At 56.4% G+C, this 56,859-nt stretch carries 58 protein-coding genes and 1 riboswitch (2 of these 59 cut by a window edge); of the genes, 28 read left to right on the forward strand and 30 right to left on the reverse strand.

The genetic code is table 11. The features are described from left to right. The 4 genes from I3V23_04450 to I3V23_04465 all read right to left on the reverse strand — a co-directional run. Positions 1–1,203: the 5' portion of an ABC transporter permease gene (locus I3V23_04450; protein QPI86230.1), read on the reverse strand. It extends 18 nt beyond the left edge of the window; 1,203 of the gene's 1,221 nt are visible here — the first part of the coding sequence; it begins with the start codon at positions 1,201–1,203; its stop codon lies beyond the left edge, outside the window. A gap of 4 nt (positions 1,204–1,207) precedes the next feature. Further along, positions 1,208–2,875 (reverse strand): ABC transporter permease, encoded by a 1,668-nt coding sequence (locus tag I3V23_04455; GenBank protein QPI86231.1) that lies wholly within the window; start codon positions 2,873–2,875, stop codon positions 1,208–1,210. Positions 2,876–3,040: 165 nt separating this feature from the next. Continuing rightward, a complete protein-coding gene (locus I3V23_04460; protein ID QPI86232.1) occupies positions 3,041–4,162 on the reverse strand; it encodes an extracellular solute-binding protein in 1,122 nt (373 codons plus the stop codon). An 80-nt stretch (positions 4,163–4,242) separates the two neighbouring features. After that, positions 4,243–5,340, reverse strand: a complete 1,098-nt coding sequence (locus I3V23_04465; protein QPI86233.1) for an ABC transporter ATP-binding protein — start codon at positions 5,338–5,340, stop codon at positions 4,243–4,245. Positions 5,341–5,634: 294 nt separating this feature from the next. Between I3V23_04465 and I3V23_04470 the strand changes: the two genes are divergently transcribed. Beyond that, complete coding sequence (locus I3V23_04470; GenBank protein ID QPI86234.1) at positions 5,635–7,431, forward strand: ABC transporter ATP-binding protein; 1,797 nt, start codon at positions 5,635–5,637, stop codon at positions 7,429–7,431. Here I3V23_04470 and I3V23_04475 read toward each other — a convergent pair. The 4 genes from I3V23_04475 to I3V23_04490 form a co-directional block, all read right to left on the reverse strand. Next, entirely contained in the window at positions 7,428–7,907 is a 480-nt protein-coding gene (locus tag I3V23_04475; protein ID QPI86235.1) for a periplasmic heavy metal sensor, read from the reverse strand. The two genes, I3V23_04470 and I3V23_04475, sit on opposite strands and share 4 nt — an antisense overlap. Beyond that, a complete protein-coding gene (locus I3V23_04480) occupies positions 7,907–8,272 on the reverse strand; it encodes a dihydroorotate dehydrogenase (protein QPI86236.1) in 366 nt (121 codons plus the stop codon). The genes I3V23_04475 and I3V23_04480 overlap by 1 nt, the downstream gene beginning before the upstream one ends. After that, positions 8,262–8,852, reverse strand: coding sequence for an RNA polymerase sigma factor (locus I3V23_04485; protein QPI86237.1), 591 nt, complete (start codon positions 8,850–8,852; stop codon positions 8,262–8,264). Before I3V23_04485 ends, I3V23_04480 begins: the two co-directional genes overlap by 11 nt. A gap of 87 nt (positions 8,853–8,939) precedes the next feature. Further along, on the reverse strand, positions 8,940–9,443 hold the full coding sequence (locus tag I3V23_04490) for an EF-hand domain-containing protein (GenBank protein QPI86238.1): 504 nt from the start codon (positions 9,441–9,443) through the stop codon (positions 8,940–8,942). Positions 9,444–9,633: 190 nt separating this feature from the next. Here I3V23_04490 and I3V23_04495 point away from each other — a divergent pair, with 190 nt between their 5' ends. From I3V23_04495 to pepN, 3 genes are read left to right on the forward strand one after another with little or no spacing between them, the layout of a single operon-like run. Further along, positions 9,634–10,065 carry a DUF983 domain-containing protein gene (locus I3V23_04495; GenBank protein QPI86239.1) on the forward strand — a complete coding sequence of 144 codons (432 nt, stop codon included), beginning with the start codon at positions 9,634–9,636 and terminating at the stop codon, positions 10,063–10,065. Then, the gene (locus I3V23_04500; GenBank protein ID QPI86240.1) at positions 10,055–10,669 is read left to right on the forward strand and encodes an NUDIX hydrolase; all 615 of its coding nucleotides are present in this window, start codon (positions 10,055–10,057) and stop codon (positions 10,667–10,669) included. The genes I3V23_04495 and I3V23_04500 overlap by 11 nt, the downstream gene beginning before the upstream one ends. Further along, complete coding sequence (gene pepN, locus I3V23_04505; GenBank protein QPI86241.1) at positions 10,599–13,376, forward strand: aminopeptidase N; 2,778 nt, start codon at positions 10,599–10,601, stop codon at positions 13,374–13,376. The genes I3V23_04500 and pepN overlap by 71 nt, the downstream gene beginning before the upstream one ends. Here pepN and I3V23_04510 read toward each other — a convergent pair. Together I3V23_04510 and I3V23_04515 are read right to left on the reverse strand one after the other, a co-directional pair. Further along, the gene (locus I3V23_04510; protein ID QPI86242.1) at positions 13,364–14,095 is read right to left on the reverse strand and encodes a DUF1624 domain-containing protein; all 732 of its coding nucleotides are present in this window, start codon (positions 14,093–14,095) and stop codon (positions 13,364–13,366) included. The two genes, pepN and I3V23_04510, sit on opposite strands and share 13 nt — an antisense overlap. Continuing rightward, positions 14,092–14,709 carry a transglycosylase SLT domain-containing protein gene (locus I3V23_04515; protein ID QPI86243.1) on the reverse strand — a complete coding sequence of 206 codons (618 nt, stop codon included), beginning with the start codon at positions 14,707–14,709 and terminating at the stop codon, positions 14,092–14,094. The genes I3V23_04510 and I3V23_04515 overlap by 4 nt, the downstream gene beginning before the upstream one ends. A gap of 133 nt (positions 14,710–14,842) precedes the next feature. Here I3V23_04515 and gatB point away from each other — a divergent pair, with 133 nt between their 5' ends. Continuing rightward, positions 14,843–16,357 (forward strand): Asp-tRNA(Asn)/Glu-tRNA(Gln) amidotransferase subunit GatB, encoded by a 1,515-nt coding sequence (gene gatB / locus I3V23_04520; GenBank protein QPI86244.1) that lies wholly within the window; start codon positions 14,843–14,845, stop codon positions 16,355–16,357. A 6-nt stretch (positions 16,358–16,363) separates the two neighbouring features. Here the strand turns inward: gatB and I3V23_04525 are convergent, their stop codons facing one another. Next, positions 16,364–16,636 carry a BolA family transcriptional regulator gene (locus I3V23_04525; GenBank protein QPI86245.1) on the reverse strand — a complete coding sequence of 91 codons (273 nt, stop codon included), beginning with the start codon at positions 16,634–16,636 and terminating at the stop codon, positions 16,364–16,366. 77 nt (positions 16,637–16,713) lie between these two features. Here I3V23_04525 and I3V23_04530 point away from each other — a divergent pair, with 77 nt between their 5' ends. Continuing rightward, positions 16,714–17,349 (forward strand): DnaJ domain-containing protein, encoded by a 636-nt coding sequence (locus I3V23_04530; protein QPI86246.1) that lies wholly within the window; start codon positions 16,714–16,716, stop codon positions 17,347–17,349. Then, on the forward strand, positions 17,350–18,564 hold the full coding sequence (locus tag I3V23_04535) for an NAD(P)/FAD-dependent oxidoreductase (protein QPI86247.1): 1,215 nt from the start codon (positions 17,350–17,352) through the stop codon (positions 18,562–18,564). Here the strand turns inward: I3V23_04535 and I3V23_04540 are convergent. From I3V23_04540 to metZ, 3 genes are all read right to left on the reverse strand, one after another. Beyond that, complete coding sequence (locus tag I3V23_04540) at positions 18,539–19,987, reverse strand: TrkH family potassium uptake protein (protein QPI86248.1); 1,449 nt, start codon at positions 19,985–19,987, stop codon at positions 18,539–18,541. The two genes, I3V23_04535 and I3V23_04540, sit on opposite strands and share 26 nt — an antisense overlap. A 227-nt stretch (positions 19,988–20,214) precedes the next feature. Beyond that, a complete protein-coding gene (locus I3V23_04545; GenBank protein ID QPI86249.1) occupies positions 20,215–21,312 on the reverse strand; it encodes a GTP cyclohydrolase I FolE2 in 1,098 nt (365 codons plus the stop codon). A 168-nt stretch (positions 21,313–21,480) separates the two neighbouring features. Next, positions 21,481–22,719, reverse strand: coding sequence for an O-succinylhomoserine sulfhydrylase (gene metZ / locus I3V23_04550; GenBank protein QPI86250.1), 1,239 nt, complete (start codon positions 22,717–22,719; stop codon positions 21,481–21,483). Between the two features lie 37 nt (positions 22,720–22,756). Beyond that, positions 22,757–22,835, reverse strand: a riboswitch (SAM riboswitch). 341 nt (positions 22,836–23,176) lie between these two features. Between metZ and I3V23_04555 the strand changes: the two genes are divergently transcribed. The 11 genes from I3V23_04555 to I3V23_04605 all read left to right on the forward strand — a co-directional run bounded on the left by I3V23_04555 (position 23,177) and on the right by I3V23_04605 (position 34,082). Beyond that, positions 23,177–24,049, forward strand: a complete 873-nt coding sequence (locus tag I3V23_04555) for a 5-bromo-4-chloroindolyl phosphate hydrolysis family protein (GenBank protein QPI86251.1) — start codon at positions 23,177–23,179, stop codon at positions 24,047–24,049. Between the two features lie 39 nt (positions 24,050–24,088). Beyond that, the gene (locus I3V23_04560) at positions 24,089–25,252 is read left to right on the forward strand and encodes a toxic anion resistance protein (protein QPI86252.1); all 1,164 of its coding nucleotides are present in this window, start codon (positions 24,089–24,091) and stop codon (positions 25,250–25,252) included. A gap of 32 nt (positions 25,253–25,284) precedes the next feature. Next, positions 25,285–26,241 carry a DUF2927 domain-containing protein gene (locus tag I3V23_04565; protein ID QPI86253.1) on the forward strand — a complete coding sequence of 319 codons (957 nt, stop codon included), beginning with the start codon at positions 25,285–25,287 and terminating at the stop codon, positions 26,239–26,241. Between the two features lie 12 nt (positions 26,242–26,253). Further along, positions 26,254–27,369, forward strand: a complete 1,116-nt coding sequence (locus I3V23_04570) for an SPFH domain-containing protein (protein QPI86254.1) — start codon at positions 26,254–26,256, stop codon at positions 27,367–27,369. A gap of 6 nt (positions 27,370–27,375) precedes the next feature. Continuing rightward, on the forward strand, positions 27,376–28,482 hold the full coding sequence (locus I3V23_04575) for a TFIIB-type zinc finger domain-containing protein (GenBank protein ID QPI86255.1): 1,107 nt from the start codon (positions 27,376–27,378) through the stop codon (positions 28,480–28,482). 98 nt (positions 28,483–28,580) lie between these two features. Then, positions 28,581–29,504 carry a carbohydrate kinase gene (locus I3V23_04580; protein QPI86686.1) on the forward strand — a complete coding sequence of 308 codons (924 nt, stop codon included), beginning with the start codon at positions 28,581–28,583 and terminating at the stop codon, positions 29,502–29,504. Positions 29,505–29,507: 3 nt separating this feature from the next. Then, entirely contained in the window at positions 29,508–29,966 is a 459-nt protein-coding gene (locus tag I3V23_04585) for a D-tyrosyl-tRNA(Tyr) deacylase (protein ID QPI86256.1), read from the forward strand. Positions 29,967–30,075: 109 nt separating this feature from the next. Further along, positions 30,076–31,503, forward strand: a complete 1,428-nt coding sequence (locus tag I3V23_04590; protein ID QPI86257.1) for a circularly permuted type 2 ATP-grasp protein — start codon at positions 30,076–30,078, stop codon at positions 31,501–31,503. A 22-nt stretch (positions 31,504–31,525) separates the two neighbouring features. Next, positions 31,526–32,467, forward strand: a complete 942-nt coding sequence (locus I3V23_04595) for an alpha-E domain-containing protein (protein QPI86258.1) — start codon at positions 31,526–31,528, stop codon at positions 32,465–32,467. A gap of 7 nt (positions 32,468–32,474) precedes the next feature. Continuing rightward, the gene (locus tag I3V23_04600) at positions 32,475–33,278 is read left to right on the forward strand and encodes a transglutaminase family protein (protein QPI86259.1); all 804 of its coding nucleotides are present in this window, start codon (positions 32,475–32,477) and stop codon (positions 33,276–33,278) included. A 60-nt stretch (positions 33,279–33,338) separates the two neighbouring features. After that, positions 33,339–34,082 (forward strand): proteasome-type protease, encoded by a 744-nt coding sequence (locus I3V23_04605; protein QPI86260.1) that lies wholly within the window; start codon positions 33,339–33,341, stop codon positions 34,080–34,082. On the opposite strand, the gene I3V23_04610 is transcribed toward I3V23_04605, so the two are convergent. Further along, positions 34,072–35,229: an FAD-dependent monooxygenase gene (locus I3V23_04610; GenBank protein QPI86261.1), complete on the reverse strand. Its 1,158-nt coding sequence runs from the start codon at positions 35,227–35,229 to the stop codon at positions 34,072–34,074. The genes I3V23_04605 and I3V23_04610 overlap by 11 nt on opposite strands. 78 nt (positions 35,230–35,307) lie before the next feature. Further along, the gene (gene dksA, locus I3V23_04615; protein ID QPI86687.1) at positions 35,308–35,730 is read right to left on the reverse strand and encodes an RNA polymerase-binding protein DksA; all 423 of its coding nucleotides are present in this window, start codon (positions 35,728–35,730) and stop codon (positions 35,308–35,310) included. A 355-nt stretch (positions 35,731–36,085) separates the two neighbouring features. On the opposite strand from dksA, the gene I3V23_04620 reads away from it, so the two are divergent. From I3V23_04620 to I3V23_04635, 4 genes are read left to right on the forward strand one after another with little or no spacing between them, the layout of a single operon-like run. Continuing rightward, complete coding sequence (locus tag I3V23_04620; GenBank protein QPI86262.1) at positions 36,086–36,532, forward strand: GNAT family N-acetyltransferase; 447 nt, start codon at positions 36,086–36,088, stop codon at positions 36,530–36,532. Then, positions 36,522–37,925 (forward strand): DUF2927 domain-containing protein, encoded by a 1,404-nt coding sequence (locus tag I3V23_04625; GenBank protein QPI86263.1) that lies wholly within the window; start codon positions 36,522–36,524, stop codon positions 37,923–37,925. The genes I3V23_04620 and I3V23_04625 overlap by 11 nt, the downstream gene beginning before the upstream one ends. 22 nt (positions 37,926–37,947) lie before the next feature. Further along, on the forward strand, positions 37,948–38,121 hold the full coding sequence (locus tag I3V23_04630) for a hypothetical protein (GenBank protein QPI86844.1): 174 nt from the start codon (positions 37,948–37,950) through the stop codon (positions 38,119–38,121). 57 nt (positions 38,122–38,178) lie between these two features. Continuing rightward, positions 38,179–38,877, forward strand: a complete 699-nt coding sequence (locus I3V23_04635; GenBank protein ID QPI86688.1) for a M48 family metallopeptidase — start codon at positions 38,179–38,181, stop codon at positions 38,875–38,877. Here the strand turns inward: I3V23_04635 and I3V23_04640 are convergent. From I3V23_04640 to I3V23_04690, 11 genes are all read right to left on the reverse strand, one after another. Next, positions 38,874–39,419 carry a PIN domain-containing protein gene (locus I3V23_04640; GenBank protein ID QPI86264.1) on the reverse strand — a complete coding sequence of 182 codons (546 nt, stop codon included), beginning with the start codon at positions 39,417–39,419 and terminating at the stop codon, positions 38,874–38,876. The genes I3V23_04635 and I3V23_04640 overlap by 4 nt on opposite strands. Then, positions 39,416–40,624, reverse strand: coding sequence for a class I SAM-dependent rRNA methyltransferase (locus I3V23_04645; protein QPI86265.1), 1,209 nt, complete (start codon positions 40,622–40,624; stop codon positions 39,416–39,418). Before I3V23_04645 ends, I3V23_04640 begins: the two co-directional genes overlap by 4 nt. Positions 40,625–40,671: 47 nt before the next feature. After that, the gene (locus I3V23_04650) at positions 40,672–41,346 is read right to left on the reverse strand and encodes a hypothetical protein (GenBank protein QPI86266.1); all 675 of its coding nucleotides are present in this window, start codon (positions 41,344–41,346) and stop codon (positions 40,672–40,674) included. 195 nt (positions 41,347–41,541) lie between these two features. Beyond that, positions 41,542–41,715 carry a hypothetical protein gene (locus tag I3V23_04655; protein ID QPI86267.1) on the reverse strand — a complete coding sequence of 58 codons (174 nt, stop codon included), beginning with the start codon at positions 41,713–41,715 and terminating at the stop codon, positions 41,542–41,544. Positions 41,716–41,841: 126 nt separating this feature from the next. Then, the gene (locus I3V23_04660) at positions 41,842–42,927 is read right to left on the reverse strand and encodes a FliM/FliN family flagellar motor switch protein (GenBank protein QPI86268.1); all 1,086 of its coding nucleotides are present in this window, start codon (positions 42,925–42,927) and stop codon (positions 41,842–41,844) included. A 70-nt stretch (positions 42,928–42,997) separates the two neighbouring features. Then, positions 42,998–45,682 carry a sodium:solute symporter gene (locus I3V23_04665; protein QPI86269.1) on the reverse strand — a complete coding sequence of 895 codons (2,685 nt, stop codon included), beginning with the start codon at positions 45,680–45,682 and terminating at the stop codon, positions 42,998–43,000. Further along, positions 45,682–46,017 (reverse strand): hypothetical protein, encoded by a 336-nt coding sequence (locus tag I3V23_04670; GenBank protein ID QPI86270.1) that lies wholly within the window; start codon positions 46,015–46,017, stop codon positions 45,682–45,684. The genes I3V23_04665 and I3V23_04670 overlap by 1 nt, the downstream gene beginning before the upstream one ends. Continuing rightward, positions 46,018–46,422: a response regulator gene (locus tag I3V23_04675; protein QPI86271.1), complete on the reverse strand. Its 405-nt coding sequence runs from the start codon at positions 46,420–46,422 to the stop codon at positions 46,018–46,020. It abuts the gene before it with no gap. 113 nt (positions 46,423–46,535) lie between these two features. Next, a complete protein-coding gene (locus I3V23_04680; GenBank protein ID QPI86272.1) occupies positions 46,536–47,891 on the reverse strand; it encodes a DUF2083 domain-containing protein in 1,356 nt (451 codons plus the stop codon). 64 nt (positions 47,892–47,955) lie between these two features. Next, positions 47,956–48,237 carry a hypothetical protein gene (locus tag I3V23_04685; protein ID QPI86273.1) on the reverse strand — a complete coding sequence of 94 codons (282 nt, stop codon included), beginning with the start codon at positions 48,235–48,237 and terminating at the stop codon, positions 47,956–47,958. Positions 48,238–48,314: 77 nt separating this feature from the next. After that, on the reverse strand, positions 48,315–49,640 hold the full coding sequence (locus I3V23_04690; protein ID QPI86274.1) for an aspartate aminotransferase family protein: 1,326 nt from the start codon (positions 49,638–49,640) through the stop codon (positions 48,315–48,317). Between the two features lie 330 nt (positions 49,641–49,970). Between I3V23_04690 and accB the strand changes: the two genes are divergently transcribed. The 3 genes from accB (at position 49,971) to I3V23_04705 (ending at position 52,565) form a co-directional block, all read left to right on the forward strand. Next, positions 49,971–50,468, forward strand: a complete 498-nt coding sequence (gene accB / locus I3V23_04695) for an acetyl-CoA carboxylase biotin carboxyl carrier protein (protein ID QPI86275.1) — start codon at positions 49,971–49,973, stop codon at positions 50,466–50,468. A 13-nt stretch (positions 50,469–50,481) separates the two neighbouring features. After that, positions 50,482–51,834, forward strand: coding sequence for an acetyl-CoA carboxylase biotin carboxylase subunit (gene accC / locus I3V23_04700; GenBank protein QPI86276.1), 1,353 nt, complete (start codon positions 50,482–50,484; stop codon positions 51,832–51,834). Positions 51,835–51,908: 74 nt separating this feature from the next. Then, positions 51,909–52,565 carry a leucyl/phenylalanyl-tRNA--protein transferase gene (locus I3V23_04705; GenBank protein QPI86277.1) on the forward strand — a complete coding sequence of 219 codons (657 nt, stop codon included), beginning with the start codon at positions 51,909–51,911 and terminating at the stop codon, positions 52,563–52,565. Here I3V23_04705 and I3V23_04710 read toward each other — a convergent pair. The 3 genes from I3V23_04710 to I3V23_04720 form a co-directional block, all read right to left on the reverse strand. After that, the gene (locus I3V23_04710; GenBank protein ID QPI86689.1) at positions 52,529–52,975 is read right to left on the reverse strand and encodes a DUF2155 domain-containing protein; all 447 of its coding nucleotides are present in this window, start codon (positions 52,973–52,975) and stop codon (positions 52,529–52,531) included. The genes I3V23_04705 and I3V23_04710 overlap by 37 nt on opposite strands. Positions 52,976–53,207: 232 nt before the next feature. Further along, positions 53,208–53,660, reverse strand: coding sequence for an outer membrane lipid asymmetry maintenance protein MlaD (mlaD, locus tag I3V23_04715; protein QPI86278.1), 453 nt, complete (start codon positions 53,658–53,660; stop codon positions 53,208–53,210). Positions 53,661–53,699: 39 nt separating this feature from the next. After that, positions 53,700–54,083 (reverse strand): NADH:ubiquinone oxidoreductase subunit NDUFA12, encoded by a 384-nt coding sequence (locus I3V23_04720; GenBank protein QPI86690.1) that lies wholly within the window; start codon positions 54,081–54,083, stop codon positions 53,700–53,702. 155 nt (positions 54,084–54,238) lie between these two features. Between I3V23_04720 and I3V23_04725 the strand changes: the two genes are divergently transcribed. From I3V23_04725 to I3V23_04735, 3 genes are all read left to right on the forward strand, one after another. Beyond that, positions 54,239–55,531 (forward strand): PLP-dependent transferase, encoded by a 1,293-nt coding sequence (locus tag I3V23_04725; protein QPI86279.1) that lies wholly within the window; start codon positions 54,239–54,241, stop codon positions 55,529–55,531. Positions 55,532–55,982: 451 nt separating this feature from the next. Next, entirely contained in the window at positions 55,983–56,306 is a 324-nt protein-coding gene (locus I3V23_04730; protein ID QPI86280.1) for a hypothetical protein, read from the forward strand. A gap of 123 nt (positions 56,307–56,429) precedes the next feature. Then, a protein-coding gene (locus tag I3V23_04735) for a hypothetical protein (protein ID QPI86281.1) crosses the window boundary here: on the forward strand, positions 56,430–56,859 show its 5' portion. 164 nt of this gene lie beyond the right edge of the window; only the first 430 of its 594 coding nucleotides appear in the window; the start codon lies at positions 56,430–56,432; its stop codon lies beyond the right edge, outside the window.

Here is a 56,859-nt window from a genome sequence, read left to right on the forward strand (position 1 = left end):
CCTCAGGCGCTCTGATCTGCGGCGCAAAAGTTCGACTGTGGTCAAAAGCAGGATAGAGATGGTCACAAGGATCGTGGCCGCCGCCAAAATCGTTGGCGAGATTTGTTCGCGGAGGCCCGTGAACATCTGCCAAGGCAGGGTCTGCTGCTGCGCTGAACCAACAAACAGCACCACGACAACCTCGTCAAACGAGGTGATAAAGGCGAACAGACCGCCTGAGATAACACCCGGCAAAATCAGCGGCATCTGCACACGGAAGAAGGTGGTCACAGGGTTGGCGCCCATATTCGCCGCCGCCCGCGTCAGCGACCGATCGAAGCCAACAAGCGTGGCGGTCACTGTGATGATCACAAAGGGCACGCCCAAAACGGCATGCGCCAAGATCACTTTCACATATCCCACGAAGGACTTGTTCAGACCCAAGGTCAGTTCCAACCAATTACCAAGAGGGGCGTAGAAAAAGAACATCCCTGTCGCTGAGATGATCAAAGGCACGATCATGGGCGAGATCAAAACCGCCATGATGGTTTGACGCCCAGGCACATGTGATTGCGACAAACCGATGGCCGCCAATGTGCCAAGACTAACCGAGATAACAGTCGCAATCGGCGCAATGATCAGCGAGTTTTTCAGCGGCTGCATCCACTCATCCGTGGTCAGGAAATCGCGGTAATGCTTCAGCGAATACCCCTCGGGGTCAAAGGCCAGCATTTCGGGCGTGAAGGTAAAGAAATCCTGCGCGTTAAACGACAGCCACATCACGGGGAAAAGCGGGGCGATCAGAAAGAAGAAGATCAGCCCACAGATAAACAGGAAACTGTTATGCCAAAGGGTCTGCCCGCCTGTGTAATAAATCGGCACGCCTTTGCGATAATCGCCTGTGTCGATCCAGAAGACGAACCATGACAGAACCGCGCCCACAAGGCCTGCTGCGATCCCGCCTCCCAAATTGGTGGCGAAAAGACCCGCGGCAAAGAAGATCGCAATCACACCAAGGCGCGCCATCATCCGCTTTTCAGCCATAGGGTGCAGCAAGGCTGCCAATACGGCCCCAATGACAGCGCCCGCAACAATTCCCATGAGCGGATTTCCAAAGGATGTGCCTGCGATATAGCCAAAGGCCGCTGACACAGCCGCAGTCAGGGGTGCCGTGAACCCCCAAAGGGAGGGGCGCTTGAGCGTAAGTTTCAGCGATTGAGCCATAATCTCAGCCCCCCAATTTCACGTTATCAATGCCGACAATGCGGTCATAAAGCCAATACAGCGCCAAGACCAAGGCCAGAAGGATCGACCCCAAAGCCGCCGCCAAGCCCCAGTTGAGCGAGGATGAAATATGATAGGCAATGCGGTTTGAGATAAAGACACCATCTGTGCCACCCACGATTTCAGGCGTGATGTAATAGCCAATCGCCAAGATGAACACGAGGATCGACCCCGCCCCAATCCCTGGAACAGATTGTGGGAAATAGACCCGCCAGAACGCTGTCCAATTGGTCGCGCCAAGACTTTTGGCCGCGCGAAGATAAGACGACGGAATGGTTTTCATCACCGAATAAAGCGGCAAAATCATAAAGGGCAGCAAAATATGCGTCATCGCAATGATCGTGCCTGTCGAGTTATTCATCAAAATCAGGCGGTTTGCATCATCGACAAATCCAAGCCAGACAAGGATTTCATTGATCACGCCTTGCTGTTGCAGCAGCACTTTCCACGCACTGGTGCGCACCAAGAGCGATGTCCAGAACGGCAGAAGAACAAGGATCATCAATACATTGGCGCTGCGCACGGGCAGGTTGGCCAAAAGCCACGCCACGGGATAGCCCAAAAGGATACAGGAACCCGTGATGATCAAGGACATGATCATCGTACGAATGAACAGTTTGATATAAAGCTGCTGGCTTTCAGGGCGGGCATTCACACCCTCAAGCCCCTTTTCCATATCAATCGCGTTGAGGAAATAGCCTGTGGTGTAATCAGGGCTGTAAATCTTGATCGTTTGCCAGTTTTCCGTATCGCCCCATCCATCATTTTCTTCGATGAATGCGGCGCGGAAATCAATTTGCGGCAAGCTTGGCAGGGCTGCAATCGCATTGGCCAATGGGCCTGCGCCCGCCCCTGTGTATGAGGCCAGCGCGGACACTGTATCAGCGCGCGCCAGATCAAGCGCCAAGGCCGCATATACTGCCTCCCATGGGTCTTCTTCGGAAACCACATCCTCATCCGCAATGGCGGTATAGATGGCCCAGTCACTATAGGCGGCGGCGGTTTGGGGCAGAAGTGCTGCCATCTCACCCGATAGGGTAAACTCAATATCGCCTGCAAACCCCTCGCCCACCATATTCGCCCAGAGGGCCCGGCGGGCTTCGATCACATCTTCGCCGCCTGTGCCAGACAGCATCTCATACCATGTGATCCCATCCTTGAAGGCAGGATCTGCATCTTCAAGCCAATCTTGAAAAACCTCGCCAATATCATCAACGCCCCGCCCTGTGGTGCGGAACATCGAGGATAGGCCCGTGCGTTCATAATTTAGGCGCGAGCCAAGTTTGGTATGTTCCTTGGCCTCGGCAGCGCGGAAAATGTCGAAAAATAAGGCTTGGAACACGGTCTCATCTGGCAAGGTGCCGTCTTGGCCGTCCCAAGAGTCAAGCGCTTCAACCGTTTCGGGAAGCGTGCCAGATACAATTTGGTTTTCTACCGATCGAAACAACATCGAGCCGATCGGGACAACAAATGTCAAAACAACAAAGGCCAAAAGGGGCGCAATCAATATCAGCGCACGCAGCTTTTGACGTCTGAGGGCACGGGCGAGGCTCGTCTTGAGGGGGGTTCCATCCGCCGCCAGCATCGGGCCTGAATTGGTGGTGTCGCTCATCCTGTCCCCGTCAGTCGTTTCTATCTTCAATCGTCATGAATTTGGTCGGGCCGTGTCGCGGTTTCACGCGCGTTAGGTCTGACTAGACCCTTGCCCTCATGGGGCTACCCGATGGTTGAGAGGGGGCCGCGTTTGATCGCGGCCCCGCCCCAAATTCAGCTCAGATTACTGAGCCAGCCATGCTTGGAATTTCGCGTCAATATCATCGCGATAATCCGCCCAGAACTCGTAGTTATAGAGGAACGTGTTCTGTGCATTGTTTGGATCGGTTGGCATATGTGGTGCCATTTCGATGCCAAGCTCTGCATGGTTGCCAACCAGTGGCGCAGAGGACAGACGTGCAGGGCCATAGGAGATGTAGGCGGCCTGATCTGCCAGACGCTGCGTGTCGGTTGCGAAATAGACGAAGTCCATCACGCGGGCCAGACGATCTTCGGGCAGACCTGCTGGGATGATCCAACCATCAAGGTCGAATACCTGTGCGTCCCACATCATGCCGATTGGCTGGTTCTGCTCAACGATGGCCGAGAATAGACGGCCATTATAGGTCGAACCGATAAAGACTTCGCCATCCGCCAAAAGCTGTGGCGTATCGGCGCCTGCGTTCCACCAGATCACGCTGTCGCGGATGGTGTCGAGCTTGGCCAATGCCCGCTCTTGACCTTCATCAGTGGCCAGAACGTCATAGACGTCTGCCTTTGCAACGCCGTCACAAAGCAAGGCCCATTCCATGTTGTTGATTGGGCGGCTCTCAAGCGAACGCATGCCAGGATATGTTTCGAGATCGAACACATCACAGATGTCATTTGGAGGCTCTACACCATCAGGCACCATGTCGGTGCGATAGCCGAAGGTGGTGGAGTAAACGATCTGTGGGATGAAGCAATCGCCAACCAAAAGGTCACCGAAATCTTCGCTTGCGGGTGTGCCATCGGGCGCAGGTGCAAGCATCTCATCAGGATCGATTTCCATGGCGAGGCCTTCGTCACACAGACGCAGCGCGTCCGATGCCACAACGTCAACCAAGTCCCATGTCAGGTTGCCCGCTTCGTTCATCGCGCGCAGTTTTGCCACCGCTTCGTTCGAGCTTTCGTCCCAAACGACCTGAACATCAGGGTTATTCGCGGTGTATGGATCCGTGTAAGCGTTGGTTTGGCTGGCCTGATAGGCACCGCCCCAGCTTACGAAGGTAAATGTGCCAGTGGCCATATGGCCGCCCGCATAGGCCAAACCTGCTGCGGCGACGCCGAGTGCAGAAGTTGCCAGAAGTGTTTTTGACAGTTTCATGTCAGTCTCCCGTGTTGTTACCTGGTATAGTCTTATGCATGGCCACCCTCCAGGCGAAGGTGGCAGCTTAGGCCATGCGCTTAAGCATCAAGCGCGCGGCAATCGTCAGGCAGCCATCCTATTTCAATCTGGGTGCCAGGTGTGAGTCGTTTTTGATCGGGGGCGTTGCGGGTCTTGATGATGAAGTCATCCGACCCGGCCACGCGCAGGCGCGTGCGGAAAATATCGCCCATGTAAATAAATTCGAGAACCTCGCCTTTCAGCGTATGCGCGTCAGGCGAAAGGCGGCGCTTGTCCATTTCCACCCGCTCGGGACGGATGGAAACAGTGGTGCGATCCCCCACGGCCGAGACGTTTACAGGACGCGCGTCAATTTCGTCACCGCTGTCCAGCTTCACAACGCAGCGATCGCCTGAGATTTTCGTCACCACACCCGAAAGCGTATTATTTTCGCCAATAAACTGCGCCACAAAGCTGTTTTGCGGCTGTTCATAGAGAACATCAGGCGGATCAAGCTGTTGGATACGGCCATCATCAAACACCGCGACACGATCCGACATGGTCAGGGCTTCGGTCTGGTCATGGGTCACATAAACTGTGGTGATGCCCAACTGATGCGCCAGATTGGTGATTTCAAATTGCATATGTTCGCGCAATTGCTTGTCGAGCGCCCCCAAAGGTTCGTCCATCAAAACAAGCTCAGGCTCGAACACCAAGGCCCGCGCCAAGGCGATACGCTGTTGCTGCCCGCCCGAAAGCTGCGCGGGGCGGCGACCGCCGAAATCCCCCATCTGCACCATATCAAGCGCGCGTTTGATCTTTCCTTCGCGCTCTGATTTGCCCATGCCGCGCACTTCCAAAGGGAAGGCAAGGTTTTCTGCAACCGACATATGCGGGAACAAAGCGTAATTCTGGAACACCATCCCAATGCCGCGCTTATGGGGCGGAATGTTGTTGATCGGACGACCCTGCAACAGAATCTCGCCATGGGTGGCTGTCTCGAAACCTGCAAGCATCATCAGGCAGGTCGTTTTGCCCGATCCCGAAGGCCCAAGCATCGTTAGAAATTCGCCCTGACCGATCTGAAGATTAAGATCTTTTACGACCAGCGTTTCGCCATCGTAACTTTTCTGGACATGCTCAAAAGCGACAAACGCGTCTTTTGCTGTGTCGAACAAAGTGTCGAACTCCCGTTGTGGTTGCGGTGTAGCCCCGCATTCAATTGCCCTAAGCTAAACAGCCTGAGCCTTAGATGACAACCAATTAACAGAAATTAGTGCAAAACCGTCCTGAAAACGCCGCTTTGCACCTCAGAAAAGACATCGGCCCGAAAACAATGGCGGATTCAGGAAATATGACCCCATACATAGCGGGTGCTTGTTTGCAGGGGCGGCATAGCCTAATCAGGGCGGATGATGATTTGCTAAGCATTCTTTAGCAGAATGCGTAATTTTTCGCAGATTTGGAGACGCATGTCAGACCCAAGCCCCGCATCAGATTCGCAGACCAAGGCCCCAAATGGGGTTGACCTGCGCTCGTCTCGACTTGTGATCCGCCTGTGGCGCGAGCATGTCCTCAAATATTGGCCCGCCCTGACATTCGCACTGATCTTGATGAGCCTTGAAGGCGCCGCACTTGGTGCATTTGCATGGATGGTGCGCCCTCTCTTCGATGAACTTTTTGCCGCACAATCCTTGGATGGGCTTTGGAAAGTGGTAACGGTCATCTGGTTTTTGTTCCTGTTCCGCGCCGTTGCGGGCTTTGTGCAGCGCGTCATTATGTCGGCGCTTGGCCTGAAAGTGACAACCGCATTGCAAACACGCCTGGTCGAGCATCTTTTGACGCTTGATGGTGCCGTCTTTACGCGACACCCCCCAGGTGAATTGATCGAACGCGTGCGCGGGGACAGCCAGACGCTGCAATCTGCGGCGACAAGTGTCCTTCTCTCCTTTGGGCGTGATTTAGTTTCGCTTGTGGCTTTGTCCTTTGTGATGTTCTCAAATGATTGGCAATGGTCACTGGTGGCCTTGGTTGGGCTGCCTTTGATGATCGTGCCCATGACCCTGCTGCTCAAGCAAATCCGCCGCACCGCATTTGCCGCGCGCGAGGCTGCCGCGACCCTGACCACGCGGCTGGACGAAATGTTTCACGGCATTCAATCCATCAAGGTCAACCGCCTTGAGGCGCATGAGCGCGGGCGGTTTGAGCGCAGCGTCAAGCAATACCTCAAGCAACAGATCCGCTCGAGTGCAGGCCAATCCGCGAACCCCTCGTTGATCGACCTCATGTCGGGCATTGGGTTTGTTTCGGTCACATTGTTTGGGGCCACCGCCATTGTGACAGGCGATAAATCGGTGGGGGATTTCATGTCCTTTATCACCGCGCTTTCGCTGATGTTCGACCCGCTCAAACGTCTGTCAAATATCGCAGGCAGCCTTCAGGCCGCCGCAGCCTCGCTAGAGCGGATCTATTCCATGCTTGATCTGCGCCCCACCGTTCTTAGCCCTGCCCACCCTGCCCCGCTGAGTTCTGGCGATATCTGCTTTGAGAATGTCGAATTCTCCTATGGCGACATGCCCGTTCTGCATGATCTGACCTTCACCGCCAAAGAGGGGCAGACAACCGCGATTGTGGGGCCATCAGGCGCGGGGAAAACCACGCTGTTTGCCTTGCTAACACGCTTGATTGATCCAGTGGCAGGCAAAGTGCGCATTGGCAGTGTTGCGACCACCGAGGCTGATCTGGCCGCCTTGCGTGACATGATCGCGGTTGTAGGCCAAGACACGGCGCTGTTCGATGAAAGCATCGAAGATAATATCCGCATGGGGCGGCTTAATGCTGACAGCGCCGATGTGGCCAAAGCCGCAGAAAACGCCGCTGTGATGGAATTTGCCAAATCCCTGCCCGCAGGGTTGGAAACGGCTGTTGGCCCGCGCGGCTCGTCCCTGTCGGGCGGCCAACGTCAGCGCGTGGCCATCGCCCGCGCGATGCTGAAAGATGCGCCGATTTTGCTGTTGGATGAACCCACATCGGCCCTCGACACGCAATCTGAAAAATTGGTGCAAACTGCCCTATCGCGCCTGTCGCAAGGGCGCACGACACTTGTAATTGCGCATCGGCTGTCCACCATTCGCGATGCCGATAAGATTGTGGTCATGGATAAAGGCCATGTTGTCGAAGAAGGCACCCATGACAGCCTGATGCAAAGGGGCGGCATTTACGCGCGTCTTGTTGAATTGCAATCCGCAGGGATGAGTGCCGATCTCTAGCGCCTGCGCCCTTCGGCCAATTCATCGGCCAAGGCCGCACGGCGTTCAGGCGGCATATCCGCGATCAAATCAACCAAGGCACGATGCCCGCTTTCCTGCATGGCGCCAAGATAGCCGCGCTGCTCAGACAGGGCCTGCATCAACGCATCAGGCACAAAGGGGGTTGCGCGCAACGCAGCCTCAACCTGCAGATTGGCCGCCCCGATCCCACGGCGCGCGGCGCCCATCCCTTCGCGCCCACCCATGCGCCCGATCAACATCCGCATTTCATCGCGGTTCAATTCACCCGCCAATGGCCCCAAACTGCGCACGGCGTTGATCCGCTCACGCGGGCCTTCGCCGTCTGGGCCGCGATGCAAGACCACCGCCCCTAGAACCGCGCCCGCAATCGCCAAATTAATCGCCAGAGAGACACCAAGAACGATCTTCATGCCCCGCGGCGCTTGGGGTTTCGGGGTTGTCATCATCTCATCCATCACTCACCTCCCAAATCGGCCAAAGCCCAAGGATCCCCAAAATCAGAAACCGATGTGCTGGCCCATCCGCTGGCCTCTTGCAAACTTAAGGTCATATCGGGGTTCAAGGTCGAAAGACCCACCCCAAACAGCAGCCCCGCGATTCCCGCCATCGCCGCACCTGAGACAACCGACCAGCCCCCAAATAGGCGGTCAATCAGATTGGATAGACGCGAGAGCGTATCCTCACGGACGTGGTGGGTTTGTCTTTGCACGTTCTGTGCATCCGCCAAGACCCGCGCCATGAGCGCATCACTTGGCGCATCAGCCGCGCGCGCTTCGGCGAAAAGATCATCCAGATCTAGGTCTGCCTGTTCATTGCGCATAACCCAATGCCTCCTTTTCCTTGGCCAAATGGGCGCTCAATGCCCTTTTGCCGCGTGCGGTCAAACTTTCGACCGCCTCAATCGTAATATCCAGAATTTGGGCAATCTCACCATTTGATAACCCTTCGATGTGGCGCAATACCACCGCCTGCCTTTGGCGCTCGGGCAAAGTGGCAAGCGCCGCATCCAGCGCATCAAGCCGCGCCCTTTGCATCATTTGCGCGGGCACTGACGCCGCATGATCCTCGATTTGTTCAACCGCATCCGTATCAAGGGTGGGCGCGGCGCGGCGGGTCTGCTTGCGCAAGCGATCAATACATAGGTTCGCTGTCACCTGATGCGCCCAAGTGCTCAGTTTTGCGCGGCCTGCGTCCCAGTCAGGGGCAATGCGCCAGATGCGCATCATCACCTCTTGCGCGACATCTTCGGCCTCGGCCTGATCCCCCAAAACACGGCGCGCATGCGACAGAATGCGGGGCAGATGCCGCGCGGCCAAATCCCGCGCCGCTGCCGCATCGCCCTTGGCGAAGCGGGCCATCAGATGATCATCTTCTGATGCTGCCTTTGGTGGTCTTTGCACGCTGCCCTCGCCGCCGCAATCTACTGCAACTATTGCATTCAAGCACGCGACTGCCAAGGGAGAGGGGCAGCCGCGTCTGATTGCGCCTTAGCCGCGATGGCCACGCCCTTCACGGGCACCTGCACCGCGCTCATGGCCGCCGCGCATTTGGGACATGGCCGAGAATTCCTCAAGGCTGATGCTGCCATCCCCATTGCTGTCCATGCGCGACAACATCCGATTAAAATTTGGCTCACCGCGCCCCTCATGTTGGTCGCGGCCACCCATCATTTCAGATTGCGACAAAAGCCCATCGCCATCCAAATCGAGATCGCCAATCATACGATCCACGCGATCCGCCATGCGGGCCTGAAGGGAGGCACTCAATTCTTGGGCGTCCAACATGCCATCCCCGTTGGTGTCTTGGGCCGCAAATCGCGCCTCTGGCATACGCGCCAATTCCTCAGCCGTGACCTGACCATTGCGATCCGCATCTAGGGCGGCAAATATCGCGTCTGCATCGGCCTGCGCCATTGGGGCGGCGGTTACCATTTGCGCAGCAAGACCCAAAGGCAGGGCCAAGCCCAAAGTGAAAAGTTTGAATGTGCTCATCTCAATAACTCCTGATCTTGTGGCAAATGGCCCATCCATCCGCCGATCTATTCCTTTCACGCGCTCGCCCGCAGTTTCCGTCACATTTTTTTGCAGCTCTCTTTTGACCCGCGTCAAAACGGCCCGCCCCTTTGCCAATGATTGCGCTTTGCGCTAGGGCTAGGGTCGAGACAAGAAAAGGATGCGCGCCATGGCAAACCCCAGCACCGAAGCGGCTGAAATCGATCCAATCACTGCCTTGGCGGATGGTGTTTTCGATCATGTCCCGCAGGAACGCCCAACATGGCCCGCGATTGCCAAAGCCATGCGCGGCCGCTGCCCGTGCTGTGGTGAGGGCGCACTGTTTAGCGGCTATCTGAACCTTGTAAAAACCTGTGGCAGCTGTGGCGAAGATCTGAGCCACGCCCGCGCGGATGATGGGCCTGCCTATTTGACGATCCTCGTCACAGCGAAAATCTTGGGCACCTTAATGCTCTGGGTTTATACGGCCTATCAACCAAGCCCATGGGTTATGGCAGGCGGGTTTTCGCTTGGGGCCTTTGTGGTGGCACTGTTCCTCTTGCCCCGCTTTAAAGGGCTGATTGTGGGCATCCAATGGGCCAAGCGGATGCATGGTTTCTGATCCTCCCATTCGGGATGCCGCAAGCATCATCTTGTTGCGCGACAGCACAAAAGGCGCGCAGGTCTTAATGGGCCAACGCGGGGCATCTGCCGCGTTCATGCCGCAAAAATTTGTATTCCCTGGCGGGGCGGTGGATGCGGTGGATCACGACACCCCGCTTGCTCACGCAATCCCTGATGCGCTTGCAGCGCGCCTCAGCCATGACAGCGCCTGTTCACCCGAGGCCTTAATCAACGCAGCCTTTCGCGAGTTGCACGAAGAAACAGGGCTCAGCCTTGGCCCACACGACCCGCGAAGGGTTGATTTCTTTTTCCGTGCCGTCACCCCCACAGGCCGCCCACGCCGCTTTGACGCGCGCTTCTTTTTGGCGCGTGCTGACGATCTGAGGGGCGTTGCGCAGGATTTCACCAAAGGCGATGGCGAGTTGTCTCATCTGACATGGCTTGATCTGGCAGAGGCGCAACGCTTGGACATCCCCTTTATCACCCATGTGATCCTCGCGGAATTGTCCCAAGCGGTGGCGCGCCACGGCTATGGATTTCGGCCTGAGGCGGTGGCGTTCTTCGACAATCGCACAGATATATCGCGGTTTTACTGGCTCTAACCCACCTATCTGGTTGCAGCCTGTCACCGCCGCGCATAGCCTAAGGCCAACCCTTCCCCGATATAATGAGGCCTGCCCCGTGTCCGTCCTGCCCCTTGATGCAACATCCGCCACTGCCACGCCCCGCACCATTTGGCTCAGTGACTACACCCCGCCCGAGTATTTGATTGACCATGTGCATCTTACCTTTCGCCTTGCACCAAAGGCCACGCGGGTCATTTCACGGATCACCTTTCGCCCCAACCCCGAGGCGCAAGGTTTGGGCGAAGGCGCGCTTGTGCTTGATGGCGAGGATCTGCGCCTGATCTGGGCAAAGATAGATGGAACAGCGTTAGGTGAGGCCGATTATCGCCTCAGTGAGGCTGCCCTGACTGTGCCTGCCGCACGCCTGCCAGAGGGCGGCTTTGTTTGGGAGGCCGAAGTCGAAATCGCACCACAGGATAACACAGCCCTTGAGGGGCTTTGTATGTCCAAGGGCATGTATTGCACCCAATGCGAGGCGGAAGGGTTTCGCAAAATAACCTATTACCCCGACCGCCCCGATGTCATGGCGCCTTTTGATGTGCGCATTGAGGGGGATGCACCGATCCTACTGTCCAATGGTAATCGGGGCGAGACAGGCGCAGGCTATGCAGAATGGCATGACCCTTGGCCCAAACCTGCTTATCTCTTTGCTTTGGTGGCAGGCGATTTGCGCGCCTATAGCGATCAGTTCACCACGGCCTCGGGACGCGAGGTTGATCTCAATATCTATGTCCGCCCCGGTGATGAGGGGTATTGCGCCTATGCGATGGACGCGCTCAAGCGGTCAATGATCTGGGATGAACAGGTGTATGGCCGCGAATATGACCTTGATCTGTTTAACATCGTGGCGGTCGATGATTTCAACATGGGCGCGATGGAGAATAAGGGGCTGAACATCTTCAACTCCAAATATGTATTGGCCAGCCCTGAAACCGCAACGGATCAAGATTATGCCTTTATCGAGCGGATCATCGCCCATGAATATTTCCACAATTGGACAGGCAATCGCATCACCTGCCGCGATTGGTTTCAACTCTGCCTCAAAGAGGGCTTAACCGTCTTTCGCGATCAACAGTTCAGCGCAGATGCCCGATCCGCGCCTGTGCAGCGAATTGGTGATGTGCTGAATCTGCGCGCGCGCCAATTCCGCGAGGATGCAGGCCCATTGGCGCATCCCGTGCGCCCTGCAAGTTTTGTCGAGATCAACAATTTCTACACGGCCACTGTTTACGAAAAAGGGGCAGAGCTGATCCGCATGCTGCGGCTTTTGGTGGGCGAAGGGGCCTATCGCGCGGCGCTTGATCTCTATTTCGACCGCCATGATGGGCAGGCCTGCACCATCGAGGATTGGTTGCAGGTGTTCGAGGACACCACTTTGCGCGATCTGTCGCAATTCAAACGGTGGTATGAACAGGCAGGCACGCCGCGTTTGACGGTCACCTCCACCTATCAAGATGGGCGCTTGGTGCTGAAATTGGCACAGCGCACCGACCCTACCCCCAACCAACCGCTGAAAGAGCCCTTGTTGTTCCCCGTGGCGCTTGGCCTATTGGGTCAGGACGGGCGCGAATTGCGGCCCACGCAGATTGTCGAAATGGCGGATCCTGAAATGGAATTGGTGTTTGACGATCTGCCTGAAGCCCCTGTGCTGTCGGTCTTGCGCGAATTCTCGGCCCCTGTGATTTTAGAAATCGAGCAAGATTTTGCTGCGCGCGCGACCCTCTTTGCCCATGACACAGACCCGTTCAACCGATGGGAAGCGGGCCGCAGTCTATCGCGTGAGGTTCTGTGCGCAATGATCACCGATGGGACAGCCCCGAACCCTGACTATATCTCAGCCCTCGCTGCGGTGGTGCAGGATGACACGCTCGACCCCGAGTTTAGGGCGCTATGCGCAAGCCTGCCAAGCGAAGATGCGCTGGCCAATGATTTGGCCGAAGCAGGCGTGGTGCCTGATCCAAGCAGCATCCACGAAAAGCGCCGCGCTTTGGAACAGTCCATCGCAGCTGCACTTGCGCCGATTTACACGCGGCTGTTCGAAACACTGACCGATAAAGACGGCTATAGCCCTGATGCGGCCTCCGCGGGCCGGCGCAGTTTGCGCAACGTGGCCCTGCGCGCCTTGACCCGTGTGCATGGCCCAGAGCTCGCGCAGACGCAATTCGAGACGGCCACCAATATGACCGATCAATTGGCCGCTTTCGGTGCGCTGTTGGATCACGGGGGTGATGTTGCACAGCAGGCCAGCATGGCCTTCTACGACCAATGGCATGAAAACCGCATCGTGATGGATAAATGGTTCATGCTGCAAATCGCCCATGCCGCCCCTGATGAGGCCGCGCAAGTTGCACATCGCCTGACCGAGCACGCAGATTTTGATTGGAAAAACCCCAATCGCTTCCGCGCGGTGATTGCAGGTCTGACCTCAGCCAACCCTGCGGGCTTTCATGCGCCCTCAGGCGCGGGCTATCAGTTCCTCGCGGATTGGTTGATCCGCATGGATGGCAAAAACCCGCAAACCGCGGCGCGGATGTCCACCGCCTTTGAGACATGGGCGCGCTATGATGTTGATCGTCAGGCCCTGATCCAAGAGGCGCTAAAGCGTATTTCTGAAACCCCGAACCTCAGCCGCGATATGAGCGAGATGGTGGCAAGAATGCGTGCGGGTTATCAAGGCGCATAATCCAGCAGCCAAACATATCCACCGACCAATGCCAGCAGCACGGGTTGGTGGATGAGATAAAACGCAAGGGAATTGCGCCCCAAAAGGGCCAAACCCGCCCCAAGCGCACCACCGCATATCTTTTGTGGCATGATCGGCCTGCCCAGATCACGGGCAAATTGCGCCCAAGCCATGCCCAAAAGATAGGGGCCGATCCATGGCAAGATTGGCAAATAATCCACTGTCACAGGCCGCGCCGCCTGTGCGCCTGTGATCCAAAATATCGGGTGCTCAAGCGCAGGCAGGCGCAGCCAAACCCCTGCAGCAAGGGCCAAGACACCAAGCACGGCCAAGCCCCAAGCGGGCACCCGCCCCAAAAGGACAATCCCCACTAGGCTTGCAGCCGCCATCATGTGCAAAATGCCCCAAAAGACAAATTGCGCCCCAAAGGCAAAATAGGTCGCAAGGCTGACCGCCGCCGCAGCAGCGACCAAAATGCCCCATCGCCGCCAAAAAGCGGGCCACCGCCGCCCCACCCCATGGGCCAAGACCATGCTGAGGCCCGACAGGAACAGAAAGCTGCCCGCAATCGCGACAGCATAGCCGCGCATATAGGGGGACAGGGCTGTCCCCGAAGGCACAAGCCCGAATAAATCAAGATCAAAAATGAAATGATAACTTGCCATGGCCACAAGCGCGACACCGCGCGCCTGATCCAAACCCGACAAGCGCGCCGTCATGACTGGCAGTAATCCTGCTCCGACACCCAACCGCGAATATCATTGCGCAAGGCTTCGCGTTGCAACGGCCCCCAATCGGCCGCAACCCCGCCTTGATCTTCGGCAATGACCCCATCGCGCACGACAGTTGATGACCAAATGCGCAAAGCACAACGCAAATTCGCCTCGCCCTCGCGCAAAGCCTCGCTTGTGCCAGCAGCACAGCCATAGCCGCGCGCAGTTGCGGGCGAGATTTGCAAAAGACCATGCCACTTACCATTTGACGAAATCGCATCTTCGCGGAAGGTGCTTTCACGATAGGCCAAACTGGACAACAGCCCGTTCCAGAACGCAGCACGCTGTTCTGGGTTCGCCTCATCATAGGCGGGACACCATGCCTCGATATCCGCAGGGGTTGTCTCAACCAAAACGGCTGCGTCCTCCTCCAACATCGAGAGGCTTGCCTTTGTCCAATCTTGGGCCTGTGGGGTTTCATCCCAACGTGCGGCGGGCAAATCAGCCTGCGCGCCGACACATCCCATCAGAACCGCCGCGCCCAAAAAGGTTGCAGCACATTTGCCGAATTTACACGCATAATGCGCCAGATCGCGTTCATTCCTTTTGAATGAAAACATGCAATTCCCTCAGGTGGCCAATAGATGCCCGCCCTTTGCCCTTATTTTGCCTCAAAATGCAAGTCCTGCCCTTGCCGCGCCCTACGGGCTGGCCTAGTAAACGGCGGGAAACCGCCTGTTGGAGAGATGCGCCATGCTTGACCTCAGCTATGAAGCCCCAAAACCCAAAGTGATCGCGGGTGCCAAATCCGATTGGGAACTTGTGATCGGGATGGAAGTGCACGCGCAGGTCGCAACCCGTGCGAAACTCTTTTCGGGGGCCTCAACGAAATTTGGGGCAGAGCCCAATTCTAACGTGGCCTTTGTGGATGCTGGCATGCCAGGAATGCTGCCTGTGATCAACGAGGCCTGCGTGGCCCAAGCGGTGCGCACAGGATTGGGCCTGAAGGCGGAAATCAATTTGTTTTCGGCCTTTGATCGCAAAAACTATTTCTACCCTGACCTTCCGCAAGGTTATCAGATCAGCCAATTGTATCACCCGATCGTGGGCGAAGGTGAGGTTTTGGTCGAGCTTGGCGATGGCACGGCGAGGATTGTGCGCATTGAGCGTATCCACTTGGAGCAAGACGCAGGCAAATCCATCCATGATATGGATCCCGCCCTGTCTTTCGTGGATCTCAACCGCACGGGTGTCGCGTTGATGGAGATTGTCTCGCGCCCCGATATTCGCGGCCCAGAGGAGGCAGCGGCCTATGTCTCTAAATTGCGCCAAATCATGCTCTATCTGGGCACGTGTGACGGGAATATGCAAAACGGCAATCTACGTGCGGATGTAAACGTGTCTGTCTGCGCACCGGGTGCCTATGAAAAATTCCGTGAAACGGGTGATTTCAGCCATCTTGGCACGCGCTGCGAGATCAAGAACATGAATTCGCTGCGGTTCATTCAACAGGCCATCGAATATGAGGCACGCCGCCAAATCGCCATTATCGAAAATGGCGGCACTGTGGATCAGGAAACACGGCTCTATGATCCTGATAAGGGCGAAACGCGTTCGATGCGGTCGAAAGAAGAGGCGCATGATTATCGCTACTTCCCAGATCCCGACCTCTTGCCGCTTGAGATTGAGCAGGCATGGGTGGACGACATTCGCGCGAACCTGCCCGAATTGCCCGATGCCAAAAAGGCGCGCTTTATCGGCGATTTTGGCCTTTCAGATTATGATGCCAGCGTTTTGACCGCCGATGTCACCGCCAGCGCGTTTTTCGAAGAGGTCGCTGCCACCGCCAAAGACGGGAAACTGGCCGCGAATTGGGTCATCAACGAACTCTTTGGTCGCCTAAAGAAAGACGAGCGCGAGATCAGTGACAGCCCTGTCTCACCTGCACAGCTTGCGGGCATCATAGCGCTGATTAAGGCGGGGGATATTTCGGGCAAAATCGCAAAAGACCTGTTCGAAATCGTCTATACCGAAGGCGGCGACCCCGCGCAGATTGTCGAAGCGCGCGGCATGAAACAGGTCACGGATACAGGCGCGATTGAAGCAGCGGTAGACGAGATCATTGCCGCCAATCCCGCCCAAGTGGAGAAGGCCAAGCAGAACCCGAAACTTGCGGGGTGGTTCGTGGGTCAGGTGATGAAGGCCACAGGCGGCAAGGCAAACCCTGCCGCTGTGAACCAGTTGGTCAGCCAGAAACTAGGGCTGTAACCCTTCTCAGGCGGGCCGCTCAGGCCCGTCTGCATCAATGGCCAAAGCGTGAATTTCGCCCATCAAAGGCTTGCCGATGGCGTCATGCACGGCACGATGGCGCGCAATGCGCGACAATCCCGCCAATCCATCGGCGCGGATCACCACGCGAAAATGACTTTCGCCCCCCTCTTGATAGCCGCTATGACCACGATGGGCCTCACTTTCATCGTGAACATCCAACACTTTGGGATTGAATGCTTTTTCTAATGCGTCACGAATTTTTTCGGTTCTTGTCATGAAAATCTTCACCCTAGCCCTTCACCTTCGCCACCAATAGCTTAGACTGCCCGTTCCGAGTCGAGAAGGACAGGCCCATGACCGACAAAGATCCATTTAATTTTGACCTTCGCGTTTCGACCGACAAGAAGAAACGCAAGACGGGCCGGCGTGGCATGTCTGGGGCATTTGAAACCTCGCAGCGCAAATGCGAGCATCCCGCCTGCGAAGAGGCGGGGCAGTATCGTGCGCCCAAATCCCCCGACAATCTTGAAGATTTCTTCTGGTTCTGTCGCGAACATGTGCGCGAATATAACCTCAAATGGAATTTCTTTGAGGGCACGACCGAGGCCGAGATGGAAGCGCAGCTTGACCGCGATCGCGTCTGGGACAGGCCGACCAAACCCTTCAAAAAATCGGTTGAAGAAAAAGCATGGGCACGGCTAGGCGTGGATGACCCGCATCAGGTTTTGGGCGGCAATGCCACCCGTAATCCAGGGCAGGCAGGTGGGGCACAATCGGGGCGCAAACTGCCGCCAACAGAACGGCGTGCGCTTGAGATTTTGGAAGCCCGCGACACGATGAACAAGACCGAAATTCGCAAATGCTACAAGGCGCTGATCAAGGTTCTGCATCCCGATATGAATGGCGGTGACCGTTCGGATGAGGAACGCCTCCAAGAGGTGGTCTGGGCTTGGGATCAGATCAAGATCAGCCGCAATTTCGTGGACTAAATGGCACAGCTGCCGCAGCATCATGTCAGCACCCTAATACTTGGCGCGGGTGCGGCGGGGATGATGGCCGCGGCCCATTCGGGCGCGGGCGTTTTGGTGATAGACCACGCAAAAGCCGCGGGTGAGAAAATCCGCATCTCAGGCGGCGGGCGATGTAACTTTACCAATATTTACTGTGACTCTTCCGCGTTTTTGTCCGAAAATCCGCATTTCGCCAAATCTGCTCTGTCGCGATACGGCCCCTATGATTTTCTCGATTTGGTCAATCGCCACCGCATTTCATGGCATGAGAAAACCTTGGGGCAGCTGTTCTGTGACACATCTGCGAAAGAGATCATCGCAATGCTGCGGGCCGAGATGACGGCGGTCGGTGCCGAACTTTGGCTAGAAACAAGCATTTCTTCGGTGCGGCAGAGCGGGGATAAATTTTGCGCATTAGTCGAAAAACAGGGCCAAGCGCGCGAGATATATGCCGATCATCTCATCGTGGCCACGGGCGGAAAATCCATCCCCAAAATGGGTGCTACAGGCTTGGCCTATCAGATTGCAGAAACCTTCGGTCACCGCGTCACCGACACCCGCCCTGCCCTTGTGCCCTTTACGTTTGACGAGGGGCAACGCGCGCGGTTCGCGGCGCTGGCTGGGCTCTCCCTGCCTGTGCGCGCCAAGGCGGCCGATGCAGAATTTGACGAAGCCATGCTTTTCACCCATCGCGGCCTGTCTGGCCCCGCGATTTTGCAAATTTCATCCTATTGGCGCGAAGGGCAAGAGATCACGCTGCATATCGACCCCGAAACGGATTTTTTCGCTGTCCTGCGCGGAGCGCGGGGTGAATCAGGCAAGCGCAGCCTGCACGGGGTGTTGTCCGATTATCTGCCTAAAGCCTTTGTTGCGGATTTTGGGCAAACCCAAAGCCTTGCCGGCAATATCGCCGATTGCAGCGATGCGCGCCTGCGCGAGATTGTCGAGGCATTGCAGGATTGGCGACTGCGGCCCACAGCCACCGAAGGGTATCGCACCGCCGAAGTGACCTTGGGCGGTGTCGCGACCGATGGCTTGAGTTCCAAAACTATGCAATCCACGCATATCCCCAACCTCTATTTCATTGGTGAAGCCGTGGATGTCACGGGTTGGTTGGGTGGATATAATTTTCAATGGGCATGGGCCTCGGCCGTTGCGGCAGGGGCGGCTATCCGCGCCAAAAGGCAGGCATGAACAGCACCAAAACCGCCAACAATTCAAGGCGGCCAAGCAACATGCCCAGCGTCAAAATCCACTTCGCCGCATCATTGAGCGGGGCAAAATTGCCAGAGGGGCCAATCACATCCCCCAATCCTGGCCCGATATTTGCCAAGGCGGTGGCAGCCCCAGACACAGAGGTGACGAAATCTAGCCCCGTCAATCCCAAAGCCACCGCGAAAATCCCCAACAACACAAAGAACAACACAAAGAACCCCATGACGGAGGAGAGGACATCTGCCGAAACAGGCCGCCCCTCAAAGCGAGGTTCGAACACACCATGGGGGGCCGACAAGCGGCGCACTTGGGTGGAGATGGATTCGAGCAAAATCTGGTAGCGGAATATTTTGATTGAACAGGAGGTCGAACCCGCACATCCCCCAATCAAGCCGACAAAGAAGAACACCACCACGGGCAAAGGCCCCCAAAGTTGGTAATCCACCGAAGAATAGCCTGTGCCAGATATGATGGAGGTGACGTTGAACAGCCCTTCGCGGATCCCATGCTCGAGATGGTCGCCATTCGCGACAATCCGATACACTGTCATGATCAGCACAAGGGCCGTGATGACCCCAAGATACGCGCGCACTTGGCTGTCACGATAAAGCGGTTCTGCCGTGCCCGCCAAAAGTTGCACAAAGCGCACAAAGGGCAGGCTTGCCAAAATCATGAACACCGCCGCGACATATTCAAGTGGGCCTTGATACACCCCAAAAGAGGCATCTGTGTTCGAAAACCCACCCGTGGACAGCGTGGTAAAGGCGTGGAAGATCGCGTTGTAAAAGGTCATGCCTAAGGCCCAATAAGCCAGAAAGCACAGGAAAGTCAGCGCCACATAGATCACCGAAATACGCGCCGCAATTTCAGTTGCGCGGGGCAAGATTTTTCCCATTGTTTCAAATGCCTCGGAGCGGAAGATTTGCATCCCCCCCACCCGCAATTCAGGCAAAAACACCATCGCGACCACGATGATACCCACCCCGCCAAACCATTGGATCATCGCCCGCCAAAGGTTCAGCCCGTGGGGTAAATATTCCAAGCCTGTGAAAACAGTTGAGCCTGTTGTCGTCAGCCCTGACATCGCCTCAAACACTGCATCAACAATCCGTGCATCTGTTGCGCCGAACACAAAGGGAAGCGCCGCAAAGATCGGCAAAATCGCCCAAATTGCGGTTGTCAGAAGAAAGGTCTGTTGTAGGCTCAGGCCCTGCTGCACCCCATTGGCGCAGGAAAACACCAAAGCAAGGCCGATAAACACCGAGATTGCGGCAGACTCGGCAAAGACACCCCATTCGCCATTGGCCAAGGCAAGATCCACCCCCATAGGCACAAGCATCGATACCCCAAGAAAGGTAACGATCAGGCCAATGACATATCCAACGGGGCGTATATCAAACATGAGGCAGAGCGTTGGCCCCTGACTTAGGCAGTGTCAAGCGTGGAAGGGCCTAAAACCCCGCCAAAGCCTTGATCTGGGGCTTCATTTCATTTGCAAACACCACGCCCGCAGTTTACTGTGTTCGTTAGAATACGACCGGACTGCTTCGTCAGACCGAGCAAAGCCTCAAGACAGCGTCACATCCGTGACCCGCGTCTTGGGGCTTTTTTCGTATAGGGTCTTGGCCCTTAGCCGATATGGAACAGGCTTTGGAAAAGGCGGGGGTCAAGGCTGGCCTGCTCAAACGTGGCGCCTTCGGTCAAGAGGCTAACTGCGTCATGACTGTGCAGGCTTTCTTGGTGGCTTGCCAAAACACGGAAATCGCCCACCCGTGGATCGGCTTGCAACTCGCCTGCGAAAAGGCGGGCCGCATCTTCCACAAAGATCGGGTTTGCCGCGTTTAATTCTGCGAAGGCTTGTTCATCCTCGCGTTTCACCATGACCTGCGTTTCTGTTGGCACAGCGCGGCGCGCCATCTCAATCAGGTCTTCAAACCACAAACACCCTGCGTCAGGGGCAATCTCGACCGAAATCCGCGCAACAGATCGCTGCGAATGCGGGGTGGCCAATTGCCCACGCGTGGCGCGCGCATGTTCGCTCAATTCAAGCGAGCAGGGGCAGGTCGAAGAATAAACGTAATCCAGATGCACCAATTTCTGGCGCACCCCATCGCGCTCGACCAGTTCCAGCGCAATGTCATAATATTGATACCCCGAAAGACCAGACCGCAGGCTCTGCACCTTCATTGGGAAGGAAAGGCGCATTTGGATACGCGCATCAAAACTTTCGAGGTCGGATTTGTAATCATCAAGCGCAGCTTCGATCACCTCAAAGCTGAACGTCTTTTCGGTATGGGCATAGAAGCTGCGCATGATGCGGCTCATATTGATGCCCTTTTTGCCCGCCTCTAGGCTGACGGTGCCCGTCACCGAAGTTTCCAGCATCACATCGCCATTGTCGCGGGTGTGATAGCGGATAGGCAGGCGGAAATTGGAAATCCCCACATGTTGGATTTGACGCTTGGCCCCTTTAATCAGCGAGGCAGGGCCATTTTGAAGATCAGGAAGACCCGCCTTATAGGCTGCATCCACTGTAAAATCCTGCGGATAGCTGCGCGAAAATTCGGGGTAATCTTGGGAGGGGGTCAAAAGTTTGGAGACCGCAGGATCAAGGGCGGCACGCTCCGCCATGCTTGCGCTTTCCGCCCACTGTTTCAAAAGCGCCAAGGCCGCACGGGCCTCGTCTTGGGTTGGTTCACTCGCAACTGCACCAATATGGACGTTCATCTCATCACCCCTTCGGCCACGCGACCTTACCATCATATGGGTGTTGGTGCGCGGAATCCAAACTTGTTTTGTGAATAGTTTACGATTGTGAACGCCCAACGGATCAATATTGGCCCGACAAATATCGACCAATTCCTTGAGTTTCCGACAAAATCCCAAAAATAAGGGTTAATTTTCAGCACGCGCAGCACCGAGCGCGTGTTTCAAATCCCTTAACAGGTCGTTAACGTCCTCAAGCCCCACCGACAGGCGCACGAGACCAGATGTGATGCCCAGATGTTGCTTTTGATCCTCAGGCAAACGCTGGTGGGTCGTTGTGGCAGGATGGGTGATAATAGATTTTGCATCGCCCAAATTATTTGAGATTGTAATGATCTCTAACGCGTTGAGGAACCGAAACGCCGCATCGCGCCCGCCCTCCAGTTCAATCGCGATCACTGTGCCGCCTTTTTGCATTTGCGTGCGGGCAAGCATGGCTTGCGGGTGGCTGTCGAGATGAGGATAGAGCACCCGCGCCACACCCGCCTCCCCCTCTAGCCCTTGCGCAATGGCAAGAGCAGTGTCGGCTTGGGCGTTAACCCGCAGGTGGAGTGTTTCCAACCCCTTGAGCATAACCCATGCGTTAAACGGCGACATCGCCGCGCCTGTATGTTTCAGATAGGGTTCCACGGTCTTGCGAATGAACTCGCGGGTGCCACAAATCACCCCGCCCAAACACCGCCCCTGCCCGTCAATATGCTTGGTCGTGGAATAGATCACGACATCAACGCCCAGTTTGCGGTTGTCTTGGAACAAGGGAGAGGCAAACACGTTATCGACCACCACCAAAGCGCCTGCATCATGGGCCAGACGCGCAACGGCGGCGATATCGACAACCTGCAACGTGGGGTTCGAAACACTTTCGAAGAATACAGCGCGGGTTTTGCCCTTGATGATTGCGGCTTCCCATTGGGTCAGGTCATCGCCATCCACAAACGTGACCTCAACCCCGTAACGGGTCAAAATCTCCTCAAGAATGTAGAGACAAGACCCGAACAAGGCGCGCGCAGACACCACATGATCCCCCGCGCGCAACATGGACATCAGCGCGCCATTCACCGCCGCCATTCCAGAGGCGGTTGCAAAAGCATCTTCTGTGCCCTCAATCGCCGCGATCCGATCCTCGAACATTGCGACAGTCGGGTTGCCATAGCGGGCATAGATAAATTCCTCACGCCCCGCTTCGATAAAGCGGGCCTCGGCCGCCTCGGCGCTGTCATAGACAAAACCTTGGGTCATAAAGATTGCCTCAGACACTTCGCCATATTGGCTGCGGCGGGTGCCTGAATGCACTGCGCGTGTCTGCGCGGAAACAGTATCGGGCAAGGATTTCAAACCTACGGATTTCTTGGCGCCTGTGTCTGACATTTCATATCCCTTCCATCTGAACGGTCGGGCATCATGCGGCAAGCAGGCCTCGACCTCTTTAGCGGCATTTTTTTTGTGGCCCGCAATCCGGTAAACAAATCGCCACGCGACAGGGCATTACGCCTTGACCCTGATCGGGTCAAGGGGCCGCAAGCCAAAGCACCGCGCCAAGCGGCGGGATTGCAACCCCGACAAAGACACCCCACATCTTTGCCAGTCACACCACCGCAAAGCAGCCGCAGGGCGCAATATATGTATGAATTTTATGTTCTTTAGGTTGACACATTGGGCTGCTAAAGGTGAAACCTAAAACAGGGGTAAGGGAATGACCAATCCCATCTGTGGTATTGTAAAAGGATTTGGCCATGTCGGCTAAACCCATCGGGGCAATTACATTTGCGATCTTGGTGATCGTCATCCTAACGGCCGCTTTTGGCGGCTTTGGGGAATTCTAGACATGGCCACACGCTACACCGCTCAATTCAGCCCCAATGCCTCCTCTGGCACACGAGACGCCACCCTCCCCTTCAAGGGCCGCCGTCCCATGCGATTTGGGGCGCGCCTGAATATTTACGCGGCCTTGCCTGTCATCGCGGCCTTTCCCAGTTTCTTCCAGCCCGTCTCAACGATGTTGGTTGATATGGCAGGCGCGGCCCTGCTCGGCTTTGCTGCATGGTTGACGCGGGAGGGGATCAAGGCAGAAGACGCGTATTCCGTGCGCATTGTGGCGCGCCGCCCCATGATCCCGCGCAAAATTATGGCTGCCCTCATTTGCGGTCTGGCGGTGGGTCTGTTGGTTTGGGGCGGGACATGGGCCATCTTGAACGCTACTGCAATTGCGGTTTTTGCAGGGGTTTTGCACCTTGCGGCTTTCGGCATTGATCCGCTGCAGGATAAGGGCATTTCGGATATAGACAGCACCGCTGAGCGCCGCCTCGCCGATAAAATCGAAGCGGCCGAGGCCCTATTGCAGGAGATGCGCGATGCGGTCACCCAGACGGGGCAGCGCGATCTAGAGGCGCGGGTTATCGCCTTCCAACAGACAGCGCAGGCGATGTTCCGCCAAATCGAAAGCGACCCGCGTGATCTGAATGCCGCGCGGCGCTTTTTGGGGGTTTACCTTGAAGGCGCGCGCGATGCCGCGGTTAAGTTCCAAAGCCTATATGCGGCACGTCCTGATGCGGCGCTTAAAACCCGCTTTGAGGGGCTTTTGAACGATCTTGAGCGCGACTTTGCCGCGCGCACCACCAAACTGGCCCAAAACGACACGGAAGACTTGGATCTAGATATCGAGCTTTTGCGCGAAAGATTGGCGCGCGAGGCTGTTTAAAACCACCCCTCGGTGCAGGGGTTTACATTGGGGGATAGAATGACCGACACAAAAACTGCCGCGCGTGACGCAAGTAAATTGGTCGATGAAATTAACGCCGTGGTCTTGACTGACCCAAGCGACCTGCTGCCAGACCCGAAGGCCGCAGACAAACCGACCGCCGAGGCCATCGCCAAAGCAATTGCAGAAATTGATATGCATGACACAAATTCAATCGTGTCTTTCGGTTCCGCTGCGCAGGCAGAATTGCAGGTCATTTCACAGGCAATGCTCGATGGCGTCCGCAACAAGGATGTCGGCCCCGCAGGTGCCTCGTTGCGCGATATTGTTGGCACGATCCGCGGCTTTTCCGTGGAGGAGCTTGACCCCACCCGCAAAATCAGTTGGTGGGATCGCCTGCTTGGCCGCGCCAAGCCCGTGCATGATTTCCTTGCGCGTTACGAAACCGTGCAAGGGCAAATCGACAAGATCACGGATGATCTGTTGCGGCATGAACATCAGCTCATGCGTGACATTAAGTCATTAGATCAACTTTATGAAAAGACGTTACAATTTTATGATGCACTTGCCATTTATATTGCCGCAGGCGAGGCCAAATTGGCTGCGTTGGACAATAATGACATCCCTGCAAAGGAGGCGGAGGTGGCCGCCGCACCCGAAGCCGATCAAGTGATCCGCGCGCAAGAATTGCGCGACCTGCGCGCTGCTCGCGATGATCTTGAGCGGCGTGTGCATGACCTTAAGCTGACACGCCAAGTCACCATGCAATCTCTGCCCTCTATCCGCTTGGTGCAAGAGAATGACAAATCCTTGGTCACCAAGATCAACTCAACCTTGGTCAATACCGTGCCGCTGTGGGAAACCCAATTGGCACAGGCCGTGACCATCCAACGCTCGACCGAAGCGGCCGAAGCGGTGCGCGCAGCCAAAGATCTGACCAATGAACTATTGGAAAAGAATGCCTCGAATTTGCGCACATCCAATCGTATGATCCGCGAAGAAATGGAGCGTGGCGTTTTTGATATTGAGGCGGTGAAACGTGCCAATGCAGAATTGGTTGCAACCATCGAAGATAGCCTTGCGATTGCAGATGAGGGGCGGATGCGCCGCGCCAAAGCAGAAGAAGACATGATCAAAATGGAGGCGGAATTGCGCGATACTCTGGCCGCCGCCAAGGCAAAATCCACAAGCACCGCGTCCTAAGCGCGGAGAGATAAGGCGTCATTGTGCGGATTATGAGTAAAGTGAGGGGTTCGGGGCGGAAGGCTAGGCGCGGTCTATGGGTTGGGGCGGCGCTTGGCCTTTTGGCGGGGTGTCAGGCCCTCGGGCCTGGTGCCATGGGCCAGAACGGGGTGGCAAGCAGCATAGCTGCCACCACCCCTTCGGCTGAGAGCGCGCTTTACGCGCAATATTACGCCCAAACCGAGGCGCGGCTTCTGCGTGAGGGGTTATTGCGCCAATCCACCACCCCCTCGGATGCCCCCGTCTCGCGCCGTGCTTTGGCGCGCAATTTCGAGGCCATTGCGCTTTATGATGAATATGCTCTGGAAAACGGGCGCTTTGTCGCCCGTCAAACCCCCTCGCGGCTAAGACGTTGGATTGATCCTGTCCGTATCGAAGCCCATTTTGGGCCAGCAACCGCCCCACAGAAAATGGCACGGGATCGCCAGATTCTGACCAATTACACCCGACAACTCAGCCGCGCCGCGCGGCATCCGATTGATTTGGTTGGATCGGGTGGAAATTTCCATGTGCTGTTCATCAGCCGCGATGAGCAAGCAGAAATCGGCCCCTATCTGCGCAGCATCGCGCCCAATATTGATGCCTCAATCATCCGCGAAATTGAGAACCTGCCGCGCTATACGTTCTGCTCTGTCTATGCTTTTGCGCGTTCAAATGCGCAGCCAGAATATCGCAGCGCCATTGCCGTAATCCGCACCGAGCATCCCGATTTGATGCGCACCTCCTGCATCCATGAGGAAATCGCCCAAGGGTTGGGATTGCCCAATGACAGCCCAACGGCGCGTCCCTCGATTTTTAATGATGATGAAGAATTTGCACTTTTGACCGCGCATGACGAATTGCTTTTGCGCGTGCTGTATGACCCGCGCCTAGACATTGGCATGACCCCTGATGAAGCGCGCCCGATTGTCGAAGCGATTGCCGCAGAATTGATTGACGCGTCTAGCTAAGGAAGGCTGCTCATGCCCATTTTCGATTTCCTCTCAGGTCAATTCATTGATGTCATTGAATGGACGGACGACACCCGTGACACATTGGTTTATCGCTTTGAGCGCGAAGGGCATGAAATCAAATACGGGGCCAAGCTGACTGTGCGCGAAGGCCAAGTTGCGGTGTTCATCCATGAAGGCCAGTTGGCGGACGTCTTTACGCCCGGTCTCTACATGCTTGAAACCAACAATATGCCGATTATGACCAGCCTTCAGCATTGGGATCATGGGTTCAAATCGCCTTTCAAATCCGAAATTTATTTCGTCTCGACACAGCGGTTCACCGATTTGAAATGGGGCACGAAAAACCCTGTGATGCTACGTGATCCCGAATTTGGGCCAATCCGCCTGCGTGCCTTTGGCACCTACACTATTCGCGTCAGCGATGCGGCACGGTTCATGACCGAAATCGTGGGAACAGATGGCGAGTTCACCACGGATGAGATCAGCTTCCAAATCCGCAACATCATCGTGCAGCAATTCAGCCAAACTGTAGCCAATAGCGCCATTCCCGTTTTGGACATGGCCGCGAATACGGCAGAATTCGCCAAGCTGATCGCCGCGCGGATTTCTGACACCATAACCCAATATGGCCTGAGCCTACCCGAGCTTTATATCGAGAATATATCGCTGCCCGAGGCGGTTGAAGCCGCACTTGATAAGCGGTCTTCGATGGGCATCTTGGGCGATATGAAGACCTATACCCAATTTGCCGCCGCGGAGGCCATGCAGGCGGCAGCACAAAACCCTCAGGGGGATGGCGGCATGGGCGCGGGTCTGGGTATGGGCTTGGGTATGGGGGCCGCACAGGCCGCGTTTCAAGCAGGGCCTTGGGGTGCAGCCCCTGTTGCACCTGCCGCACCACCCCCGCCACCAGTCGAACATGTGTGGCACATTGCCGAGAACGGCGCGACCAAAGGGCCATTTTCCAAGGCCAGCCTTGGCCGCATGGCGGCCGATGGCACCTTGACCCGCGACACGCTTGTATGGACGGCGGGGCAAGACGGGTGGATGCGCGCCGAGGATGTGCGCGAATTGGCGCAGCTCTTCACCATCCTACCACCGCCACCGCCGCCACCCGCGCCCTAAGTCGTGATGCCAAAGGCAAAGACAGACCAACCCCATCGCCGCTTTCCCTGCACCGCCTGCGGGGGCGATATGCGTTGGACCCCTCAAGCAGGCGCGATGGTCTGCGCGCATTGCGGCGCGCAAAGCAGCGTGGAGATGCCCGCTCAAGGCCCTTGGGATGTCACGGCAATCCGCGAACAGGATTATCGCACCGCTTTACGCGCATCACGCGAGACAGCGCAGGAGGTTGAAACCCGCGTCTCAACCTGCCCAAATTGCGCTGCCCGTGTTGAAGTGTCAGACACAGATCACGCGCTAGAATGCCCGTTTTGCGCCACGCCTGTTGTGGTTGGATCTGGCGCCCACAGACAGATCAAACCACAAGCCGTGCTTCCCTTTACCTTGACCGAGCGCGAAGCGCATCGCGCGATGGAACATTGGCTTAAGGGGCTGTGGTTCGCCCCCAATGGCCTGAAGAAATACGCCAGCGCCTCGCGGCAGATGGAGGGGATATACACCCCCTATTGGACATATGACGCCAAAACCGCCAGCCAATATCGCGGGCAGCGCGGCACCGATCACACCACCAGCGTCTCGGATGGCAAGGGGGGCCGGCGCAGCAGCACCACAACAACTTGGCGCCGCGTCACGGGGCAGGTGCGATTGGCGTTTGACGATCTCTTGGTCTTAGCTTCAGAAAGCCTGCCCAAGCGATTTACCGACACGCTCGCACCGTGGGATTTGACCGCCCTTGCCCCCTATCAGCCAGAATTCCTGTCAGGTTTTCGGGCCGAAGCCTATAGCATCGACCTAGAGACGGGGATGGAGGAGGCCCGGGCGCGGATGGATCAAGCAATCCGTGCCGCAATCCGCCGCGATATTGGCGGCGATCATCAGCGCATTGACCATGTCGACACGGAAATTTGGGATGTGACCTTCAAGCATATCCTGTTGCCTGTCTGGGTATCGGCCTATCGCTATGGCGGAAAGTCCTATCGCTTTGTTGTCAATGGGCAGACGGGCAAAGTAATGGGAGAGCGACCCTATTCCGCGATCAAAATCGCTATCGCGCTGATCCTGGCGGCTCTGTTGGCGCTTGGCCTTGGTTATGTCTATGACGGATACATCCGTTAAGGCGCTGCATTCTTGTTTGCGCTAACATCAATCTCTTGCTAGACCACGCGGGCCGCAAAGCGCGGCGGGGATACGTCACATTTGGAAAGGCCTACGCCATGCTGCTGTGCTGTGGTGAATCTTTGATTGATATGTTGCCACGCGAAACCAGTGCAGGCGAAGCCGCTTTTGCACCTTACTCAGGCGGCGCAGTTCTCAACACAGCGATTGCCGCAGCGCGCTTGGGACAAAAGACTGCGATGCTGACGGGCCTATCCCGTGATCTTTTTGGGCAGATTTTAGAAGGGCATTTGGCGAGCAATCATGTGGACACAAGCCTGTGCTTGCGAAGCGACCGCCCTACGACCTTGGCCTTTGTGACCCTGAAAGATGGCCACGCAACCTATGCGTTTTACGATGAAAACACTGCAGGGCGCATGATCTCTCCCGTTGACCTGCCCGCCTCTTTGGAGGGGATCACGGCGCTGTTCTTTGGGGGCATATCCTTGGCCGTAGAGCCCTGCGCAGATACCTATGAGACACTCTGCCTCCGCGAGGCGACCCGTCTGCCTGTCATGATCGACCCAAATATTCGACCAAGCTTTATCACGGACGCGGCCCGCTATCGCGCGCGACTAGCGCGGATGTTGGCCGTGGCCGACATCATAAAGCTGTCAGATGAGGATCTTGCATGGCTGAGCAATAACAGCTCCGAGGCAGAGGCCGTGGGTGATCTTTTAACGGCGGGCGCGAAACTTGTGCTGATCACAAAAGGGGCCGATGGGGTTACCGCTTATTCTGCAGATGGGCAGTTGACCCATCCCGTGATCCCCGCCACGGTTGTGGATACTGTGGGCGCGGGCGATACGTTTAACGCGGGCATCCTGACGGGCTTGGCCGAAGCAGGATATCTGAGCAAAGCGGCGCTTGCAGCCCCCTTGCCGCAAGATATTCTAAAAACCGCGCTTGATCTGGGCGTGCGGGCCGCCGCCGTAACTGTTGCACGGGCAGGCGCGAACCCGCCACTGCGCGCCGAGATTTAACCGATGCGCGCCTTGGTTCAACGGGTGAGTGAGGCTGCCGTCCGTGTGGATGGGGAAACGATTGGGCAATGTGGCGCAGGCCTTTTGATATTGATCTGCGCAATGCGCGGTGACACGGCAGCGCAGGCCGAACATTTGGCCCAAAAGATCGCCAAAATGCGCATCTTCAAGGATGAGGCGGGCAAGATGAACCGCGCACTTTTGGACATAGGCGGCGAAGCACTGGTGGTGAGCCAATTTACCCTTGCCGCAGATACGCGCACAGGCAACAGGCCAGGGTTTTCGCAGGCCGCAGACCCTGAGACGGGGCGTGCCCTATACGAACATTTCGCGCAAAGCCTTGCCGCGCTTGGCCCCAAAGTTGAGACGGGACAGTTTGGTGCAGATATGAAAGTTTCGCTGATCAATGACGGCCCCGTTACCATTTGGCTCGATACTGAGGCATCTACGCCTAAAAATTAGGCATTTGAGCCAAAGTTAACCATTGCCCCCCAAGCTGCAAGGCGATGCGCCCTAGCCCAGCCCCCGATATCGCGCCACCGATAGAGGAACTGGTATTGGGTAAGCGTAGATGGAAAACCCCACCCCCTTTTTTGATGAAATGCTCGGCCCTGATAACGGGGCGCGCCCGCCTTACGAGGCCTATCATAGATGGTTCGAGGGCGAAGATCGCCGCGACCTAATCCGCAAATCGGGCGAGGCTGAGCGGTTCTTTCGCCGCACGGGCATCACCTTCAACGTTTATGGTGCCGCTGATGCAGATGAACGTCTGATCCCGTTTGACATCGTGCCGCGTATTATCTCTGGCCGAGAATGGGCCCGTCTGACGCGCGGCATCGAACAGCGCGTTCGCGCCATCAACGCCTTTTTGCACGATATTTATCATCGCCAGGAAATCATCCGCGCGGGCCGCATTCCGATTGAGCTGATTGCCAAAAACGATGCGTTCCTCAAGGCTATGATCGGGCTAGAACCACCGGGCGGCGTTTACACGCATATCGTGGGAATTGATCTGGTGCGCGTGGCCGAGGATCAATTCTATGTGCTTGAGGACAATGCACGCACCCCATCGGGCGTGTCCTATATGCTCGAAAACCGCGAAACCATGCTCCAGATGTTCCCCGAACTGTTCGGGCGCATAAAGGTGCGCGGCGTTGGGGATTATCCACTTGCTTTGCGGCGCTCGCTTGGCGCTTCGATGCCGCGCCATGCCTCAGGCGATGGGGCTGTGGCCGTGCTGACACCGGGCATTCATAATTCCGCTTATTTTGAACATGCGTTTTTGGCCGACCATATGGGGGTCGAATTGGTCGAGGGCAGCGATTTGCGCGTTGTGGATGGTAAAATCGCCATGCGCACCACGCGCGGCTACAAACCGATTGATGTCCTTTATCGGCGTGTCGATGATGATTTCCTTGATCCGCTCAGCTTTAACCCTGACAGCTTGCTTGGTGTGCCAGGGATTATGGATGTCTATCGCGCAGGCGGCATCACTATTGCCAACGCGCCTGGAACAGGGATTGCCGATGATAAGGCGATCTATTCCTACATGCCCGAGATTGTCGAATTCTATACGGGCGAAAAGCCGCTTTTGGAAAATGTGCCGACTTGGCGGTGCTCTGAGGCGGACGCATTGGCCTATGTGCTAGACCATCTCGATGAATTGGTGGTCAAAGAGGTGCATGGGTCGGGCGGCTATGGAATGCTTGTTGGGCCTGCCGCCTCGAAAAAGGAATTGGCGGCGTTTCGGGCCAAGCTGAAATCACGGCCTGCGAATTACATCGCACAACCGACCTTGGCTCTTTCGACAGTGCCCATCCTGACCAAAGCGGGGCTTGCCCCTCGCCATGTCGATCTGCGCCCCTTCGTCTTGGTCAGCCCCAATGGCATCGAAATCACCCCCGGCGGACTGACGCGCGTGGCGCTGAAGAAAGGCTCACTCGTGGTGAATTCCAGCCAAGGGGGCGGGACGAAAGACACATGGGTTCTGGAAGAATGAGCGCGCATAGGGGGCAAAGGCCATGTTAGGCAAAACCGCGGGCGGATTGTTTTGGATGTTCCGCCATTTAGAGCGCGCCGAGAACACGACCCGTCTGATTGAGACGGGCCTGCGCATTGCGCTGACACGGCCAGATCGTTCCAATGACGAATGGCAAAGCCTGCTGAAAACAGCCGCCGCCGAGCAGTTGTTTTTCACCAAATACGAGACGGCTGATGCAGCCAATGTTGTGGATTTTCTATTGCGGGATGCGGCCAACCCGTCATCTGTGCAATCAAGCATGGCCCAAGCCCGCCAAAACGCCCGCATGGTGCGCACCGCCCTCACCCGCGAGGTCTGGGAAGCAGTCAATGACACCTATATGCAATTGCGCAGCACCCTTGCCCGCCCCGCCACAGATAAAAACCTACCCGATACGATTGCCTTGGTGCGACAGCAATCCGCACTGGTGCGCGGCGCCTTGCACGGGTCGATGCTGCGCAATGATGTTTTCGATTTCGCGCGGCTTGGCACATTCCTAGAACGCGCCGATAACACCGCACGTATTTTGGATGTGAAATACTATGTCCTGCTGCCCTCTATCAGCCAGATCGGGTCAAACCTAGATAATGTGCAATGGGAAACGATCCTGCGCGCGGTGGCGGGTCAACGCGCCTATTCTTGGTTGACCCAAGGGGCGGTCACACCCAAAGGCATCGCAGACTTTCTCATCTTTGACGGGCGCATGCCCCGCAGCCTAAAATTCGCACTTGGTAAATTGCAAAGCAATCTGGGCTACCTTGAGGCGGAATATGGCAGCACCCTGCCCTGCCACGCGATGGCAGCACGGCTCAATGCGCGGCTTTGCACAAGCAGCATCGACCAAGTCTTTGAGGAAGGATTGCATGAGTTCATCCTGACCTTTTTGCAGGACTTAGCGGCGCTTGGCCGCCAGATCGAAACCGATTACCGTTTTATCGGATGAGGTGCTTATGCGATTAAAACTGTCCCACCGCACAAGCTATGGTTTTGACACTGCGCCCTCTTACGGGCTTCAGCAATTGCGACTGACACCGCAAAACACGCCTGCGCAATCTGTGCAGGATTGGCAAATGCAGGTGACGGGTGGCACAGTGGAATGCAGCTATCTTGACCATAACCAAAACCTTGTAACGCTGATTTCTTTTGCCCCTGATGCACAGGCCGTTGAGGTCACTTGCACGGGCGAGATGGAAACAAACGAGGTTGCGGGCGTGCATGGGGCCCATCGTGGACTTGTCCCCCTATGGGTGTTTTTGCAGCCCTCCGATCTGACCCGTGCGGGCAATGGGACGCGCAAACTGACCGCGGGGCTTAGGGATGCCAAACTCAGCGATATTGAACGACTGCACACCCTGTCTGCCCGTATCCTAGAGGCTGTCCCCTATGCCATTGGCCCCACCCATGCAGGCAGCAGCGCCGAAGAAGCCATAGAGGCAGGCAGCGGTGTCTGTCAGGATCACGCCCATATTTTCATCTCAGCCGCCCGCCTTTTGGGATACCCTGCGCGCTATGTCTCAGGTTATTTGATGATGGAAGACCGCATCCACCAAGACGCAAGCCATGCTTGGGCAGAGGCCCATATTGAGGGGTTGGGATGGGTTGGTTTTGACGTCTCAAACGGCATTAGCCCAGATACGCGTTATGTGCGCGTGGCCTCGGGTGTAGATTACAGCGAAGCGGCCCCCATCATTGGCCTGCGCTACGGCGCGGGAGACGAGCGGCTTTCAGTAGATATTCAGGTTCAACAGCAATAATAAAGACAAGGCGCGATTCTCGAGCTCGCGCAAAAATACAGGTGAAAGACAGCCCCCGATATGACCTATTGCGTTGGTTTGAAACTGAATTCTGGCCTTGTGTTCATGTCAGACACGCGCACGAATGCGGGCGTGGATAACATATCGACCTTCCGCAAAATGTTCACATGGGAAGGCCCGGGCGAGCGTAGCATCACCCTGATGACCGCGGGCAATTTGGCAACAACACAAGCGGTGATCAGCCTCTTGAATGAACGCGCCAAACCCGCCGAAGATCGGGGGAACCCCTCGATCCTCGAAGCGCCTTCGATGTTTCAAGTCGCCAAATTGGTCGGGGAAACCTTGCGCGAGGTGATCAAAACACAATCAGGCCAAGATGGGCCTGAGGCAGAGGCAACCTTTTCCGCAACCATAATATTGGGCGGCCAGATCAAAGGCGCCCCCCCGCGCCTGTTCCTAATTTATCCTGAGGGCAATTTCATCGAGGCCAGCGATGACACGCCATTCTTTCAGATTGGCGAGACGAAATATGGCCGCCCCATTTTGGTGCGTGCCTTTGACCCCGAAATGAGTTTTGAGGATGCGGTCAAGCTTTTGATGGTGAGTTTTGACTCGACCATTAAGGCCAATCTTTCGGTCAACCTGCCGCTTGATCTTCATGTCTATACTGCAGACAGCTTGAAGCATGGAATAATGACAAGGATCGAAAAAGATGATCCGTATTTCAACGTAATTTCAATGGGTTGGGGTGATGCGCTAAAGCATGCGTTTAACAGCCTCCCCCCCTATAGCTTTACGACTTAGTCGGATCAAATCCGTAAATCCACTCAAAGCGTTGCGCCAGCAGATGCGGCGCGTAACGTGTTACCATCCGCAGCCCCGTATGCGCGGCCACCCGCAACAGGCTTGGCCGCATATGATAATGGTCTGCATTGTCCGAGGCCGCCTGAACAATCCGCGCGGTGCGGGGGCGGCGCAGCGCCTCATATTCAGCCAAAGCCCCGGTTAGATCATGCGTATCCGAAAGGCGCGCTGCCAAGATCCAAGCATCCTCTAACGCCATATTGGCCCCTTGCGCGAGGAAGGGAAGCGTTGGATGCGCTGCATCCCCCAAAAGAACCATCTGGCCATTTTGCCAGTTGCGCGCGACTGGATGGCGAAACAACCCCCATTGATAGCATTCCGTCACGCGGCCTAAATAGGCCCGCGCCTCGGGGCAAAAATCACCAAATCGGCCCGTCAGCTGTGCAGGATCGCCCCGCTCTGACCACGAGTCTTTCACCCATTGATCATGTTCCTCAACCGCCACGATATTGATCAATGTCCCACCTCGAAGCGGATAGATCACCATATGGCGGGCAGGCCCCATAAATACCTGCACATCGCGCAACGTATCGCCCTGCTGCGCATCAATCACCGCGCGCCACGCAACTTGGCCCGTGAAAAACGGATGCCCGCGCGGCTCAAGATGGGTGCGGATGCGGGAATGCAATCCATCTGCCCCGACAATCACATCCGCGCTTTGGCGCTGACCATCGGCCAAGATCACATCACACCCCTCGACCCCTGTCACAGCCGCGCCAAGGGTGATCTCAACCCCAAGATCACGGGCACGACTGGCCAAAATCTCGATCAAATCCGCCCTATGAACATAGTGATAAGGGCGTGTTTGACGGGATAAGGGCACGCGCGCCACCGCCGCCCCTTTGCGAAAATCGCGCAGATATACGGCATTGGCGCGGGGGGATATCGCGCTGATCTCATCGGCCAGACCAAGGCCTGCTAACGTGGCCATCCCATTGGGGCTCAGTTGAAGCCCTGCCCCAAAGGCGCGGATTTCCTCAGCCTGTTCTAGCACGCGCACCGAAGCGCCGCGTTGCGCAAGGCAGCAGGCCGCAGCCAAGCCACCAATACCTGCCCCAACCACCAAAATATTGCGCCCGATCAGCATGCTCAGCCTCGCACCCCTCAAAGAAAAAAGGCATCTGAAAAGATGCCTTTTTTAATCTTATAAACTCGCTTTGCGCAATCAATCGTCCCGATGAACTTTTTCGCGGCGCTCATGGCGTTCTTGTGCTTCAAGCGTCATGGTCGCAATCGGGCGCGCATCCAGACGTTTAAGGCTGATCGGGTCACCTGTGACCTCGCAATAGCCATATTCGCCCTCTTCGATACGGCGCAAAGCAGCATCAATCTTGGTGATCAGCTTGCGCTGACGATCGCGGGTGCGCAATTCAAGCGCGCGGTCTGTTTCCTCACTTGCACGATCCGCAACATCAGGGATGCTGCGCGTGCCATCTTGCAGCGCGGTGACAGTGGTGCGGCTTTCATCAAGCAGATCAGCTTTCCAGTTGAGCAGTTTCCTGCGGAAATACTCCAACTGTCGCTCATTCATAAACGGCTCGTCCTCGGCGGGACGATAGTCTTCTGGAAGAAAGGTCTCAGCTTTCATCTCGTTCCCCTCAGCGGCGGCTGACCCGATTTTTGATTTTGCATCAGACGTCATTTTACCACCTCGGGCTTCGCTTACAGGATGGCGTGGGTAATGTCACCCACCTAAAGACGGTTTTTCCGCTCAAAATCACCTGAACGGATCGGCGCGCCCCTAGGCCCTATTATGAAACCCGTTTCTAACTGCGCCTCAAATCGCTTTGGACTGGCGAATGGCCCCAATTCGGCTTGCCCGCGCAATTTGTCGCGGCTATAATGCCTCAGGGATTATCACCCAGAACAACACCAGTTTTCGCCAAATTTGCGACAGAATCTGTGGATACATCCGCAACAGCAATTGGTAGTCGGAGTAACATATGCCCAGTTCAATCGATATTTTGCCCTTACGCCCAGAGGATCGGAGCGCGTGGGAGGGGCTGTGGAAGGCCTATCTCGCATTCTACGAAACCACCCTCGCCGAGGCGGCGATTGACCTCAGCTTTACCCGCTACAGCACCCCTGCGCATAGTGATATGATGGCATGGTTGGCATGGCAGGATGGGCGCGCGACTGGTTTGGTTCATGTCATCTCTCACGCTCACGGGTGGAAGGCCGAACCCGTAACATATCTGCAAGATCTGTTTGTCGCTCCTGATGCACGCGGGCAGGGTATCGGGGCCGCTTTGATTGACCATGTCTGCGCCGATGCCGCAGCGGCAGGGCGGCCTTCGGTGTATTGGCTGACAGAAAGCCACAATGCGACCGCGCGGCGGCTTTATGATCGCGTGGCAACGGATACGGGCTTTGTGAAATATGCGAAATAAATTAAACCGCGCTTTTGGCCTTTTGGCGCTGCTCACGCTGTGCGCCTGCATGGCCGATATGCCGCGCGATGATGCGGCGGCGCGTCTTGCGCCCGCATTGGACACATCCTCATCTGATCTGCCAAGTTTTGGTGCGCCAAACCCAATCCGTTTCTCGCGCAGCAACCAATCCTTAGCTGAAGATTTCATGGCCCTCAGTTTTGTTTTGGAATCGGGGCGGCAAATCCCACGGATCAGCCGTTTTGAAGGGCCGATTACTGTGGCCCTTGCGCCCTCCGCCCCACCTGCATTGGAGGGGGAGCTGTCGCGCCTGCTGACCCGTCTGCGCACCGAAGCGGGGATTGCGATCAGCGCAACCGCCTATCGCACGAACAGCCCCGCAAAAATCACAATCGAGGCCCTGCCCGCCGAACGCATTGCGGCAGCCGTGCCTCAAGCGGCCTGTTTTGTCGTGCCCAATGCCAGCACATGGCAAGAATTCATCCGCCAACGAGGGCGCGTCACCTCCGATTGGGCGAGCCTCACCACCCGAAACCGCGCGGCTATTTTCCTGCCCGCCGATGCCAGCCTGCAAGAAATGCGTGATTGCCTCCACGAAGAATTGGGGCAGGCTTTGGGGCCATTGAACGACCTATATGACCTGACCGACAGTGTCTTTAACGATGACAATTTTCATGCGGTGCTCACCACGACCGATATGATGTTTCTGCGGATCTTCAACGACCCGTCCTTGCAAAGCGGCATGGGTCAGGCCGATGTCGCAGCGCGCCTGCCCGCGATTTTGGGGCGGATCAACCCGACAGGCGGTGTTGTGTCTAGCATCAATCTGGCCAACCGCGACAATCGGGCATGGTCAAATGCCATTGGTCGCGCGCTTGGCCCGAATATGCCCGAAGGACAGCGCCTTGAACACGCGCAAGCGGCGCTCAACATTGCGCAACGCTCAAACATGCGCGATGCGCGTTTGGGATTTAGCTATTATGCCTTGGGTCGGATTGCCTTGGCCCGCGACCCTGATCGTGCCGCAGCGGCCTTTGCATCAGCGCAAGATATATATCAACGCCTGCCCAACACCGATGTGCAGCGCGCCCATATCGCGATGCAAATCGGGGCCTTGGCCCTCGCGCGCGGGGATATGACCGCAGCACTTTTGCAAAGCACAACCGCCCTTCCGATTGCGCGGCGCAGTGAAAATGCCCATCTCTTGGCAAGCCTTTCAATGCTGCGCGCAACAGCACTCGAAGGATTGGGGCGCGGGTCTGAGGCGCAGAGATCACGGCTTGAAGCCTACGCATGGGGCCGCTATGGGTTTGCGGATCGCAGCCTGATGCAAATTCGTTTGGGCGAAATCGCAAATCTCGCTCCAAACGCAACTCAAGCCGCGCGCAATTAAGACGAGAAAAGGACAGCTTCGCATGATCCCCTTGCCCGCACTTCTTGGCCTTTTGGGCGGCATTGCCCTCGGCCTCTTTATGGCCTTTCGCAAAAAGGGCAATAAGCTAGACCTCTTGCATTATGGCGCGGTCTGCGGGCTGATCGGGTTCACTTTGGGCTATTTTGTGATGTTGGTCGTGCCTGCCCCCGTTTAGGCAACCCTTGCATAAGCACCCCTTGTCCGAGGCGCAGTGCCGCGCCATATCAGCCTTATGTTGAAGCTGACCCCGATCCTTTTGGCCATTGGCTACGCACTGCTCAGTTACCAGTTCTCAAGCTGGCGACTAAAGCGAGAGCTTGACGAACGCTCAACCCGTTTGGCCGATCCGCGACTGCGCGAAATCTCTAAGCGGATGGCCAAGGTGCTTGAGCTTGAGGATATTCCCGTCCATCTCTACGAGGTTGATGCCATCAATGGGCTTGCAGCACCAGATGGGCGCATTTTCATTACCCGTGGTTTTTATCAAAAATATCGCGCGGGCGAAGTCACCGCCGAAGAGCTGGCCTCGGTGATCGCGCATGAATTGGGCCATGTCTCACTGGGTCACACCAAGCGGCGGATGATTGATTTTTCGGGTCAAAATGCAATCCGTGTGGCCCTCAGCAGCCTTTTAGGGCGGTTGATCCCCGTTGCGGCGGTGGGGATTTGGGTCGCCAATATCCTCACCTCTCTTTTGGCCGCGCGCCTAAGCCGTGCCGATGAATACGAGGCGGATGCCTATGCCGCCTCATTATTGACGGCAAGCGGCATCGGGACAGAGCCGCAAAAATCGCTCTTTCGGAAACTCGAAGCCCTGTCTGGCGGAGGATTGCGCGGGGGGGCGGCGTGGCTGATGAGCCATCCAAGCACGGCTGATCGGATCAAAGCCATCGAAACCCTAGAAGATAAATGGCGCGGGCAAATCCGCTAATCTGCAAGGCGTTTCGCCAATTTTGGCAGGCGCGCGCGCTTTAGCATTTTGCGCAGATCAGATGGCGCCTCGCGCAAATCATTCATGCGCGCCAGAACGCCCGCGCAAATTTTGGCCACTAAGTCAGGCTCCTGCGCCCAGATATCGCACAGATAACTGTCAGGATGCAGGGCCACGATATCATGGCCCGCCAACTCAGCCCGCGGAAAATCGCGCAGGTTAAAGGTCAAAATGGCTTCGGCCTTTCCCGCGATGGCGGTGGCCAACACATGAATATCAGCACGATCAGGCAGATAAAGCCGCGCTTCCATCTCAGGGTCCGCTTCGATGACGGCAGCGGGGAAATTGGCCCGCAGCAGCGCAATTTCGCCGCGTGCAATCATCCCCCCCTCAGGCCCAAGATTACGCTCTGCCGCACGGGCCCATTCCTCGAGAATGCGATCTGACCACAGGGGCGTCATCTGCCCTGCCTGCGCAAGCCCGATCAAACAGTCGCGCAGAACCGTAGGATAAAGCACACAGGCATCAAGACAGAGCCTCATGGCATTAGGCGGAAGGCCAAAGCCTTCAGATAGCCTGTTGCAGTCAAACTTGGATGTTGCGGATGATCAGGCCCCGCGAAGCCCGTATAGATCAATCGCGCCTCACGCCCCGCGCGCCCGATGCCGCGCAAACACGCGGCGCGGAATTTTTCCAGATCCGCCGCGTGCGAACAGGAGCATAGGATCAGAACACCCCCCTCAGCCACCAAGGGGGCTGACAAACGTGCAACGCGTTCATAGGCGCGCAGGCCTTTTTCCAAAGCGGGCTTGGACGGCGCAAATGCAGGTGGATCGGCCACGACAAGATCAAACTGCGCAGCCTCGCCTGCCAAGGCCTCAAGAAGGTCAAAAGCATCCCCTTGGCGGGTGGAAAATCGCGCCTCGGCCCCCATGGCCTTGGCCCCTTGCGTTGCCAGATCAAGCGCCGCTTGCGAGGCATCAACCGACAGGGCCGATCGCGCACCCGCCGCCAGACTTGCCAAAGCAAACCCGCCGACATGCGAGAATACATCCAAAACCCTCGCATCCTTGGCCAATTGCGCAGCAAAGGCGTGGTTGGGGCGCTGGTCGTAAAAGAGACCCGTCTTTTGCCCCCCCATCACATCGGCCATATAAGTGGCCCCGTTCATGACCACGGGCAATGGCCCAGAAATCGGCGCGCCAGAAAGCTGCACCATCTCCTCGGGTAGGTTTTCCGCGGCGCGCGCACGGGACGTGCCGTTCTTGATCAGCGTTTCAGCGCCCGTCACATGGCGCAAAGCGGTCGCGATCTCCTCAATCCGATCTTCTAGCCAAATCGCATTGGGTTGGATCACCAAACAGTCGCCAAAGCGGTCAACGATCAAACCTGGCAACCCATCCCCCTCGGCATGGATCAGGCGGTAATAGGGGGCGGGATAGATCTTATGGCGCAGGTCATGGGCCGCTTGGATTTTTGCCTGCAGCCACGCAGAATCTATCACGACATCCGCGCGGCGCTCCAAAACCCGAAAAGCAATCTTCGCCTCAGGTGTCGCGATGCCAAGGGCCAGCGGATTGCGCTCGGCATCCTCTAAAATGGCAAGACTGCCTGCCGCAATCGCGCGGCTGCGGCGATCAAGCACCAGATCATCGGCCCAAGCCCAAGGGTGACCAAAGCGGATGGCACGCGCATCGGCCTTGGGACGCAGACGCAAAACGGGAAGGGGCGAAGGATTATGTGTCATGCCCCGCCTTTAGCTCAGAATACCGCGCCCTGAAAGAGGGCGCGAGATTAGAATATGACGCCCGATGGGGCCACAGGCAGTCGGAATTCGGAAATCATCCAATCATGCATCCGCGCCTCGATGCGCACACGCTGGGTCAGACCCATGGCTTCGGCTTCTACGGCGCGCCGCCCGCCATAAGCGGCAAAGGTCAAGTCACGCGATGCGGGGCCATAGACCAAGGCACCCGTTGTCGCGTCATAGAGCGAAAAGGTGAATTCGATCTCATGCTCACCGCCAAAGGTGCTGCGCACCAAGGGTGTCTGGGCGTGAAAGAACGACACGTTGAGTTGCAAAACCACTTCACGGCTGCCCTCAAAGGCAGGCAGAAGCCCGCGCATAGGCCGCTCTAGAATGTCACGCACTTGGGCATAGCGATCCCCATAGGGCTCATCCTGCCACAAAAGTTCGACATTGGGTTTCATGGTATTTGCTTCAGAGGTACTAAGGCTGCGCGGCACATTCACGCGCACATCTGTGATCCTCCAGCCCCGCTCACGCATCAACGCCGCAAGGGTGGGTTGGGTTTGTGCCGATGGGTTTGAAACATTTCCGGCAACATCGAAAAAGGTGGATGTGTCAAAGGCGTTGGTCGCTTCGCGGGTTACTGTCCCGTTCGAGACACAGGCCGAAGCCGAGAGCGCCACGGCAACAAGGCCTAATGCGGTTTTCAATCGTGACATATCTTCCCCCATTCTGGGTTTCTTCTCTATCGCAGTGGCCAAGATAGGCGCAGATGCGACTCAAGAATTGTGCTCGTTTTCAGCACCAATGACCCATAAATGAGGCGGAAATAAGAAAGCCTCGGCACATTGCCGAGGCTATTCTTGATCTCAAACCCCTGCGCGCAGAGGCCGCGCGAGGCGAGGGCCGTAAAATTAGGCCAAATGCGCCGCTTGTTTGCCGCCCAATTTTGCAACAGCGCGGAAGGGGGCGCCAAGTGCGTTAAAGAGTGCGCCAAAGATTTCTTTCATCGCTTCAGCGCGCAAACGGCGGGCTTCAAGCTCTACACGGCGAACATCAGCGAAAGAATAAACAGAAGCAGTTGTCATTTCATTTCTCCTATATGGCTGTCACATCAGCCTTTCTGCTATGCAGCATATGGGACAGCATGGGTGACTTACCACTGCCGATTTGATCATCCCGCCATGCGCCAGGCGCATAGCTCATTAAAAAGCCTATGCGCCTGGCGGCAAAGGTGCGGCTTCCATCGGAAGCGGTGTGGGCATCTCAGGCAGGTCAACCACAGGCGGTGCTGCTACAGGCGGCGGCGCAAGCCCTCCAGTCGCGCGCATCGTAATTTCTTTGCCAAGGCGCACGGCGCGCATGCCTGACTTTTGTCCCAACCGACCGCGCAACACGGCCCGCCCTGTCACATCCTCAAGCCGTATTTCGGTCAATGTTGCATCTGTAAACGGCAGCACAGTGCCGACAGACAGCCCCTCAACCTCAACAAAAGGCAGTTTGCGGCGCATCAAAATGGCCTCAAGCGAAACGCTAGCCTCGCCAATTGCAGCGCCCCATGCCGCGCGCCATTTCTGCCGCTCTGCCTCGGTGAATTTGCGCATCTTTTTAGGCGCTTGGGCCACGGCATCGGCGCGCCCAATGACAGGCAGGATCAACGCGATCTGCCCCGATTTCACCCCGCCGCCCAACTCAAGGCTTAATTTCCACATGTGATAATCCCGCTCCTCCAAAATCAAAGGCAAGCGATGACGTTCTTCTACAGGTTCCCCCAAAGACAGACGCAACGGCCAATCGCGGGCTTGAAAATCGCCGAATTCCCGCGCGCAGCCGGCCAAAAGTAGGTCGATAAAATCGCGCACCAACACGATATCAACCCGCGTCACGGGGCGGGCGGGGCCTGTTTGTGCCTCAACCCGACCCGTTGTCTGAACCTCGACCATGGCATCGACAATGCCCGAGGACAGCGCCACCGCGCCGTAAATCATAGCTTCTCCTGCACCAGTTTGATCGGGCACTTGCCCCTCGAGAAGGGCGACAAACCCGTCTGTGGGCATGACCATGCCCAAATCCCCCAGATCGCGACCCCAATGAAAGGTCGAGTCTAATGCATTCGGGGAAAGTGTGCCGTAACTGTCACCTGCTGCAATCAAGGCCCGCTGCACCCCACGGATCACCCGCGCCTCTTGCCGCGGATCTGGCGGGGTCGTGGCACTGGCCTGCCGCGGCAGATCACGGCCCAGCATTTTGGACAGGATCCGCGTGTGATCGGATCGATTTTTTGAAATGCCTTCTGTCATCCTGCGCGCTTTCTGCCCCCAAACTCATCGGCCTTTCGGGGATCATAGCCGCGCAAAGGTTGAGCAAAGTTTAAGCCGCGCGCGCCTCCGCTTTGGGAAGGCGCACCAAAAACACGGCTCCGCCTTCTGACGGCACATAGTGCAGCCCCCCGCCAAGGCGCTGCATGATCTCGCGGCTGATGGCCAGACCCAACCCCGCGCCTTGTGCGGGGCGCGTGCCATCAAGGCGCACGAATTTCTCGAAAATCAAACTTCTCTGGCGCTCAGGAATGCCTGCACCATTATCGGCAAATTCCACCTCAAGATGTCGCGCTGTCTCGCGCAGGGTGATGGTGAGGCGCGGGGCCTCTGCCTCGCAATATTTCTGGGCGTTCGAAATCAAATTGATAAAGACCTGCGCCAAACGATCTGCGTCCGTGTTCAGACGAAAGCCCGCCTCCTCCGTCCCATTGTAAATGATCTCAAGGCGATGGCTTTCCTCAAGGGCGGCGGTGGCATTAATCGCCCGCTCTAACACCCGCGCGAGATGCACCTCACTGGGGTTCAGAGAGACATGGCCATTCTCGAGAACGGATAAATCCAGCAAATCATCCAGAAGCCGTGTCAGACGGCGGCTTTCATCATGGATGATCTTCGAGAACCGCGCCCGCGCCGCGTCATCCAAACCGTCAGATTGCATCAGGATTTCAGAAAACGCGCGAATAGAGGTCATAGGCGTGCGCAATTCATGGCTGATCTGCGATAGAAACGCATCTTTTTGCACAGAGAGTTCCGTCAGCTTTTGGTTCACCTCACGCAAGCGCGCCGCGGTGCGGGCCAATTCCGCCGATTGCGCCTCAAGTTTCGATGAATATTCCATGATCTGCGCGGTCTCATCGGCCACAGCCAGAAGGTCTTGCACCGACACGCCTGCGCCGCCCGTAATTTGCCCGACCATCGCATGGGCTGTTGCAGCACCGACAGACCCCGCCAGTTCCCGTTCAAGGCGCTCTAGAAAATCGGGGGTTGGATCGGGCAATTCACTGTCCCGCCCCTGCGCGCGGGCCGCCTGCCCAAACAGACGCGCCGCGCGCCCCGCCCCTAAAATACGCCGCGCCATGATCAAAAGATCATCAGCCGTGCCCTGCGCCGCCTGCCACCCCGATGGGGCATGGGTGTAGTCAAACACTTTGACAAATTGCGCGCCCTGCAAGCGCTCTAGCGGGGACGGGAAGCTTGCCAAAGATACCACGATAAACACAACCGTGTTCAGCCCCAAAGACAGCACCATCGCCGTCAAGAGCGGGTCTGTTCCAGCCATGCCAAGGAAATTATTGGGGCGCAGCCATTGCACTCCCATTGGCCCCAAGGTCAGCACATCATGCAGCAATTCACCCGCAAAGGCATTTGGCAGCAATAGAAGCCACGCCCATACGGCAAAGCCCGTCAAAATGCCCGCCCCTGCCCCAAGCCGCGTGGCCCCGCGCCAGAATATGCCCCCTGCAAGCGCAGGCAAAACCTGCGCCACGCCCAAAAAGGCAATCAACCCCATTGCGGCCAAAGCCTCGGTTCCGCCAGAAAGGCGGTAATAGGCAAGGCCCAGCGCCATGATCCCGAGGATCGAAAACCGCCGCGCCATCAGCGCCACGCGGCGCATATCGCCAGACATCGGATCATCGTGGCGCGTGGCGCGCAGCCAGACAGGCATAATAATATGGTTCGACAACATCGTAGCCAAGGCCAAGGCCGCCACAATGACCATTGAGGTGGCAGCAGAAAACCCGCCCAAAAACGCAAGCAGGGCTAGGAATTCGCGCCCTTGCGACAAAGGCAGGGTCAGAACGAACAAATCAGGGTTCGCGCCTTGCGGCATTTCTTGCAGGCCAGCCACAGCAATTGGCACCACGAAAATCGAAATCAGCAGCATATAAAGCGGGAAGGCCCAAGCCGCCGTTGCCAGATGCCGCTCGTCAGAGTTTTCTACGACCAAGACCTGAAACATCCGCGGCAGGCACAAAATCGCGGCCCCCGATAACAGTGTTAAACCGACCCAACGCGCGCCATTGGACGAGATCGAGGCAAGCGGGCTTGCATCTATCCGCGCCAACATATCCATCGGGCCAGAAGCCACGCCCCAGACCACGAAGACGCCCACAGCGATCAGGGCGAATAACTTGACGATGGCCTCTAGGGCAATAGCGGAAACCAGACCCGGGTGACGCTCGTTCACATCCAAAGAGCGCGTCCCAAACACGATGGTAAAGAGCGCAAGCCCCCCCGCAACCCATATGGCCATCAGGCCTGTATCCATCTCGCGCCCTGAATTTGGCGTGATAAAGGCAGAGAAAGACAGCGTCACTGATTGCATCTGCAAGGCGATATAGGGCGTGGCCCCGATCACCATGAGGATGGTCACGATCGCAGCCAATCCCCCCGATTTCCCATATCGAGACGAGATCATATCCGCGATAGATGTGATCCTTTGCGTGCGCCCAATGCGCACCAATTTTCGCAAGATCCAGAACCATCCGATGAAGACCAAGGTCGGGCCAAGATAGATCGTGATAAACTCAAGTCCTGATCGCGCGGCAGACCCGACCGCGCCGTAAAATGTCCATGCGGTGGTGTAGATCGACAATGACAGCGTATAGGTCACAGGGGATTGCAGCCAACGTGCCTTGCCCTCGGCTGCGCGTTTCTCCGCCCAAAAAGCCGCGCCAAAAAGCCCCACCACATACAGAACCGCAACCGCGACCAACCCGTCAAAGGACAGCATCACCCCTCCCCCGATGCTGGATCGGCCGCAGGGTCTGGGAGGTCTGCGGAGGCATCTTCGCGCTCAATCTGGCGCAGCGCGCGCGACAGAATATAGGTGATTACAATCAAGATTGTCCAAACCGCGAAAAAATAGACAAGCCAGAATGATATCCCCCCTGCCAGTTGCTCGCGCGGGGTGAGGATGAAGGCGGGGCCAAAGAACAACAATCCCCCAAAGACAGGCATCAAAGCAGCCGCATCACGCAGGCGATTCTTGCGATAGCTTTCGCGTTCAAGAAACAAATGCCTGCGCGCAGGTGGCGCCGCGCGAGACGTGTCGCGTGGGGGGCTCATTTAGGCCGATCCTTTTTGCACGGCTGATTTTGCCCCGCGTTCGTCCAAAATTTGGGTCAAAAGTTGCAACATTTCGGAATTGGAAAAGGGTTTGGTCAAATAGGCATCCGCCCCCAACCCAAGCGCCGTCTCGCGATCCTTGGCTTGACCCTTTGCGGTCAGCATGACCACAGGCAATGCCTCCGTGCTTGGATCAGCGCGCAGGTCACGCAGAATATCCAAGCCCGATCTGCCAGGCAGCATGACATCTAATACGATCAGATCAGGGCCATAGCGTTTGACCTCCTCCACGGCGGTGGCCCCATTGCCGTGGCTGCGCACCTCCATTCCAGCACGCGAGAGGATGAACGTGATGGCCTCAAGAATATTGGCCTCATCCTCAACCAGCAAAATGCGGTTCGTCATGATGTCCCTCCCCACAGCAGATATGGGCTTGGCGTTTGCGCCTTCTGTCCCACGCTGCTTTTCCTATGGAATCCCCGCGACACCGCTTTTGTCAATCTTTCTGCATCAAGACCCTAGGCCAGAACAGAAGGCACGCGGCGCGCGGCACAGGCGTCACGCGGGCAAACATGACAACCAGACCCAATGGGAAGCGCGGTTTGCGGCAGGGCATTCTCAGCGTTCTGCAAAGGACGTAGAAGCATCGTTGCATTCAAAATTGGCGCGGCTGCAAACCCCGCACCGCCGCGTGGTTGCGCCACTGCCCATGCATGATAGGCCAAACCGTTGGGCAATTCCAAAACCCCATCCGTTGGCATCATTGGGCGCGACAGCACGGTATATAGCGGCCATAAGGGGCAGCCCGCCCCAAAGCGCGGGATAGAAAACCCCGTAATACGTTTGCGGAACATCAGCGCGCCCGAAGCATCGCAAATCGCAAGTCCGAATTCAGGCATATCAGGGTCAGGCGGCAGCGTGGCCAAGCGGCGCAAGATCAAGGCCACATCCCCCTGCCCTAGATGCAGCAATTGAGACGGGCTATAGCCCACGGATTTGGCGGCAGATTGAAACTGCGCCAAGGGCAATCGCGCAGCATCTTGCGCATAGGCCTGCAACATAGCACGCGCCAAATCCCGCGCTGTGCGATCCTCCATCCCAGCGGCGCGCGCAATCACCGCGTCTATCGCGTCCACCCCATGCGTCTCAATCGCCGCAAAATGATGCCCTGCCGCGTCAAACATGGCCTCAACCGTTTCTTGCGCTGTTGAACTTGCGCCCTCATTTGTGTCGCCTTGTTGCTCAAAATGGCTGAGCATTTGCGTGGCCCGCAACGAGAGGCGTTCTGCTTCCTCGTTGAGGTTGCGATGAAAGCGGGCACGCCATTGCGTTTCGAGATCAGGCTCGCGCACCAAAATATCAGCGGTCGAACGGATTGCCGCAACGCTTGAGAGGATCTCATGCATGGCTTCAGCCAAAACAGGATCATTGGCCAAACGATCCTGCAAACTATCAATCATCGCCTCAAGCGCGGTGATCCTTTTCTGCTGCAAGGTCAAAACCCCCGACCATCCTGGAAAGCGGCCAGACAATTCATCAATGCGATCCAATTCTGGCTCAGCCAAAAGGTTCGGGCGCAAATCTGTCGCGGCCTTGTGCAGCGCGTCAAAAACCGTTGCGTCCGCGCCTGATGACAGGGCGGTCGGCTCGACCGATAGGGCGCGGGCAATATCGACCAATAATTTACCGCCAATTCGGCGGCGGCCATGCTCAATCAGATTGAGATAACTGGGCGAAATCTCGACCGCTTTCGCCAAATCAGCCTGCCGCATCCCCAAAGCACTGCGGCGTTGACGGATACGACTGCCTGTTAGCGCGCTGCTTGAAGGCAGGGCGGCGGTTTTCGTTGTAGGGGGCAGGTCAGCATGGCTCATACTCCCTGCTTATCGCAAGTTGGGCGGCCTTGTAAAAGAATTTACTAACCGCCTCTCGCCTGCCCTACTGGTTGCAGATCATGCGCCCTTCCTCGGTGAGGATTGGCAGCAAAGTGGTTTCGACCACGCCATTATAGAGATACCAGTAACAGTTATCTTCCATCAGGCGCACGCGGCCAATATCTTGCCCATCCGCTGCCAACTCGACCAAAGCCTCTGGCAATTCAACCAAATAGCCCTCGTCATCCACAGGCGGGCTTGTGACGCAACCCGTCAAAAACGCGGCCATCGCCACGGCCCCTGCTGCAAATCGCAGATTTGATCCAGTGAAGTTCAGTATCATCACGACAGAGGCCCCCTATGGCGCATTTGGTTTTTATATGGGCAAGCACACAGCCGCACCCCGCTGTTCATCAAATCAGATCAATGCAGTTTTTTCAACACATCTGCCAATGTTCCGATCAATTGATCAATATGCGATTTCTCAATGATCAACGGCGGGGACATGGCGATAATATCGCCCGTGGTGCGGATCAAGATGCCTTTTTCATAGGCGTCAAGGAAGGCTGCAAAGGCGCGCTTGGCTGGCTCGCCTGCAATCGGCTCCAGCTCGATCGCACCAATCAAACCCATATTGCGGATGTCTTTGACATGCGGCAGGCCTTTCAGGCTATGCAGCGCCTCTTGCCAATACGGGGCAAGTTGGGCTGCACGCTCGAAAAGGCCCTCTTCCGTATAGGTTTCGAGCGTAGCAATCCCTGCCGCAGAGGCAATCGGGCTGCCTGAATAGGTATAGCCGTGGAAGAGCTCAATCATATGTTCTGGGCCTTGCATAAAGGCATCGTGAATTTCCTTTGTGGCCAGAACCGCCCCCATGGGGATCACACCATTGGTCAAGCCTTTGGCACAGGTGATCAGATCAGGCATGACCCCGAAATGTTCCGCAGCAAAGGACGAGCCCAGACGACCAAACCCTGTGATCACCTCGTCAAAAATCAGCAAAATGCCATGTTTCCGGGTGATCTCGCGCAGGCGCTCAAGATATCCTTTGGGCGGCAGAAGCACACCCGTTGAGCCCGCCATAGGCTCGACAATCACGGCGGCAATGGTTTCAGGCCCGTGCAGCGCCACGATCCGCTCGAGATCATCGGCAAGATGCGCGCCATGCTCAGGCTGACCTTTGCTATAAGCGTTTTCAGCCAGATGCGTATGTGGCAGGTGATCGACACCTGTCAGCAAACTGCCGAAGAATTTGCGGTTATTGACGATGCCGCCCACAGAAATCCCGCCGAAATTTACACCATGATAGCCGCGCTCGCGTCCAATCAGGCGGGTGCGGCTGCCTTGGCCGATGGCCCGCTGATAGGCCAGCGCAATTTTCAAAGCTGTTTCAACGGACTCAGAGCCCGAATTCGTAAAGAACACATGCTCAAAAGGCGCAGGCGCCATATCCCGCAGGCGAGAGGCCAATTCAAACGCCACAGGATGCCCCATCTGGAACGCAGGCGCATAATCCAATTCGCCTGCCTGTTTGCGGATGGCTTCGACAATTTTGGGTCGATTATGACCTGCATTGCAGCACCACAATCCCGCCGTCCCATCCAAAACATCGCGCCCATCCGCTGTTTTGTAGAACATCCCATCGGCTGAGACGAGCATCCGAGGCGCTTTCTTGAACTGCCGATTGGCGGTAAACGGCATCCAAAATGCCGAAAGATCATTGGGTGTGTTCGACCGATCCAAAGCCATGATGCATCTCTCCCGTGGCAAAAGCGCCCTAGTTCCGTTTCCAAGAATATGAACGCCTTTATTGGCTGTGGCGCAAGAGGGAACGGGGCAAATCTATGCGCATATCCTCAATCATTGCATGCGCAATCGTTCTGGCCTATCACAGAAGATGCAAATACAGATAAGGAAAGAAATGCGCATTCGTTGCAAAAGAAGCATAATTTTTTGACCATCTGGTGCTTTCCACTCTGGCCGAGGTGGCATATAGAACTTCTGATTTTGCGGCAATTTAGGGCGCAAACATAAGCGAAGGGCTCAGCCAAAGGCGGGCGAATAATCTGCGAGGGATCCATGAGCAAGAATACGCATGACGGTGACGTTGGCTTTATCAAAGCCTTGGCGGAGTTGCTGCGCGAAAACGATCTGACCGAATTGGAAGTTATCCGCGAGTATGGCGAAGATGACAGCCTGAATGTGCGCGTGGCGCGGCAAATCCATGCGGCCCCCGTTGCAATGGCCCCTGCCCCAGTTGCAGCAGCCCCATCTGCAGCGGCCCCCGTTGCCGCCGCCGCACCCGCAGCGGCCCCTGCCGCCGCCGAAGACCCAACCCAAAGCCCAAATGCGCTGACCTCTCCAATGGTGGGCACCGCATATCTCGCACCAGAACCTGGCGCGGCGGCCTTTGTCTCGGTGGGCGATAAAGTCGCCGAAGGTCAGCCTGTCTTGATCATCGAAGCAATGAAAACCATGAACCAAATCCCAAGCCCGCGCGCAGGCACGGTGAAACGGATTTTGGTGGAAGATGGCTCACCCGTGGAATTCGGCGCGCCATTGATGATCATCGAATAAGATGGCTGCCCGCATGTTCAAAAAAATTCTCATCGCCAATCGCGGGGAAATCGCGCTGCGCGTGATCCGTGCCGCGCGCGAAATGGGTATTGAGACAGTCGCTGTGCATTCCACCGCCGATGCTGATGCGATGCATGTGCGCATGGCCGATGAAAGTGTGTGTATCGGCCCCCCCGCCAGCACCAACAGCTATCTGTCGATCCCCTCTATCATCTCGGCATGCGAGATCACGGGGGCCGAAGCGATTCACCCTGGCTATGGGTTTCTCTCCGAGAACGCGAATTTCGTGCAAATCGTAGAGGATCACGGGATCAAATTCATTGGCCCCTCTGCCGAGCATATCCGCATCATGGGCGATAAAATCACCGCGAAAGAAACGGCAAAGGCGCTTGGTATTCCTTGCGTCCCCGGCTCTGAGGGGGGCGTTCCCGATCTGGACGCGGCCAAGAAAGTCGCCGCCGATATGGGCTACCCCGTCATTATCAAAGCCACTGCAGGGGGCGGCGGTCGCGGCATGAAAGTGGCGCAAAGCGCCAAGGACTTGGAAAACGCATTCCGCACGGCGCGCAGCGAGGCGAAATCTGCCTTTGGCAATGACGCAGTTTATATTGAGAAATACCTCACCACGCCGCGCCATATTGAGGTGCAGGTATTTGGCGATGGTAAGGGCAATGCGGTTCATTTGGGCGAGCGGGATTGTTCGCTGCAGCGCCGTCACCAAAAGGTCTTCGAAGAGGCCCCAGGCCCCTGCATAAGCGAAAAGGAACGCGCCGAGATCGGGGCGATCTGTGCCAATGCGATTGCCAAAATGGGATATGAGGGTGCTGGCACAATTGAATTTCTCTACGAGAAAGGCGCGTTTTATTTCATTGAAATGAACACCCGCTTGCAGGTGGAGCATCCCGTGACCGAAGGGATTTTCGGGGTGGATTTGGTGCGCGAGCAAATTCGCGTGGCAGCGGGCCTGCCGCTCAGCTTTGCGCAGGAAGATTTGCAGATCAACGGCCATGCCATTGAGGTGCGGATCAACGCGGAAAAAGTGCCACAATTCTCCCCCTGCCCCGGCAAGATCACGCAATATCACGCCCCAGGTGGCTTGGGTGTAAGGATGGATAGCGCGCTTTATGATGGCTACCGCATCCCGCCTTATTATGACAGCTTGATTGCCAAGCTGATCGTTCATGGCCGTGACCGACCCGAGGCGCTTGCCCGCCTAAAGCGCGCCTTGTCGGAATTGATTGTGGATGGTGTCGACACCACGGTGCCCTTGTTCCACGATTTGCTCGACCAAGAGGCGGTGCAAACAGGCCAATATAACATCCACTGGCTGGAACATTGGCTGGAAGAAACCTTCGGCAAGGCCTAATTCTAGCACGAAATCAAAGATCACAGGCCAAAATGCGTGCAGCATTTTGGCCTTTATCATGCTAAATTTCATTCATGCCCGACACCCAAGCCGCCCTTGAAATTACCCCGCAACTTCTGTTGCAAGCCTATGCAGCGGGCATATTTCCAATGTCCGAGGGCCGCGATGACCCAAACCTATTTTGGGTTGAGCCAAAACGGCGCGGGATCATTCCTCTAGATGGCTTTCACATATCCCGCAGCCTTGCGCGCAAGATCCGCCAAAACCCGTTTGAGATTAGGATCAATAGTGATTTTGCAGGTGTTGTGGCGGCCTGTGCGGATCGGGATGAAACATGGATCAACGCAGAAATAACCGCTTTATACAGCGCGCTGCATGAGGAAGGCTTCGCCCATTCCCTTGAGCTGTGGCAAGGGCGTGATCTGGTGGGTGGTGTCTATGGGGTGGCGCTTGGGGCTGCGTTTTTTGGGGAAAGTATGTTTTCGCGGGTGCGTGATGCCTCGAAAATTGCGCTCGCCTATTTGGTCGCGCGCCTCAATGCAGGCGGGTTCACGCTCTTTGATGTGCAATTTACCACGCCCCATTTGATCCGTTTAGGTGCTATCGAGATCTCGCGCATCGACTATCGCAAGCGGCTTGATGCGGCGCTTGAGAAACAGGCAGATTTCATGGCGGGCGGGGCCCTATTCACCCCTCAGGATGTGCTACAGCGCAACACCCATACATCATAGCGCGGGTGATCAAAGGCGATCAGCGCGGGGCTAGAGGCCACCATCCATCCATCAAACAAGGCCCGCCCATCGGTGTCGGTGATGCGCATATGGGCGAAAGCATCTGAATTGGCGTCACCCTCAGGATAACGGCATTCAACCATTTCAACCGTGATACGGCCAAGCCGCGCCGCGGCCCCAGTCGCCAATTCCAAATCACGCGACTGCGCCAAGGTTTTGTCCAAGGCGCGCAACAGCGCCCCTGACCCCGTTTCTGTTGCGATTTCTGTGATAGACGTCACGCCGCCCAAATCAGGTTCAGCGGGGCTTGTTTCCAAGAGGACGCCCGATTGCCCCGCATCGCCATTATCGGTCAGGGTCACATCCCCGTTTTCCTCTTGCGGCACGATCACAGGCGCCACCTCCCCCATAGCGGGGGCAGGCGCGATAACTGTGCCGCTGCCAAGAGGAAGGCTGCCTTCACCAAAGGTTTGCGGGCGGCTTGTCTCTGCACCAGTATCAAGCGGCAAAGGATCAATCGGGATCACAACAATGCCATCGGCGGACACTTGCCCATTCAAACCCAAGGATTGATCTTGCGCGCTCACAGGGCCTACGCAAATGGCTGATATCAACGCCAATCCCGCCAGACGCGCCCGCATGTTACTGCCCAGATCCCGAGAAGGCGCGCATCAGCAAGGTCACAAGGCTGACCGAACTTTGTGTGTTTAACACCTCATCCCCAGCGGCCAAGTTAAACGGCGAACCACCCGGTTGGATGTCAACAAATGACCCACCCAAAAGCCCCTCTGAGGCGATGCTAACAATGCTGTCATCAGGCAAAAGAATATCGTCACGGATATTCAAGGTCGCTTCTGCGCGGAAGGTGGCAGGGTCAAGATTGAGGCTACTGACAGTGCCAACCCGAACGCCCGCAAGGCGCACATCTGTGCCAATCCCGATCCCTTCTGCAGAGCGGAACAGCGCCGATACCTCGTAGCTTGACCCCGTGCTGCGCCCGATCCCGCCGATTTCAGCGGCATAGAGCAGAAACCCCGCAGCTACGGCCAAGACCGCACCGCCGACCAAAATTTCGCTCAATCTATTTTCGGCCATCACGGAACCCCTCTCATGCTGCCAAAAAAGCGCACAGGCTTATTCGGGGCTCCATGCCTCGTAATCCTTGCGCGCGACTGGTGCGGCCTGACGCAACGAACCCGCAGGCGCATAGGCCGCTTCTGATCCCGTCAGGTTCATTTCGTGCTCTTTTTCCCACGCTTTACGCGCAAGCGGCGCATCGGCAGGGGATTTATCCCATGTGTGATGCAACCAGCCATGCCAATCAGGGCTGATGCGGCTGGCTTCGGCCTCGCCATTGAAAATCACCCAACGGCGTTTGCCATCGCGGGATTGGTAGAACACATTGCCCTGCGCATCCTCACCCACCTTCTGGCCCTTCCGCCAAGTGTAGAGTTGCGTTCCAACCGTCTGACCATTCCACCAAGTCACAAGGCGCAGCAGGAATGAGAGCATGACAATCTCCAAACTAAATCGCGTGTCGTTTTGTCTTCTAATGCCGCAACACGCCGCTAAGGTCTAGGGGCAATGCCAATAACAACTGCGACAGATGTTGTTTTGCACACGCCAGCGCCCTAAACATAACCCTCAGGGAAACACGCGAGGAGAAAAACGCCATGTCCGACCCCAAAAGCCTAAAATTTGACACGCTGCAGATCCATGCAGGTGCGCATCCAGACCCTGCAACCGGCGCACGCCAAACGCCGATCTATCAAACCACGGCCTATGTGTTCAAAGATGCTGATCACGCGGCGCGTCTGTTTAACTTGCAAGAGGTCGGCTTTATTTACTCGCGCCTGACCAACCCCACAGTCGCTGTGCTACAAGAGCGGATCGCGACCCTAGAGGGAGGTGTTGGTGCGGTTTGTTGCTCGTCTGGTCATGCGGCGCAGATCATGGCCCTGTTTCCGCTCATGGGCCCAGGCTGCAACATCGTGGCCTCTACGCGCCTTTATGGCGGCACAGTCACCCAATTCAGCCAGACCATCAAACGCTTTGGGTGGTCTGCAAAATTTGTTGATTTCGATGATCTTGACGCGGTGAAAGCGGCGATTGACGATAACACGCGCGCCGTGTTCTGCGAGGCCATCGCAAACCCGGGTGGCTATATCACCGATCTGCGCAGCATTGCGAATATCGCAGATGGCGCAGGCATCCCCTTGATCGTGGATAACACCTCTGCAACCCCCTATCTCTGCCGCCCAATTGAACATGGCGCGACATTGGTTGTGCATTCCACCACAAAATATCTCACAGGCAATGGCACTGTCACAGGCGGCTGTGTGGTTGATAGCGGCAAATTTGACTGGTCAGCCAGTGATAAATTTCCTTCGCTCTCGGCACCGGAACCTGCCTATCATGGCCTAAAATTCCACGAGGCGTTGGGGCCGATGGCCTTTACCTTCCACTCAATCGCGATTGGCTTGCGCGATTTGGGGATGACCATGAACCCGCAAGCGGCGCATTACACGCTGATGGGGATTGAGACCTTGTCGCTGCGGATGCAGCGCCATGTTGAGAATGCCGCGAAAATCGCTGCATGGCTTGAAAAGGATCCCCGCGTTGATTTCGTGACCTATGCGGGTCTGCCATCCTCGCCATATCATGGGCGGGTCAAGGATATCTGCCCCAAAGGTGCGGGCGCATTATTCACCTTTGCCGTGAAAGGCGGATATGAGGCCTGTGTGAAACTGGTAGATAGTCTTGAGCTGTTCAGCCATGTCGCCAATTTGGGCGATACGCGTTCGCTGATCATTCATTCAGCATCAACCACCCACCGCCAGCTGACCCCAGAACAGCAACAAGCAGCGGGGGCAGCACCTAATGTGGTGCGTGTCTCCATTGGGATTGAAGATGCAGATGATCTGATTGCCGATCTTGATCAGGCCTTGGCCAAAGCAACCGCGTAAACCTTGCGCCACTGAAAAAGAAAAACCCCCGTCCAAACAGATTTGGATGGGGGTTTTTGATAGGTTCGGGCAGAGGCCAGTGTCGGCTGCTAAACTGGGGACTGGCCTCTGCCCCGGGCTACGATGGGGTTACGGAGTAGCCCGCACCCAACCTGCAAGATTGGCCAGCTGCAGGAGGGGTGTTCGAATATCTGCGGAAAAGTCCCAAATTGATACACCCGACTAAGGTGCTTGCATCAAGAATTCAGGTCTGAGATTTCCCCGTGAATCGCATGTGACACATCGGGCGCTCGTTTTCAATCATTTTGATTATTTTTTATGAATTTCAATGCAGAGAAGGCGTTGCATTTGGGAAACATATATGAATTATAGTTACATATAGATATGAGATATGAGCGGCTTAGCGGCGAGATTGGTATAACCGCGCGGTCAGTTATTACGGAGTTTAAGCGTGGATCAAAGCTCGCTCAATGTGTTGTCGCGCATGCGCCAGCTTTTGGCGTCGCTTGAGCGGGACTTGGGTCTCGTCTCGCTGCCCAAAGTAGAACTTGATCTTCTATACGCGACCGACCTTTTAGCTGAAAATCCGGACGAGATTTTAACATCTGCAGAAATCCACAATCATCCGTTGATGCGAGACGTCCCCACAGCCACATTCAATCGTGCGCTGAAATCTCTTATGAAAAAGGGGTTTATACAGTTGAATTCTGACAGTCGCGCCAAACATTATCGCAAGACAGAGCATTGGCCCCGTCTTTTGCAGCGTGACGATTGACAACAGTCAAATATAAGCACTTGCAATCTTTAGGCATGAGTAATAGGTCTTGATTCACAACAAGACCTTAAGATTGATTATCGTAGTTCGGAGCGGGCTCTCACCTCCAAAGGAGTCAACCGCGTGGTTAAATGGTTTAAATGTCTTGCGGGACCTGCGTTCCTGCGCGCTGTTTCACATCTGAAAACCGCTTTTTTCGTGTCCTCAGCCCTGTTGGGTGCCGCGCTGATCAATCATGGCTTGATGAGCCAAACCAATGCGACCCTCCATTATGCCACGGGGTCCGTTTTGATCTTCTTTGGCTTTGCAACCATCGCCAAAGTTCTGACCGCTTGGCTTTATTCACATTCTGGGCTTCTCTACGGCCTGCCAGGTATCGCGCTGACTGTATATATCTACGACACCGAAAATGATGCCCATCTTTTCTTACTGGGCATGATCGGGCTCACGGTGCCCGTTCTCGCGTTCAAACTGCTGGCCTTCTTGGGGCACTATATCACAGTGGCACAGCGCCAGTCATGGCGGGTGTTACCACCCGTTACTATCGCAAGTA

The organism is Rhodobacterales bacterium HKCCA1288 (genome assembly GCA_015693905.1).
Lineage (GTDB): Bacteria > Pseudomonadota > Alphaproteobacteria > Rhodobacterales > Rhodobacteraceae > M30B80.

Bases quoted from the DNA above. Each gene is read 5' to 3' on its own strand.
- I3V23_04455 (QPI86231.1), bottom strand. From the start codon at position 2,875: ATGAGCGACACCACCAATTCAGGCCCGATGCTGGCGGCGGATGGAACC.
- I3V23_04460 (QPI86232.1), bottom strand. From the start codon at position 4,162: ATGAAACTGTCAAAAACACTTCTGGCAACTTCTGCACTCGGCGTCGCC.
- I3V23_04470 (QPI86234.1), top strand. From the start codon at position 5,635: ATGTCAGACCCAAGCCCCGCATCAGATTCGCAGACCAAGGCCCCAAAT.
- I3V23_04475 (QPI86235.1), bottom strand. From the start codon at position 7,907: ATGGATGAGATGATGACAACCCCGAAACCCCAAGCGCCGCGGGGCATG.
- I3V23_04480 (QPI86236.1), bottom strand. From the start codon at position 8,272: ATGCGCAATGAACAGGCAGACCTAGATCTGGATGATCTTTTCGCCGAA.
- I3V23_04490 (QPI86238.1), bottom strand. From the start codon at position 9,443: ATGAGCACATTCAAACTTTTCACTTTGGGCTTGGCCCTGCCTTTGGGT.
- I3V23_04495 (QPI86239.1), top strand. From the start codon at position 9,634: ATGGCAAACCCCAGCACCGAAGCGGCTGAAATCGATCCAATCACTGCC.
- I3V23_04500 (QPI86240.1), top strand. From the start codon at position 10,055: ATGGTTTCTGATCCTCCCATTCGGGATGCCGCAAGCATCATCTTGTTG.
- pepN (QPI86241.1), top strand. From the start codon at position 10,599: ATGGATTTCGGCCTGAGGCGGTGGCGTTCTTCGACAATCGCACAGATA.
- I3V23_04510 (QPI86242.1), bottom strand. From the start codon at position 14,095: ATGACGGCGCGCTTGTCGGGTTTGGATCAGGCGCGCGGTGTCGCGCTT.
- I3V23_04515 (QPI86243.1), bottom strand. From the start codon at position 14,709: ATGTTTTCATTCAAAAGGAATGAACGCGATCTGGCGCATTATGCGTGT.
- gatB (QPI86244.1), top strand. From the start codon at position 14,843: ATGCTTGACCTCAGCTATGAAGCCCCAAAACCCAAAGTGATCGCGGGT.
- I3V23_04525 (QPI86245.1), bottom strand. From the start codon at position 16,636: ATGACAAGAACCGAAAAAATTCGTGACGCATTAGAAAAAGCATTCAAT.
- I3V23_04530 (QPI86246.1), top strand. From the start codon at position 16,714: ATGACCGACAAAGATCCATTTAATTTTGACCTTCGCGTTTCGACCGAC.
- I3V23_04535 (QPI86247.1), top strand. From the start codon at position 17,350: ATGGCACAGCTGCCGCAGCATCATGTCAGCACCCTAATACTTGGCGCG.
- I3V23_04540 (QPI86248.1), bottom strand. From the start codon at position 19,987: ATGTTTGATATACGCCCCGTTGGATATGTCATTGGCCTGATCGTTACC.
- I3V23_04545 (QPI86249.1), bottom strand. From the start codon at position 21,312: ATGAACGTCCATATTGGTGCAGTTGCGAGTGAACCAACCCAAGACGAG.
- metZ (QPI86250.1), bottom strand. From the start codon at position 22,719: ATGTCAGACACAGGCGCCAAGAAATCCGTAGGTTTGAAATCCTTGCCC.
- I3V23_04555 (QPI86251.1), top strand. From the start codon at position 23,177: ATGGCCACACGCTACACCGCTCAATTCAGCCCCAATGCCTCCTCTGGC.
- I3V23_04560 (QPI86252.1), top strand. From the start codon at position 24,089: ATGACCGACACAAAAACTGCCGCGCGTGACGCAAGTAAATTGGTCGAT.
- I3V23_04565 (QPI86253.1), top strand. From the start codon at position 25,285: ATGAGTAAAGTGAGGGGTTCGGGGCGGAAGGCTAGGCGCGGTCTATGG.
- I3V23_04570 (QPI86254.1), top strand. From the start codon at position 26,254: ATGCCCATTTTCGATTTCCTCTCAGGTCAATTCATTGATGTCATTGAA.
- I3V23_04575 (QPI86255.1), top strand. From the start codon at position 27,376: ATGCCAAAGGCAAAGACAGACCAACCCCATCGCCGCTTTCCCTGCACC.
- I3V23_04580 (QPI86686.1), top strand. From the start codon at position 28,581: ATGCTGCTGTGCTGTGGTGAATCTTTGATTGATATGTTGCCACGCGAA.
- I3V23_04585 (QPI86256.1), top strand. From the start codon at position 29,508: ATGCGCGCCTTGGTTCAACGGGTGAGTGAGGCTGCCGTCCGTGTGGAT.
- I3V23_04590 (QPI86257.1), top strand. From the start codon at position 30,076: ATGGAAAACCCCACCCCCTTTTTTGATGAAATGCTCGGCCCTGATAAC.
- I3V23_04595 (QPI86258.1), top strand. From the start codon at position 31,526: ATGTTAGGCAAAACCGCGGGCGGATTGTTTTGGATGTTCCGCCATTTA.
- I3V23_04600 (QPI86259.1), top strand. From the start codon at position 32,475: ATGCGATTAAAACTGTCCCACCGCACAAGCTATGGTTTTGACACTGCG.
- I3V23_04605 (QPI86260.1), top strand. From the start codon at position 33,339: ATGACCTATTGCGTTGGTTTGAAACTGAATTCTGGCCTTGTGTTCATG.
- I3V23_04610 (QPI86261.1), bottom strand. From the start codon at position 35,229: ATGCTGATCGGGCGCAATATTTTGGTGGTTGGGGCAGGTATTGGTGGC.
- dksA (QPI86687.1), bottom strand. From the start codon at position 35,730: ATGAAAGCTGAGACCTTTCTTCCAGAAGACTATCGTCCCGCCGAGGAC.
- I3V23_04620 (QPI86262.1), top strand. From the start codon at position 36,086: ATGCCCAGTTCAATCGATATTTTGCCCTTACGCCCAGAGGATCGGAGC.
- I3V23_04625 (QPI86263.1), top strand. From the start codon at position 36,522: ATGCGAAATAAATTAAACCGCGCTTTTGGCCTTTTGGCGCTGCTCACG.
- I3V23_04630 (QPI86844.1), top strand. From the start codon at position 37,948: ATGATCCCCTTGCCCGCACTTCTTGGCCTTTTGGGCGGCATTGCCCTC.
- I3V23_04635 (QPI86688.1), top strand. From the start codon at position 38,179: ATGTTGAAGCTGACCCCGATCCTTTTGGCCATTGGCTACGCACTGCTC.
- I3V23_04640 (QPI86264.1), bottom strand. From the start codon at position 39,419: ATGAGGCTCTGTCTTGATGCCTGTGTGCTTTATCCTACGGTTCTGCGC.
- I3V23_04645 (QPI86265.1), bottom strand. From the start codon at position 40,624: ATGACACATAATCCTTCGCCCCTTCCCGTTTTGCGTCTGCGTCCCAAG.
- I3V23_04650 (QPI86266.1), bottom strand. From the start codon at position 41,346: ATGTCACGATTGAAAACCGCATTAGGCCTTGTTGCCGTGGCGCTCTCG.
- I3V23_04655 (QPI86267.1), bottom strand. From the start codon at position 41,715: ATGACAACTGCTTCTGTTTATTCTTTCGCTGATGTTCGCCGTGTAGAG.
- I3V23_04660 (QPI86268.1), bottom strand. From the start codon at position 42,927: ATGACAGAAGGCATTTCAAAAAATCGATCCGATCACACGCGGATCCTG.
- I3V23_04665 (QPI86269.1), bottom strand. From the start codon at position 45,682: ATGCTGTCCTTTGACGGGTTGGTCGCGGTTGCGGTTCTGTATGTGGTG.
- I3V23_04670 (QPI86270.1), bottom strand. From the start codon at position 46,017: ATGAGCCCCCCACGCGACACGTCTCGCGCGGCGCCACCTGCGCGCAGG.
- I3V23_04675 (QPI86271.1), bottom strand. From the start codon at position 46,422: ATGACGAACCGCATTTTGCTGGTTGAGGATGAGGCCAATATTCTTGAG.
- I3V23_04680 (QPI86272.1), bottom strand. From the start codon at position 47,891: ATGAGCCATGCTGACCTGCCCCCTACAACGAAAACCGCCGCCCTGCCT.
- I3V23_04690 (QPI86274.1), bottom strand. From the start codon at position 49,640: ATGGCTTTGGATCGGTCGAACACACCCAATGATCTTTCGGCATTTTGG.
- accB (QPI86275.1), top strand. From the start codon at position 49,971: ATGAGCAAGAATACGCATGACGGTGACGTTGGCTTTATCAAAGCCTTG.
- accC (QPI86276.1), top strand. From the start codon at position 50,482: ATGTTCAAAAAAATTCTCATCGCCAATCGCGGGGAAATCGCGCTGCGC.
- I3V23_04705 (QPI86277.1), top strand. From the start codon at position 51,909: ATGCCCGACACCCAAGCCGCCCTTGAAATTACCCCGCAACTTCTGTTG.
- I3V23_04710 (QPI86689.1), bottom strand. From the start codon at position 52,975: ATGGGGGAGGTGGCGCCTGTGATCGTGCCGCAAGAGGAAAACGGGGAT.
- mlaD (QPI86278.1), bottom strand. From the start codon at position 53,660: ATGGCCGAAAATAGATTGAGCGAAATTTTGGTCGGCGGTGCGGTCTTG.
- I3V23_04725 (QPI86279.1), top strand. From the start codon at position 54,239: ATGTCCGACCCCAAAAGCCTAAAATTTGACACGCTGCAGATCCATGCA.